The sequence below is a fragment of the Streptomyces sp. NPDC006798 genome (genome assembly GCF_040635975.1).
GTDB lineage: Bacteria > Actinomycetota > Actinomycetes > Streptomycetales > Streptomycetaceae > Streptomyces.
Genome location: NZ_JBEYIS010000056.1, coordinates 1 through 46,981, shown reverse-complemented (window position 1 = coordinate 46,981; position 46,981 = coordinate 1). Strand labels below are relative to the sequence as shown.

At 75.1% G+C, this 46,981-nt stretch carries 35 protein-coding genes and 2 riboswitches; of the genes, 16 read left to right on the top strand and 19 right to left on the bottom strand.

Going from position 1 to position 46,981, the window contains the following annotated elements; translation table 11 throughout:
• Window positions 1-246: 246 nt before the first annotated feature.
• Window positions 247-1,188, bottom strand: coding sequence for an N-acetyltransferase (locus ABZ714_RS29050; protein WP_358828325.1), 942 nt, complete (start codon window positions 1,186-1,188; stop codon window positions 247-249).
• Window positions 1,189-1,315: 127 nt separating this feature from the next.
• Here ABZ714_RS29050 and ABZ714_RS29045 point away from each other — a divergent pair, with 127 nt between their 5' ends.
• Window positions 1,316-1,660, top strand: a complete 345-nt coding sequence (locus tag ABZ714_RS29045) for a hypothetical protein (protein WP_358828324.1) — start codon at window positions 1,316-1,318, stop codon at window positions 1,658-1,660.
• A 5-nt stretch (window positions 1,661-1,665) separates the two neighbouring features.
• A complete protein-coding gene (locus ABZ714_RS29040; protein WP_358828323.1) occupies window positions 1,666-4,110 on the top strand; it encodes a DUF4132 domain-containing protein in 2,445 nt (814 codons plus the stop codon).
• A 247-nt stretch (window positions 4,111-4,357) separates the two neighbouring features.
• On the opposite strand, the gene ABZ714_RS29035 is transcribed toward ABZ714_RS29040, so the two are convergent.
• Entirely contained in the window at window positions 4,358-5,629 is a 1,272-nt protein-coding gene (locus ABZ714_RS29035; protein WP_358828322.1) for a hypothetical protein, read from the bottom strand.
• Between the two features lie 394 nt (window positions 5,630-6,023).
• Between ABZ714_RS29035 and ABZ714_RS29030 the strand changes: the two genes are divergently transcribed.
• From ABZ714_RS29030 to ABZ714_RS29015, 4 genes are all read left to right on the top strand, one after another.
• Complete coding sequence (locus tag ABZ714_RS29030) at window positions 6,024-6,716, top strand: DeoR/GlpR family DNA-binding transcription regulator (RefSeq protein ID WP_358828321.1); 693 nt, start codon at window positions 6,024-6,026, stop codon at window positions 6,714-6,716.
• Window positions 6,717-7,024: 308 nt separating this feature from the next.
• Window positions 7,025-8,476: an FGGY family carbohydrate kinase gene (locus tag ABZ714_RS29025; RefSeq protein WP_358828320.1), complete on the top strand. Its 1,452-nt coding sequence runs from the start codon at window positions 7,025-7,027 to the stop codon at window positions 8,474-8,476.
• The gene (locus ABZ714_RS29020) at window positions 8,473-10,089 is read left to right on the top strand and encodes an NAD(P)/FAD-dependent oxidoreductase (protein ID WP_358828319.1); all 1,617 of its coding nucleotides are present in this window, start codon (window positions 8,473-8,475) and stop codon (window positions 10,087-10,089) included. The genes ABZ714_RS29025 and ABZ714_RS29020 overlap by 4 nt, the downstream gene beginning before the upstream one ends.
• Window positions 10,086-11,420: an FAD-dependent oxidoreductase gene (locus ABZ714_RS29015; RefSeq protein WP_358828318.1), complete on the top strand. Its 1,335-nt coding sequence runs from the start codon at window positions 10,086-10,088 to the stop codon at window positions 11,418-11,420. The genes ABZ714_RS29020 and ABZ714_RS29015 overlap by 4 nt, the downstream gene beginning before the upstream one ends.
• Window positions 11,421-11,458: 38 nt before the next feature.
• Here ABZ714_RS29015 and ABZ714_RS29010 read toward each other — a convergent pair whose 3' ends face one another.
• Window positions 11,459-12,121 (bottom strand): pentapeptide repeat-containing protein, encoded by a 663-nt coding sequence (locus ABZ714_RS29010; protein WP_358828317.1) that lies wholly within the window; start codon window positions 12,119-12,121, stop codon window positions 11,459-11,461.
• 594 nt (window positions 12,122-12,715) lie between these two features.
• Between ABZ714_RS29010 and ABZ714_RS29005 the strand changes: the two genes are divergently transcribed.
• From ABZ714_RS29005 to ABZ714_RS28995, 3 genes are all read left to right on the top strand, one after another.
• On the top strand, window positions 12,716-13,630 hold the full coding sequence (locus ABZ714_RS29005) for a universal stress protein (protein WP_358828316.1): 915 nt from the start codon (window positions 12,716-12,718) through the stop codon (window positions 13,628-13,630).
• A 178-nt stretch (window positions 13,631-13,808) separates the two neighbouring features.
• Window positions 13,809-14,438: a class E sortase gene (locus tag ABZ714_RS29000; protein WP_358828315.1), complete on the top strand. Its 630-nt coding sequence runs from the start codon at window positions 13,809-13,811 to the stop codon at window positions 14,436-14,438.
• 274 nt (window positions 14,439-14,712) lie between these two features.
• Complete coding sequence (locus ABZ714_RS28995; RefSeq protein WP_358828314.1) at window positions 14,713-16,428, top strand: helix-turn-helix domain-containing protein; 1,716 nt, start codon at window positions 14,713-14,715, stop codon at window positions 16,426-16,428.
• 585 nt (window positions 16,429-17,013) lie between these two features.
• On the opposite strand, the gene ABZ714_RS28990 is transcribed toward ABZ714_RS28995, so the two are convergent.
• Together ABZ714_RS28990 and ABZ714_RS28985 are read right to left on the bottom strand one after the other, a co-directional pair.
• Window positions 17,014-17,535 carry a cupin domain-containing protein gene (locus ABZ714_RS28990; RefSeq protein WP_358828313.1) on the bottom strand — a complete coding sequence of 174 codons (522 nt, stop codon included), beginning with the start codon at window positions 17,533-17,535 and terminating at the stop codon, window positions 17,014-17,016.
• Window positions 17,536-17,663: 128 nt separating this feature from the next.
• Window positions 17,664-18,713 (bottom strand): PHP domain-containing protein, encoded by a 1,050-nt coding sequence (locus ABZ714_RS28985; protein WP_358828312.1) that lies wholly within the window; start codon window positions 18,711-18,713, stop codon window positions 17,664-17,666.
• Window positions 18,714-18,974: 261 nt separating this feature from the next.
• Between ABZ714_RS28985 and ABZ714_RS28980 the strand changes: the two genes are divergently transcribed.
• The gene (locus ABZ714_RS28980) at window positions 18,975-20,204 is read left to right on the top strand and encodes an aromatic acid exporter family protein (RefSeq protein WP_358828328.1); all 1,230 of its coding nucleotides are present in this window, start codon (window positions 18,975-18,977) and stop codon (window positions 20,202-20,204) included.
• A gap of 83 nt (window positions 20,205-20,287) precedes the next feature.
• Here the strand turns inward: ABZ714_RS28980 and ABZ714_RS28975 are convergent, their stop codons facing one another.
• A complete protein-coding gene (locus ABZ714_RS28975) occupies window positions 20,288-21,043 on the bottom strand; it encodes a VOC family protein (RefSeq protein WP_358828327.1) in 756 nt (251 codons plus the stop codon).
• A 653-nt stretch (window positions 21,044-21,696) separates the two neighbouring features.
• On the opposite strand from ABZ714_RS28975, the gene ABZ714_RS28970 reads away from it, so the two are divergent.
• Window positions 21,697-21,948: a DUF6158 family protein gene (locus tag ABZ714_RS28970; protein WP_358828311.1), complete on the top strand. Its 252-nt coding sequence runs from the start codon at window positions 21,697-21,699 to the stop codon at window positions 21,946-21,948.
• A gap of 92 nt (window positions 21,949-22,040) precedes the next feature.
• On the opposite strand, the gene ABZ714_RS28965 is transcribed toward ABZ714_RS28970, so the two are convergent.
• Complete coding sequence (locus tag ABZ714_RS28965) at window positions 22,041-23,084, bottom strand: alpha/beta hydrolase-fold protein (protein WP_358828310.1); 1,044 nt, start codon at window positions 23,082-23,084, stop codon at window positions 22,041-22,043.
• A 316-nt stretch (window positions 23,085-23,400) separates the two neighbouring features.
• Between ABZ714_RS28965 and ABZ714_RS28960 the strand changes: the two genes are divergently transcribed.
• The 4 genes from ABZ714_RS28960 to ABZ714_RS28945 all read left to right on the top strand — a co-directional run bounded on the left by ABZ714_RS28960 (window position 23,401) and on the right by ABZ714_RS28945 (window position 31,067).
• Window positions 23,401-27,048, top strand: a complete 3,648-nt coding sequence (locus ABZ714_RS28960) for a phosphodiester glycosidase family protein (RefSeq protein WP_358828309.1) — start codon at window positions 23,401-23,403, stop codon at window positions 27,046-27,048.
• 267 nt (window positions 27,049-27,315) lie between these two features.
• Window positions 27,316-29,418: a SpoIIE family protein phosphatase gene (locus ABZ714_RS28955; RefSeq protein ID WP_358828326.1), complete on the top strand. Its 2,103-nt coding sequence runs from the start codon at window positions 27,316-27,318 to the stop codon at window positions 29,416-29,418.
• Window positions 29,419-29,498: 80 nt separating this feature from the next.
• Window positions 29,499-30,410, top strand: a complete 912-nt coding sequence (gene htpX, locus ABZ714_RS28950) for a zinc metalloprotease HtpX (protein WP_358828308.1) — start codon at window positions 29,499-29,501, stop codon at window positions 30,408-30,410.
• Window positions 30,411-30,467: 57 nt separating this feature from the next.
• Complete coding sequence (locus tag ABZ714_RS28945; RefSeq protein WP_358828307.1) at window positions 30,468-31,067, top strand: hypothetical protein; 600 nt, start codon at window positions 30,468-30,470, stop codon at window positions 31,065-31,067.
• Between the two features lie 34 nt (window positions 31,068-31,101).
• Here the strand turns inward: ABZ714_RS28945 and ABZ714_RS28940 are convergent, their stop codons facing one another.
• The 12 genes from ABZ714_RS28940 to ABZ714_RS28885 form a co-directional block, all read right to left on the bottom strand.
• Window positions 31,102-32,151 (bottom strand): enoyl-CoA hydratase/isomerase family protein, encoded by a 1,050-nt coding sequence (locus ABZ714_RS28940; RefSeq protein WP_358828306.1) that lies wholly within the window; start codon window positions 32,149-32,151, stop codon window positions 31,102-31,104.
• 119 nt (window positions 32,152-32,270) lie between these two features.
• Window positions 32,271-33,143: a cupin domain-containing protein gene (locus tag ABZ714_RS28935; RefSeq protein WP_358828305.1), complete on the bottom strand. Its 873-nt coding sequence runs from the start codon at window positions 33,141-33,143 to the stop codon at window positions 32,271-32,273.
• Window positions 33,140-33,577 carry a lasso peptide biosynthesis B2 protein gene (locus tag ABZ714_RS28930; RefSeq protein ID WP_358828304.1) on the bottom strand — a complete coding sequence of 146 codons (438 nt, stop codon included), beginning with the start codon at window positions 33,575-33,577 and terminating at the stop codon, window positions 33,140-33,142. Before ABZ714_RS28930 ends, ABZ714_RS28935 begins: the two co-directional genes overlap by 4 nt.
• A complete protein-coding gene (locus tag ABZ714_RS28925) occupies window positions 33,574-33,834 on the bottom strand; it encodes a lasso peptide biosynthesis PqqD family chaperone (RefSeq protein WP_358828303.1) in 261 nt (86 codons plus the stop codon). The genes ABZ714_RS28930 and ABZ714_RS28925 overlap by 4 nt, the downstream gene beginning before the upstream one ends.
• Before the next feature lie 55 nt (window positions 33,835-33,889).
• Window positions 33,890-35,710: an asparagine synthase-related protein gene (locus tag ABZ714_RS28920; RefSeq protein WP_358828302.1), complete on the bottom strand. Its 1,821-nt coding sequence runs from the start codon at window positions 35,708-35,710 to the stop codon at window positions 33,890-33,892.
• A 93-nt stretch (window positions 35,711-35,803) separates the two neighbouring features.
• Window positions 35,804-35,917, bottom strand: coding sequence for a keywimysin-related RiPP (locus ABZ714_RS28915; RefSeq protein WP_358828301.1), 114 nt, complete (start codon window positions 35,915-35,917; stop codon window positions 35,804-35,806).
• 101 nt (window positions 35,918-36,018) lie between these two features.
• Window positions 36,019-36,987, bottom strand: a complete 969-nt coding sequence (locus tag ABZ714_RS28910) for a helix-turn-helix domain-containing protein (protein WP_358828300.1) — start codon at window positions 36,985-36,987, stop codon at window positions 36,019-36,021.
• Window positions 36,988-37,338: 351 nt separating this feature from the next.
• A complete protein-coding gene (locus ABZ714_RS28905) occupies window positions 37,339-38,121 on the bottom strand; it encodes an ECF transporter S component (protein ID WP_358828299.1) in 783 nt (260 codons plus the stop codon).
• A 170-nt stretch (window positions 38,122-38,291) separates the two neighbouring features.
• Window positions 38,292-39,950 (bottom strand): ATP-binding cassette domain-containing protein, encoded by a 1,659-nt coding sequence (locus ABZ714_RS28900; RefSeq protein ID WP_358828298.1) that lies wholly within the window; start codon window positions 39,948-39,950, stop codon window positions 38,292-38,294.
• The gene (locus ABZ714_RS28895) at window positions 39,947-41,164 is read right to left on the bottom strand and encodes a CbiQ family ECF transporter T component (RefSeq protein WP_358828297.1); all 1,218 of its coding nucleotides are present in this window, start codon (window positions 41,162-41,164) and stop codon (window positions 39,947-39,949) included. Before ABZ714_RS28895 ends, ABZ714_RS28900 begins: the two co-directional genes overlap by 4 nt.
• A 4-nt stretch (window positions 41,165-41,168) precedes the next feature.
• Window positions 41,169-42,128, bottom strand: coding sequence for a hypothetical protein (locus ABZ714_RS28890; protein ID WP_358828296.1), 960 nt, complete (start codon window positions 42,126-42,128; stop codon window positions 41,169-41,171).
• The gene (locus tag ABZ714_RS28885; protein WP_358828295.1) at window positions 42,125-44,923 is read right to left on the bottom strand and encodes a prenyltransferase/squalene oxidase repeat-containing protein; all 2,799 of its coding nucleotides are present in this window, start codon (window positions 44,921-44,923) and stop codon (window positions 42,125-42,127) included. The genes ABZ714_RS28890 and ABZ714_RS28885 overlap by 4 nt, the downstream gene beginning before the upstream one ends.
• A gap of 131 nt (window positions 44,924-45,054) precedes the next feature.
• Window positions 45,055-45,128, bottom strand: a riboswitch (cobalamin riboswitch).
• 139 nt (window positions 45,129-45,267) lie between these two features.
• Window positions 45,268-45,342: riboswitch (cobalamin riboswitch) on the top strand.
• A 126-nt stretch (window positions 45,343-45,468) separates the two neighbouring features.
• On the opposite strand from ABZ714_RS28885, the gene ABZ714_RS28880 reads away from it, so the two are divergent.
• Window positions 45,469-46,914 (top strand): hypothetical protein, encoded by a 1,446-nt coding sequence (locus ABZ714_RS28880; protein WP_358828294.1) that lies wholly within the window; start codon window positions 45,469-45,471, stop codon window positions 46,912-46,914.
• The last annotated feature ends 67 nt before the right edge of the window (window positions 46,915-46,981 follow it).

Here is a 46,981-nt window from a genome sequence, read left to right as displayed (position 1 = left end):
CGATCGGGGGCCTGCAGATCGTTGGGGCCATTGGGTGCCTGCAAATAACACAACCCGTTTCAACTCTACACATCCCCCGCCGGGGCGCGCCCCCCCCCCCCCGGGGTGCGCGGCGCCGGATGCGGTGCGGGTGTCCCGGGCCGTGGCAGGCCCGGCACACCCGGAGGGCGGGAGCGGCGCCCGGAGCCGTAGGCCGGGACCGGACGCCGGGGCGCCGGTGCCGTACGCCCGTCCCGGGCGATCGGGTCAGGCCGCCCGGTGTGTCCAGCCCCGGGCCGTCCGGCCCAGCTCCGTGAAGCCGAGCCCGGTCAGCAGGGCGGTCTCCTCGGTGTCGTCGGCGTCGTCCGGGTCGGCGTAGCTCAGCAGCCGGTCCACCCCGGACAGTTCGAGCCAGCTGCGGGCCTCGCCCAGCAGCCACCCCGCCAGCCCCGGAACGGGCTCGTCCGGCAGGACGAGATCGGCGATGTCCGCCGTGCCGCCCGGCCGGGCGTGCCGCTCGGGCCGGTCCAGATGGGTGTCCAGTTCGATGTACGCCACCGGCGCCCCGTCCACCACGGCGGTGATCCGGGTACCCAGCGGGCCCAGGGACCGGCGCGCGGACAGCCCCGGCAGCGGAGCCGGTCCGGGCTCGGGCAGCCCGCCGGACCGGGCCAGCAACAGGACCTCGACCCCGCCCGTGTGGACGAAGCCGGCCGCCTCGAACACCGCCCGCACATGCGGCCAGGCGTCCGGGACGCCGTACACCCCCGGGACCGGGAGATGCCCGTCGGCATGGCGGGCCCGGACCCGCCAGCGGTCCAGCTGGGCCAGGGCGGCGGGCATCAGCAGCGCCGCCGCCCCGTCGCCCGCCGACGGCACATGGACGAACCACTCGACATGACCGGTGTCGCGGTAGTCGTCGCCGACGTCCGGTTCGTCGCGGTAGCGGAGCAGATGGGCCGCGGCGACGATCCGCCGCCGTTCCTCGGCCACCAGGGTGACCCGCTCGGCCACCCACGGATCGGTGACGTACTCCTCGGGGCAGCGCTCCAGAGCGCTGAGGACGGTGTTCACCGAGACGCCGGCACCGGGGACGACGGCGGCGGCATGCGCGTTGACCAGGGCGGTCAGCTGATCGCGGTCCTCGCGGTGGAAGAAACGCACCCGGGGCGCGGGAGAGGGGTGTTCATGGGTGTCGGAAGAAGACACGACAGGGCCTCCGAAGATCGGTCATCGAGTGGGAGGCCGCCATGAGATGCGGTACCCGATCACGATAGCACCCCACCTGACCTGTGACTTCCCGTGATTGTCAGTGGCGGCGCCTACTGTCCCCGCTATGGCACTGGTGACTTTCGTCGACGAGACGACCTCCGGGGACCGGAGCGACGGCTGGGGTGTGGAGATCGCCGAGGAACGGCTCGCGCTGCGCGAGCTGATCCGGCGGCGGGTCTTCCAGGAGGTCGCTGAGGCGCGCGCGGGCAGCGCCGTCCGGCCGGGGCCGGGGAGCGGCCCCGCCCCCGATCCCGAGGCGGAGACCGCCGCCGCCCTGCGCGCCTTCGAACGGAACGGGTTCCTGGTCCTGGTGGCGGAGCGTCAGCTGACCGGTCTCGACGACGAGGTCGAACTCCGCCCGGGTACCGAGGTCGTCTTCCTCCGGCTCGTCCCCCTGGTCGGGGGGTGACCCGGATGCGCAAGCTGGCTCGTATGATCGCCGACGGCGACCTGGTGGGCGCCCTGGACGCCCTCGACCGTCCCGCGGAGTTCGACGGTATCGACGTCAAGGCGGCCCGCGACCATCTCCACGGACTGCCGGCCGAGGACCGGGCCGTCCTCACCCGCCATCTCGCCGCGCGGTATGCGGCGGAGACCGACGGCGACCCGCACGACCGCTTCCTGTTGCTGCTCCGGGCGCTGAGACTGGGCCACGGCCTCGCCGAACCCCCGCTCGCCGCCGAACGGGCCGCGGTCGTCGCCCGGCTCGGCGGCCAGACGGACCTCTGGTGGGGCGGGCTCTACCACCCCGATCTCATCTCGGCCGAGATCGCCGAGGGCCGTACCGTGCCCCCGGCCGTCTGGGCGACGATCCGCCGCAGCTTCCTGCTGACCTACGCCGACCCGGAGGTCGCCGAGCTGAACCATCTGGCCGGGCTGACCCCCGGCGTCCCCCCGCTGAACGTCGGCGAGCAGTGGGCCGAACAGGCGCTGGCTGAGGACGCCCTGCGGCCCGTCGTGGTCCACGCCCTGACCGCGACCGCCGCCAAGCCGACCGCGAAATGGGACCGGGCCGCCCGTGCCGCCGTCGAAGCGGCGGGCGGCGCCGACCCGGTCCGTACCGCCGTGGCCCGCTGGCTGGCCCTGGCCGGACGGCCGCGCACCTTCCCCCTGGAAGGCGCCGACATGCCGAACCATCTCGTCTTCGACCCCTACAACGCCGACGCCCTGCGCGGCCTGGCCTGGCTGCTCTCCCTGCTCCCCGCCCACCCCGATATCCCGCGCGCCCTCGGCTCCCTCGCCGAAGCGGCGCTCAGGAAGGTCCCCGGCGCCGGACCCGGCAGTGCCAAGGTGGCCAGTGCCGCAGTGGTCGCCCTGGCCCGGGCCGAGGGCCCCGAAGCCCTCGGCGAACTCGCCCGGCTCGCCGCCCGGACGACCCACAAGCCCACCGCGAAGATGATCGGCACCGCCCTGGACCGCCGGGCCGAGGCCCTCGGCATCGGCCGGGACGAGGTCGAGGAACTGGCCGTCCCCGACTACGGGCTGACCGCCGTCGGCACGGGGGAGTACCCGGTCGGCGACCACACCGCCCGGCTGGAGATCCACGGCACCCGGACCGTACTCGCCTTCCACGACTCCACCGGGAAGCGGCTGCGCGGTGTCCCCGCGGCGGCCCGCCGCGACCACGCGGAGACGGTGAAGGAGCTGAAGGCCCGCGCCAAGGACGCCGACCGGATGCTCACCGCCCAGGCGGAACGGCTCGACCGGCAGTTCCTGGCCCGCCGGGTGTGGACCCGGGGCCCCTGGCGGGAACGGCTGCTCGACCATCCGCTCGTCGGCTCCCTCGCCCGCCGGCTGATCTGGACCGTGGGGGAGGAGTCCGCCCTCTGGGACGGCGCCGGACTGAGCACCGCCGACGGACGCCCCGTCGAACCCGCCCCGGACGCCGGGATCGGGCTCTGGCACCCGGTCGGACGGCCGCCCGCCGAGACCGCGGCCTGGCGGGCGAGGATCGAGGAGCTGCGGATCACCCAGCCCTTCAAACAGGCCCACCGCGAGATCTATCCGCTCACCGCCGCCGAGGAGACCACCCGCACCTACTCCAACCGGTACGCCGCGCACATCCTGCGCCAGCACCAGTTCCACGCCCTGGCCGCGATCCGCGGCTGGCGGAACAAGCTCCGGCTCGCCGTGGACGACATCTGCCCGCCCGCCGTGCGGGAGCTGCCCCGCTGGGGGCTGCGCGCCGAACTCTGGATCGGGCCCGACGCGGGCCGGATTCCGGGGCCCGGCGACTTCATCGACAGCGGGACCTACACCCGCCTCCGGACCGACCAGCTCCGCTTCTATCCCCTCGACGCCCCGGAGAACACCGCGCACTGCTCCGGCGGGCCGTACACGATGCGGCTCCGCGACGGACGCGCCCCCGTGGACCCGCTGCCGCTGACGGAGATACCGGAGCTGGTACTGAGCGAGATCCTCCGGGACCTCGACCTCTTCGTCGGCGTCAGCAGCGTCGGAAACGACCCGGAGTGGGCCGACGGCGGACCGGAGGGCCGCTTCCAGGAGTACTGGACGAGGTACGGCTTCGGCGAGCTGACCGGGACCGCCGCCACCCGCAAGGCGCTGCTGGAGCGGATCGTGCCCCGGCTGGCCTTCGCCGACCGGTGCTCCTTCGAGGACCGCTTCCTCCGGGTCCGGGGCGATCTGCGGATGTACCGCATCCATCTCGGTTCGGGCAATGTGCTGATGAGCCCCGGCGACCGGTATCTCTGCGTCGTGCCCGGCGTTTCCGGGCCCGACCCCGGCTATCTGCCGTTCGAGGGCGACCGGACGCTGTCGGTGATTCTCTCCAAGGCGCTGCTGCTCGCCGACGACACCGCGATCACCGATCCCGCCATCGTCAGCCAGTTCCCCTGACCGGCCCGCCGGCGGACCGGCCCCGGCCCTCGGGCCCCGCCGACGGGATGGCTGCCCGCCGACGGGGCCCGGGGAGCTGCCGACGGGGCCGCCGGGAGAACGGGGCCGGCAGAGGCTCGGCCGGTACGGCCGTACGGGCGGGGAAGGCGTCCGGCCCCGGGGCGTGCCCGTCGACCCCGGGGCCGGACAGCGGGCAGACGGCGGACCCGGGTGTCGCGCCGCTGCCGGTTTCGAAGGGCCCGCCGGGTCAGCGCTCCCGGACGAGCCAGGCGTACGAACCGCAGGCGCCGATCGGGATCCGGGCCCGGTGTTCGATCGCGCACCGGTATCCGGTCAGATCGCCGACCGAGTCGGTCAGCGCCTCGTGCCGGGCCGGGTCCAGCGGTTCGCCGTCGAAGGTGGTGTAGAGCAGCCGGGCTTCCCGGGGGCCCGTGGTCCGCAGCTGGCTGAGGAAGATCCGGGACGAGACGGCCGTCAGCCGGTCGTCCAGATCGCCCTGCGACACCGGGCCGTCGGCCGTGGGCAGCAGTTCGGACTCCCGGCCGCAGAGCCGGACCACCCGGGTGGGGTCGGCGCCGCCGCCGAGCGTCCTTACGCACAGCCCCGGCCGGTAGCGGATCAGCGGCATATACGGATTGCGGACACTGGTCACGACGAGACCGTGCAGCCCGCTGCCCGTCCCCGGCGCCAGCGGGACCAGCTCCACGCTCAGCCGGTCCAGGAACGGGTGGTACCGTCCGCCGCTGTCGCTGTAGTAGAGACAGCCCAGATCGGCGCTGCCGACCAGTTCGACCACCGGACAGCCCAACTGCCGCTCCAGATAGCGGCGGACGTTGACCGGGGTGTACTCGTACGCCGTCACGACGGTCGCCGGCCGGGGGAAGCGGTCCCACAGGCCCCAGGCCAGGGCCTTGCGCACCAGCTGCGCCAGCCGGGTGCCCGAGCATTCGAGGTGGTACCAGCCGCGGTGATGGGCGCGCTGCTCCGAGCGGATCGCCGTCAGCATGTGCTCCACATCGCCCCGGCCCCAGCGCTCCGGATCGAGCCGGAGGCCGAACCGGACCGTACGCCGGTCCGGCCGGCCCGTCCCCGGCCCCCGGGGCGATTCGCCCCGCCGCCGGGTGGCGCCCCGGGGGCCGGTCCGTCCGCCGACCGCGCCGGAGGCCCGTACCCCGGGCTCGGTCGACGGAACGGACGTCAGAAAGACCCGGCGGCAGCCCTGGTGCCAGGTCGGCGCGAGATCCGGGTGGGCGCTCCACAGCCGGTACGACGACCGCAGCGGGAACGAGGCGGGCCGGACGATCCTGGTCCGGCCGTGATCGGCGCCGCCGCCGTACGCGAACTCCGCCTCGCCCGACTCCAGTGCCGCCCTCAGCCGCGGTGTCATCCAGCCGTCCGGAAAACCCCGGGAAATATCCGACTTTCCCAGGACGGGAAACCAGCCGCGACTGAGAGCGTCACGATAGAAAGGAATGTCCCGGATCTGCTCGACGATGTCGGCGGGCGGTTGACTCTCCATTTCTACCTCTCCCTTGTACTGGTCATCCCTGGTCCGGGAACCGCCACTACCTCTTCGGGCGGCGGTCGGGCCGGATTCCCCCGGGCCGGGGGGAGTTCCGTGCGTTGCTTTTCAGGGACGGTAAGGAGTGCCCCCGCCGACTGTCAATGAATTACCCGACTATGAATTCATGAGAAAGCACTCATGGAATGCGGTGCGGTTGCCGGGAATGCGGGTGGCGGCGGCCGGACCGGTGACCCGGCGGCGCCGGAAGGCCGGGGCGGGGTGGGCCGGGTCCCGGCCCGGGCAGGCCGAGCGGTGCGACGCCCGGCCGCGCCCTTGACGGGCTTCGGGCAGCGATCCACACTTCCCGTCGTGCCCGGTCGGATACGGGCGGAGAGAGTCAGGAGCCGTGATGCTTCCCGCCGAGCGCCATCGCCGGATCTCCGCCGTGGTGGACCGGGCCGGCACCATCAGCACCGAGGACCTGGCCGGACAGCCGAAGGTCTCGGCCGAGACCGTCCGCCGCGATCCGGGCCGGATGGAGCGGCGCGGAGTGCTGCGGCGGGTCCGGGGCGGCGCGGCGTCGCTCGCGGTGGTCCGTCAGGTCGGCGGCGAGGAGGCGTCGTTCGCCGACCGTACCGCCTCGTACACCGCGGCCGTCCAGGTCGCCGACGCCCTGCCCCGGGACGTCCGGGGCACGGTCGTCACCCCGTCCCTGCCGGTGGCGCGGGTGGTCTCCGGACGACCGTACGCCGGGGTGCTGCTCCCCGGCGCACGGCTGCGCGGCGGCGATCTGGTCCGCCGGGGGCCCGACACCGTACGGTTCGTCGCCGGGATCCACCCCGATCTCGCCTTCCTCGGCTCCGGCGGGATCGACGCGACGGCCGGGGTGACCGACTTCCACTACGAGGAGATCGCCAGCGAACGGCGCGTCCGCGCCAACAGCGCCCGCAGCTATGTCGTCGCGGACGGCAGCAAACGGGGGCGGGTGGCCGGATACCGGGTCCGCGCGGCCGGTGAGTGCACCGGAGTGATCACCGACGACTCGGCGGCGGCCCGGCTCGCCGCCGTCGCCGAGACGGGCTGCGAGGTGCTGGTGGTCTGACACCCCGGCCGCCGGCGACCGGCCCGCCCGCCTGCCGAGGAGCCCGCCGTCCCGTACTCCGTGCCCCCGGGGCCCGTACGCCTTCCCGGCCCGTGAACCGCCCCGACCTCGCCGCCCGGCCCGCGGCGCCGCTCGAAAGGAACCGCACCCGTGAACCCCCGGACGTTACGACCCGCCGCGCCCCCGCCGAATCGCCGACGGACCACCGCGGGCCCGCCGCCCGGCGGGACCGACACCACCCCGGCCGGGGCGCCGAACGGCCCGCGGATCCCCGGCCCCCGCCCCGGGGCGGGGGGAGGGGCACGCCGATGACCGTCGTCCTCGCCGTCGACCAGGGCACCTCCGCCACCAAGGCGGTCGTCGTGGACGACACCGGCCACCCGCTCGCCCTCGCCGAGGCCGAACTCCGCCCGCGCTACGCCGACGGCGGCGTGGTCGAACAGGATCCGGCCGCCCTGCTCGCCTCCGTCCTCGACACCGGCCGCCGCGCCGTGGCCGAAGCCGGGCGGCCCGTCGACGCCGTCGCCCTCGCCAACCAGGGCGAGACCGTACTCGCCTGGGACCGCGCCACCGGCGAACCGCTGACCCCGGCCATCGTCTGGCAGGACCGGCGCGCCGCCACCGAGTGCGCCCGCCTCGCCGGCCACGCCGAACGGATCGCCGCCCGGACCGGCCTCGTCCTCGACCCGTACTTCTCCGCCCCCAAAATGGCCTGGCTGCGCCGGAACCTGACCGCCGACGGCGTCGTCACCACCGTCGACAGCTGGCTGCTGCACCGGCTCACCGGCGCCTTCGTCACCGACGCCGCCACCGCCAGCCGGTCGCTGCTGTTCGACGTCGACCGCGCCGACTGGGACCCCGAACTCATCGACCTCTTCGGCCTGGGCGCCGAACCGCTGCCCCGGATAGCCGCCTGCGACGAGATCGTCGGCACCACCCGCGCCTTCGGACCCGAGCTGCCCGTCGCCGGGATCGTCGTGGACCAGCAGGCGGCGCTGCTCGCCGAGGGCTGTCTGGACGCCGGGGAGGCCAAGTGCACGTACGGCACCGGCGCCTTCCTCCTCGCCAACACCGGCACCACCGCGGTCCGCTCCGCCTCCGGGCTCACCACCTCCGTCGCCTGGCGGGCCCGGGGCCGTACCCCGTACTGCGTCGACGGACAGGTCTACACGGCCGCCTCCGCCGTCCGCTGGCTCACCGACCTCGGCTTCGTCCGCTCCGCCGGTGATCTCGACGCGGTCGCCGCCGCCGAGTCCGACGGCACCCTCTGCGTCCCCGCCCTCGCCGGGCTCGCCGCCCCCTGGTGGCGCCCCGACGCCACCGCCACCCTCACCGGGATGACCCTCTCCACCCGCCCCGGCCACTTGGTACGCGCCGTGATCGAGGGCGTCGCCGCCCAGGTCGCCACCCTCTGCGATCTGGTCGCGGCCGATCTCGGCGCCCCGCTGACCCGGCTGCGGGCCGACGGCGGACTCACCCGCAGCCGCAGTCTGATGCAGGCCCAGGCCGATCTCGCCCGGATCCCCGTGGAGGTCTATCCGTCCGCGCACGCCACCGCGCTCGGCGCCGCCGCCCTGGCCCGGCTCGCCCTGGACCCCGGCCTCGGTCTGCGGGAGGCCGTCGGCGAGTGGAAGCCGTCCGCCGTCCACGAACCCGAATGGTCCGACGACCGGGCGGCCCACTTCCGGGGCGTATGGACGGCGGTCGCCGAAGCCGGCCTCCGCACCGGGGACCTCCACCCGGCCGGGGGCGCCGGATGAGCGCCCCGCCGCCCGGCCCCGGCGCCGACCACGCGGGTACCGGCTATGACGTGGTGGTGATCGGCGGCGGTGTCGTCGGCGCCGCGATCGCCCGCGAACTCGCCGGTCACCACCTCTCCGTCGCCCTCGTCGAGGCCCGTTCCGATGTCGGCGACGGCACCAGCAAGGCCAACTCGGCCGTCCTGCACACCGGGTTCGACGCCACCCCCGGCACGCTGGAGGCCCGGCTCGTCGCCCGGGGCCACGAACTGCTCTCCGACTACGCCCGGACGACCCGGATCCCCGTCGAGTTTCCGGGCGCCGTCCTCGTCGCCCGGACCGGCGAGGAGCACGCCGCACTGCCCGCCCTGCGGGAGAAGGCCGAGGCCAACGGCCGCCACGACACCCGGCTCGTCGGACCCGGCGAGGTCTACGCGGCCCTGCCCGCCCTCGCCCCCGGCGTACGGGGCGGACTCGTCGTCCCGGGCGAGGGAATCGTCTGCCCCTGGACCACCGTGCTGGCGCTCGCCACCGACGCCCTCGCCCGGGGCACCGCGATCCTCCTCGAACGGCCCGTCACCGCCGTCACCACCGACGGCGGGACCACCGTGCTGCACACCCCGGCGGGCCCGGTCCGCACCCGCTGGACCGTGAACGCCGCCGGGCTCGGCGCCGACCGCGTCGACGCCCTCTTCGGCCACGAACGGTTCACCGTCACCCCCCGCCGGGGCGAACTCCTCGTCCTCGACAAGGCCGCCCGGCCGCTGGTGAACCACATCGTGCTGCCGGTCCCCACCGCCCTCGGCAAGGGCGTACTGCTCGCACCCACCGTCTACGGCAACGTCCTGCTCGGCCCCACCGCCGAAGACCTCGACGACCGCACCGCGACCGGCACCACCGAGGACGGTCTCGCCTTCCTCCGCGCCAGGGGCGCGGCCCTGATGCCCGCGACCGCCGACGAGGAGATCACCGCCGCCTACGCCGGGCTGCGCGCCGCCGTCACCGGCCACCCGGACTATCTGATCGAGGCCGACCCGGACCGGCGGTACGTCCTCGTCGGCGGTATCCGCTCCACCGGGCTCTCGGCGGGCATGGCGATCGCCGAACACGTCCGCGACCTGCTCGCCGCGCACGGCCTCGCCGCGGCGGCCCGTACGGAGCTGCCCGCCCCGCCCGTCATGCCGTACCTCGGCGAGACCGGCGTCCGGCCCTATCAGGACGGCGACCTGATCGCCGCCGACCCGGCCTACGGCGAGATCGTCTGCTACTGCGAGCGGGTCACGGCCGGGGAGATCAGGGACGCCTGCCACGCCCCGCTGCCCGCCCGCACCATCGGCGGACTCGGCCGCCGCACCCGGGCGCTCAACGGCCGCTGCCAGGGCTCCTCCTGCGGCCCGGCCGTACGGGCCCTCTTCGCGGGCCACACCACGGGGCGCGGCTGTACGTCCGGGTGCGCCCGCGCGCTCCCCGGCCCGGCTGCCGCACCCGGTTCACCCGGCCCACACGCCTCGTCCGCCTCGCCCGGCTCCCTCGGGCGGACGGCCCCCGCGCCCGAAGACCCCTCCGCCGCGCCGCCCGGCGATGCCGCCTCCGGCGACGGAGGTTCCCCTACCGAGGTGACGATCCGCCCATGAACCGATCCCGGCCCCCGGCGGACCCCGCCGCCCCCGGCCTCCCCGTACTCACCCCCGACGTCCTGATCGTCGGCGGCGGACCCGCCGGGCTGAGCGCCGCCGCCGCCCTCGCCCCCCTGCTCCCCGGCCGGGTCCTCGTCCTCGAACGGGAACCGGAGGCCGGCGGAGCGCCCCGCCACAGCGACCACATCGGCTTCGGCCGCCGGGATCTGCGGCGCCTGCTCACGGGGCCCGCCTACGCCCGACGGCTCACCGCGTCGGCCCGCGCGGCCGGGGCCGTGATCAGAACCCGGACGACGGTCACCGACTGGGCCGGCGGCTCGGACGGCGGCGGCCCCGGGGCCCCGTACGCCGTCCACGCCACCGGGCCGGACGGGCGGTTCCGGGTCGAGCCCCGGGCGATCGTCCTCGCCACCGGCGCCCGGGAACGCTCCCGCGCCGCCCGGCTCGTCCCCGGCGACCGGCCCGAGGGGATCCTCACCGGCGGGGAACTCCGGCGCGCCGTCCGCCTCCGGGACCGGCCCGTCGGCCGCCGCGCGGTCGTCGTCGGCGCCGAACCCGCCGGCTGGTCCGCCGCCCTGACCCTGCGCCGCGCGGGCTGCCGGGTCGGCCTGATGGTCAGCGGCCGCACCCGGGCCGAAGGGACGCCCGCCGCACTCACCGCCGGTGCCACCGCGCTCCTCGGGACCCCCGTCGCCCACCGCGCCCGGATCGTCCGGATCATCGGCCGCCGCCGGGTGGAAGCCGTCGAGATCGAGCACCTCGACAGCGGCGCCCGCCGTACCGTCACCTGCGACACCGTCGTCCTCACCGGCGACTGGATCCCCGACCACGAACTCGCCCGCGCCGCCGGGCTCGACCTCGACCCCGGCACCCTCGGCCCGCTCGTCGACTCGGCCCTGCGCACCAGCCGCCCCGGCGTCTTCGCCGCCGGGAACCTGGTCCATCCCGCCGATACCGCCGGCACCGCGGCTCTCGACGGACGCCATATCGCCGACCGGGTCGCCGCCCGGCTCGCCGACCCGGGCCCCGAACCCGCCACCGGGGGAGCCAGGCTGCTCGCCGAACGGCCGTTCCGCTGGGTCGTACCCGGACTGCTGCGCCCCGGCGACCCGGCGCCGCCGGGCGGCAGGCTGCTGCTGTGGAGCGACGAACTCCGTACGGCCCCGCGGCTCGTCGTCCGCCACGACGGACGGATCGTCGCCGAGCACCGGCTGCCCGGCACGGTCCGTCCGGGCCGGGTGCTGCGCGTGCCGTGGACCGTCGTCCCCGCCTCGGCGATCCGGACGGCGGATCCCGCCCGGGGCCCGGTCACCGTCGGACTCTGCTGACCGGTACGGCGCGCCGCCGGGATCGTCCGGGACCCGGCTCAGTCGTCCCGGACGGTGACACCGAGGGCGTGGGCGAACAGGGGCGCCAGATCGAAGAGTTGCAAGGTGGAAATGGTCGCGCCGCGCAGCGATTCGACGCCGTCGCCGATCTCCAGCCGGGCCGCCGTCCGCAGATCCACGTCCTTGAGCCGGGCGCCGGAGAACCGGGCGTTCCCCAGGGTCGAGCCGGGGAAGGACACCCCGGTCAGCTCCGCGCCCGCGAAGTCGACGTCCCGCAGCAGGCAGTCCGCGAAGACCACATCGCGCAGGGTCGTGGCGCGCAGGTTCACCGAGTCCAGCTTGCACTGGTGGAAGACGACCCGGTGCAGTTGGGCCCCGTGGAGTTCGAGTCCGGCGAGGGAACCGGCGACGATCTCGGTGTCCAGCCAGCTCGTCTCCACCAGATCGGTGGCGACGAAGCGGACCGTATGCATCCAGACCTCGTTGAAGCGGGCCCGCCGCAGCCGTCCGCCGGTAAAGGAGACCGAGGTCAGGGCCGACTCCGTGATCCGCAGCGCGGGGGCGTCGAGATCGTCGTACCGGCCGCCGTCCAGCCGGACGCAGTCGAGGTCTTCCTCGTCGCCCGGCACCCCGTCGAAGGGCGTCAGATGCCGGGCGTACGGCAGATCGGCGAGAGCGCGGGGCGAGGGGGTCGCGGGCATGGCGGTGTCCTTGTCGGCGGGTCGGGCCGGGTGCGGCGTACGGAAACGGAGGGGCGGGGCGGTGCGCGGACGGGGGCGTACCAGTGGCGGTGTAGGAGCGAGGCGTACGGGCCGGGGCGCACGAGAAGCGGTGCGCGAAAAGCGGTGTACGGGACCGGCGGACGAGGGTCCGGCCGCCGGACGCGCGCGGGCGCCGCGGATCGGCACCGCTCCGCGACCGGCGCGGCACACCTCACGTTACCGCAGGTCAGGACCGTGAAGAAGTCGATCGGCGGCTTCTCCGGCAGGGCCTTGAAACGGCCCGTGAAGGGGTCTGTGGCGGCCTTTTCGCGATCGGTCGGCAGGCTGGTGCCCCCGGCGTCGGTATCGGCGCCCCGAGGGGCGTACACGGCCTTCGGGGCGCGGGGGTGTCTCACCCGATCGGCGGTGGACCGCCCGGCCGCCGGGACAGCGGGAGCGGGGCCGGTCGGCCCGTACGAAAGGACCTCCGGGCCGTCCCGCGGGGACCTGCGGCCCTCGCACGCCCGCATGCCGCCGACCATGCTGGGCAGGGGGATCACCGTCGATCCCGTCCGTACCAGGAGGTGTGCATCCATGACCAGCACCAGCACAGGCGCCGTCACCGTCGGTCTCGACGGATCCCCGGAGAGCCTGGCCGCCGCCGAGTGGGCGGCGCGCGAGGCGGCGCTGCGCGAACTGCCGCTGAAACTGGTCAGCGTCTGGGAACCCGTCCCCCTGGCCGCCCGGGCCGCGTTCCTCGGCGAGGAGAGCCGTCAGCACTGGTCGGGCCGGGTCCCCGTGGAAGCGGCGGCCGGTATCCGGGAGCACCACCCCGAACTCGACGTCACCGCCGACCAGCTCACCGGCGAACCCGGTGAGGTGCTGGCCCGGCTCGCCGAGGAGTCGGCGCTGCTCGTCCTCGGCTCCCGGGGGCTGAGCGGATTCGGCGGCTTCCTCGTCGGCTCCGTCGGCCAGGCCGTCCTCGCCGGCGCCAAGAGCCCGGTCGTCTTCGTCCGCGCCCCGGAGGACGCCGAAGGCGAGGCCGCGGGTGAGAAGGCCGCGGGGACCGGCGACGGCGGCCCGGCCGGGCCCGTCGTGCTCGGTATCGACGCCCATGAACCCGACGACGCCCTGATCCGGTACGGCTTCGAGGCCGCCGCCCGCCGGGGCGCCGCCCTGCGGGTCGTCCATGTCTGGTCCCTGCCGCCCTACTTCGCGTACGGGCTGCCGCCGGACCCCGAACTCGACGTCGAACTGGGCAAGCAGGAGGCGGCGGCGCTCACCGAGGCGCTGGCGGACCGGCGGGCCGAGTTCCCGTCCGTCACGGTCGAGGAGGCCCCCACGGTCGGCAAGACCGCCGACGTCCTGGTCGAGGCCGCCCGGGGCGCCCAGCTGCTGGTAGTGGGCCGCAGGCTGCGGCGGGCCCCGTTCGGCGGCCGGATCGGCTCCGTCGCCCATGCCGTACTGCACCACGCGGCGGTGCCGGTCGCGGTCGTTCCGCACGCCTGAGCCCCCGCCGTACGCGCCTTTCCCCGTCCGGCCATCCGGGTGAGGAAAGGCGCGTACCGCCGTATTCTTGGACGGACGGAACAACGGACGGACCAGCGGACCGGCGCCGAACCCCGGCGCGGACCGACCCCGGGCCCGCCGGGAGCCCGAGCGCCCCGGCCGACGATCGGGAACCGCCATGCACCTCGGACCAGGCGCGGCCCGCAAGGCTTCCCGCGCCGCCGTCACCGCTGCGGTGGTCTGTCTGCTCACCGCCGGACCCGTGACCGGCGCCCGGGCCGCCACCGCCCCCGACCCGGCGCGTACCGAGGCCGCCGTACTGACCGTCCCGGCGATCGGAGTGGCCGGTCTGCCGGTCGTCCCGTACGAGGGCACCACCGACGACGCGGCGGGTACCCGGATCCAGGACCGGGGCGACGCCGCCAGCCCCTACGGCGACCACGGCGGAGCCGGTCCCGGGGAGGTCGGCAACTATCTGGTGACCGCCCACCGGCTCTCGGCGGGCGGCCCCCTCCACGACCTTCCGGCGCTGAAGAAGGGCGACGAGGTCCGGGTGGCCCACGCGGGCCGGGAGTACCGCTACGAGATCACCGCCACCCGGTCGACGTCCTTCCGTTCCGCCGACTCGCTGGCCGCCCAGCGGGCCGCCGTACCCGGGCGGCCCGGTGACCGGCCCACCCGGGCGATGATCACCCTCTCCACCTGTGCCACCCCGGAGGACGACGCCGCGGGGAACCACTGGCGCGACGCGCTCGGCAATCCGGAGCACCGGATCGACAAGGTCGGCGTCCTGGTCTCCACCCGCTGAGCCACCGTCAGGCGGCGGGGGAGAGACGGGCGTCCGCCCCGGGCCCGGTGCCCGGCCCGGGTAACCGGTGGAATCCATTCCGGTTGTATGCGATGGTGGCGCTCGCCGATCGAACGTGATTCGCTGCTCTGCTCGGAAGTTTCCTCATCCGGTTCCTCGGGCCCCGTGCACGGACACGGGTCTCCCGGCGCCCGGGCCGGACCGGACACCGCCACGGGCCGGACCGCGGCGGCGGGAACACGGTCCGCACACAGACAGGGGAGGGGGCATCCGCATGGCTGCGCGGGACGCCGGGGAAACCGGCGGAACGGGACGGCTCGACGAACTCCTGCGCCGCGTCCGGCACCACGGACCCGGCGAACCGGACCCCGGACCGGACGAACTGGTGGAGTGGCTGGGCGCCCGACTCGGCGCCCATGTGGCGCTGGTGGACCGGACCGGTACGGCCGAGACCGCGACGGCCGCGTTCCCCCGGCGGCTGCTCCCCCCGCTCAAGCCCCTGCTCGGACGGCTCTCCGACGGCGCCCTGGACACCGCGGCCACCGAAACGGCCGACGGCACGGGCACCGTACGGCTCCGGCTGGAGGCCCTCGGCGACCGGGCCCCGCGCCCCGTCCTGGTGGTGGCCGCACCGGACGCGCTGGACCGGGAGTCCGCCCTCCTCGTCTCCCACACCGGCGGCCTGCTCGTACTGCTCCGCCGGGCCGGGCGGGCCGACGCCGTCACCCACGCGTACGACCGCAAGGCGGGACAGGTACGGCTGGCGGTCTTCATGGCCCTGATGGCCGGGGACCCGCCCCTGGCCCGCCGGATGACCGCGGGAGCCGTCCCCGGACTGCTGGCCGCCGACCGGCTGCGGGTCCAGCTCCTGCGCTGCTCCCCGGAGGACCGGGACCGGATCGCCCGCGACCTCCAGGACGCCTCGGGCTACCACGGCCCGGCCCTCATGGTGCGCTGCCCGGTCTACGAGAACCATCTGATCTGCGTCATCGCCGAGGGCACCCACGAACACCCCGAAGGCCCCGGGGCCGCCCTGCGGCGCCTGGTCGGGGAGAACGGCCACTACGCGCTGGGCGTGAGCGACCCCCGGCCCCTCGACGAGACCGCCGACGCCTACGAACAGGCCCGGCACACCCTCGCGCTCGCCCGGAGCGTCCCCGGCCGGATCGCGGTCGCCGACGGCGGACTGCCGCTGGGGCGCGTACTGCCCGCGGCTCCGGCCGCCGCCTGGGCCCGGAACGCCCTGCGCCCCCTGGACACCGTTCCGAAACTGACCCGGGAGATCACCCGGCTCGCACTGGCCTTCCCCCGGTCCGGTGTCGCCCGGCTGCTGGGCATCAGCCGCAACAGCGTCGCCGCGCATCTCGAACGCGCCGGACAGGCGCTCGGCGCCGACCTGGGTGACGTCCGCACCCGGGCGGCGCTCGCCCTCGCCCTTTCCGTCCCCGGACCGGGCACGGGAGTCTTCGGCCCGGACCCCACGCCAGGGGGCGGGGCGCGCACCCCCGTGCCGCGCCCCGCCCCTGTCCTGGACGATCTGTTGCGTACCCCGCCCGCCGTCACCTGGGCCCGGAGCTTCCTCGCCCCGCTCCCGGACGGACCCCGGGACCTCCGGGGCACCCTCGGCGCCTGGATCGACGCCAACACGGACGCCCGGCGGGCCGCCCGCCGCCTGGGCGTCGGCCGCAACACGGTCGGCGACCGGCTGCGGACCGCCGGGCGGCTGCTCCACCGCGATCTGCCGGGCACCCACTCCGGCGTCTACGACCTCGTCCACGCCCTCGCGGCCGAAGCGCTCACGGCCGGGGAACGCGCCGCCGGCGACCCGACGGCCGCCGACCGTACGCCGGATCCCGGGAGCGGCGCCGGACCCCGGGCGGACGGCCCGCCCGCCGAACCGCGATACCCCTCCGCCGGGTCCCGGCGGAGCGGCCGGGACGATGAGCGGGACGGTCAGAGCGACGACGAACCGCGGAGCCCCCGGGTGTAGTCACCGGCACCGTCGGCACCGGGGTCGCACACCGCCCTGCCGTCGGCGCCGGCGCTACAGCCCCCGGCGCCCCGTCTGGAGCCTGATGTACACATCCGTGTTGCAGCCGGTGGCGGCGTACTCCTTCTGGTGGAGGCGCGAGCGGCCCTGCCGTTCCGCCGCCACCGCCGGTCCGCCGGTGGCCGTCAGCCCTCCGGCGGCCGGTGCGGCGACGACTGTTCCCCCGGGAGAGGGTGGTCACGGTGGTCTTCACGGCGATTCCCGGTCCGTTCATGATTCCGCCGCCGAACTGCGGCGGATCGAGCTGATGGTGCGGCCGGGATTCGGCTGACGGCCCGGCTGTTCAGCGATGCTAGGAGGGTTGCCCCTGCCGGACCACCAGGCACGGTGCTCAACTCCCGGGGCGGGGTCGTGCACGGTGCTCAACCGCCGCCGCCACCGGCCCGAGGGCGTCCGTCCGGTTCGCGCGGGCGGAGGCACACCCCGGGACGGTGGACGTCACGGCGACGGCCGGCGTGGCCGTTCTGCCCACCAGCCCCGCCGGCGAGTTCGCCCACGAGGTGACACGACCCGACGGACCGGCCGTCAGCCCCCCGCCCCGGGGTCGAAGTCCTCGACGAAGTAGCTGTCGTGCCGGATCCGGAACTGCCGCAGTTCCTCACCACCGCGCCGCGACACCTCGGCGACCTGCTCGAAGTACTCCTCGCGCGGCGCGCCCGGGGCGAAGAGCATCAGCATCGACATGGGCTCGTCGGTGACGTTCCGGAACGCGTGCAGACCTCCGACCGGTACATACAGGAAGTCGCCCGTACGGCCCGTGACCCAGGTGTCGCCGTCGTACAACTCCAGTTGCCCGGAGAGGATGTAGAACGACTCGGAGATCGTCGCGTGGAAGTGGGGCGCCGCACCGGCCGATCGGGGACCCAGCACCGCCTTGTACAGACCGTACTCGCCGCCGGTCGACTCGGCGGTGGCGAGATAGTGGGTGGAGCCACCCGGCGACGACACCTCCGGCGGGGTGTCGGCGGGCCGGAACACCGCGTTCACCTCGCCCCGGTCGCCGTGATAGCGCGGCTCCGGGTACTCCAGGCGGTGCGGATACGACATCACGCGCTCCTTTCGGCAGGTCCTCCCCGGAATGGTGCCCCCCGCCACCGGCCGCCGATAACGGGCTTGCGGACCAGTTGTGACGCCACCGGGACCAGGGCCGCGGACGTAGCCGTACCGGACACGCCCTAGGACCGGGCCCACTCCAGCAACCGGTCCGCGTCCCAGGTGTTGACCACCCGGTCGGCCGGGACGGCCGCCCGTTCCGCGCGGGCGCAGCCGATGAGCTGCCAGTCGAGCTGGCCCGGGGCATGGGCGTCCGTGTCGATCGCGAAGTACGTGCCGGCCGCCACCGCCTCGGCCAGCAGCCGCATCGGGGGGTCGAGCCGTTCGGGGCGGCTGTTGATCTCCACGGCCGTACCGGACGCGGCGCACGCCGCGAAGACCTCGGCCGGGTCGAACACCGACTCGGGCCGGGTACCGCTGGTGGCCCGGCGGCCCCCGCGCATGTGCTCACGGCCGATCAGCAGCCGGCCCGTGCAGTGGCCCAACACATCGACCAGCGGGTTCTCCACCGCCCGCACCATCCGCCGGGTCATCGGGGCCCGGTCCATCCGCAGCTCCGAGTGGACCGACGCGACCACCAGGTCCAGTTCGGCCAGCAGTCCGGGCTCCTGGTCGAGCGAGCCGTCGGGGAGGATGTCGCACTCGATCCCCGTCAGCAGCCGGAACGGCGCCCACCGCTCGTTCAGCGCGGCCACCACCGCCAACTGCTCCCGCAGCCGCCCGGCCGTCAGCCCCCGGGCCACCGTCAGCCGGGGGGAGTGGTCGGTCAGTACGGCCCACTCATGGCCGAGCGCGATCGCCGTACGGCCCATCTCCTCGATCGGGCTGCCGCCGTCGGACCAGTCCGAATGCAGATGGCAGTCGCCGCGCAGCGCCGCCCGCAGGGCCTCACCGCTCTCCGCGAGCGGCTCGGCCGCCGCCTCCCGCTCCAGCCGCGCCAGATAGCCGGGCACCTCACCGGCCAGCGCCTCCAGTACCACCGCCGCGCTCTTGGGGCCGATGCCCTTGACCCCCTCCAGCGCCCGCCGGGAACGGGTCCGTACGGCCAGATCGTCCGGGGACATCCCGGCGACCACGGCCGCGGCGGTACGGAACGCCCGGACCCGGTAGGTCTCCGCGCGGGCGCGCTCCAGCAGGAACGCCACCCGCTCCAGCGCCTCTACGGGGTCCATCCGCCGCTCCTCCTCGCCGTACCGCCAGCCGGGGACGGCCGGTCCGCCGGTCGGCCGGTCCGGCCCGTCCCACTCTGCCCCCGCGGGCCCGGAGCGGCATGCCGGAGCTTTCGTAGCTTCCTATGAAATATGGGGGAAAGTTCTGAAAAGTAGGGAAGGGCCGTGCGATCGGGCGAGCGGGCGGGAAATCCAGATGCATGCGTCGCCTCCGCCCCGCCCGCCCCGGCAGTGACTGAGCCGCGCCGACCGGCCCGGCGGCCGGTGGCGGCCCTCACGGCCGCGGTCCGCGCGTTCTCCCGTGATCCCGTCGTCGTCCAGGCGGTACGCTCCACCGCCGCCGCGACCATCGCGTATGCCGTCGCGCTCTGGCTCACCGGTCAATCCGCGCCCCTCACCGCGCCCCTGACCGCCCTGCTCGTCGTCCAGGTCACCCTCTTCTCCACCCTCACCACCGGAATCCGGCGGGTGAACGCCGTCATCGCCGGGGTGCTGATCGCCAGCGGCTTCAGTCTCCTCGTCGGACTGAGCTGGTGGAGCCTGGCACTGATCATCCTGGCGTCCCTGATCGTCGGACACCTGGTCCGGGTGAGCGAATTCGTCCCCGAGGTGGCCATCAGCGCCATGCTGGTCCTCGGCGTCACCCGGGTGGCCGACACCGCCTGGGACCGCGTCCTGGAGACCCTGATCGGCGCGACCGTGGGACTCCTCTTCAACGTCGTCTTCGTCCCGCCGGTCTGGGTGAGCACGGCGGGGGAGTCCATCGCCGACCTGGCGCGCCGGATGCGGCGGCTGCTGCTCGCCATCGGCGCCGAACTGACCACCCCCACCCCCGTGGCGACCGCGGTGGCCCGGCTCGACGAGGCCCGTCGGCTCGACAACGACATCGCCGAGGTCGACACGGCGCTCCGGCAGGCCGAGGACAGCCTCAAGTTCAATCCGCGGGTCCGGGAGGGGCTGCTCAACCGGGTCGTGCTCCGGACCGGTCTCGACACCCTGGAGATCTGCGCGGTCGTGCTGCGCGTGCTGGCCAGGACCATGACCGATCTGGCGAAGGAACGCGGCGACGAGCCGCTCTTCCCACCCCGGACCGGCCGGGCCCTGGAGGAGTTGCTCACCGAGGTCGCCGACGCCCTCGTCGGCTTCGCCGATCTGGTGACCGCGCAGGTGAGCGCCAACGCGGAGGCGGCCGAGGCCCGGCTCGCCACCGGACTCGAAACCGCCGCCGAGGCCCGGGCACGGGCCGCGGCCCTGATGTTCGACGGGGTGGTGAACCGCCCCCGGCACTGGCAGCTCCACGGGGCGCTGCTCACGGAGATCGACCGCATCCTGGCCGAACTCGACCCCGATCACCGGGCCGGGCGGCTGATGGAGGAGCTGGACCGCACCGCCCGCGAGGAGTACGGGAAGCTGCCCGCGCCCGAGGCCGCCCGCCGCTGGCTGGCGGCCCGCCGCCGGGCCCGGCACCGGGCGCGGCACCGGACCGGCCACTGATCCTCGGCGGCGGGGGAAGGAGATCGGCCCCGGCCCGGCCGCCCCGGCCGAGCCCCGCCCGGTCGTATCCGTACCGCGACAGATCAGGACCGGCCCGTCACCGTGAACAGCGCGCCGTCCGGATCGCGGATCACCGCCTCCTCCGTGCCCTCGGGCGTCGTGCCCCGCTCCACGACCGTGCCGCCGTGCCGTCGTACCGCCCGGGCCGTCCCCGGGACGTCCTCCACCTGGAAGTGGACCTCCCAGCGCGGCCTGCGCAGCGGATCGGGCGCCGCGCCCGTAGCCCCGGACCGCAGCCGCGCCAGGACATGCCCCTGGTTGATCAGGACGACCTCGTCGTTCTCGTAGCCCACATCGCAGCATCCGGGCCGGTCGGACGCCCAGTCCAGCACCTCGCCGTAGAAGATCGCCGAATCGAAGGCGTTGCGGGTCCGCAGCAGCAGCCACGCGGGCGCGTCCTTCCGCCCGGACTGCCAGTCCGGCAGCAGCGCGCCCTCCCAGATCCCGAACACCGCCCCGTCCCGGTCGGCGGCGAGGGCGCCCCGCCCCAGCGAGAAGGAGAGCGGCCCCACCGCGACCGTGCCGCTGCGCTCCCGGATCCGGGCCGCCGCCACATCCACATCGGGGGTCGCGAAGTACGGCGTCCACGCCACGGCCACCTTCAGCCGGGGCGCCAGCGCCCCGATCCCGGCGACCGGCCCGCCGTCGTGCACGGCGACGCTGAACTCGTCCCCCAGTTGCCCGACGCGGAACTCCCAGCCCAGCACGGCGCCGTAGAACGCGTGGGAGGCGTCCAGGTCCCGGGCCATCAGACTCACCCAGCACGGCGCGCCGATCATCCGGTCACCGGAGGTCGTTCCCGGCGCGTCCGCCGGTGGTGCGGTGTTCTCGGTGTTGCCCATGAGACTCGTGTCCTGACATCGCCGGGCCGGTGCCCTGCGCGGGCGCGGCCCCGCCGCGCGTCCGGCGGCCGGTCGGCGTCCGCCGGAACGGGTCCGCGGGCTCCCGCGGGGTCGTCGGCGGTTCACGGGGGCGACGCCGGCGCGGCAGCGGTACGGCGCGGCGCGCCGACCGACGGGCGGGACCGCGGGCAGGGCGGTACGGGTGACCGAGTTCCCCGGCCACCCCCTCATCCTCCCCTCCCGCCGGGCGGACCGCGACTCGCGTGCGCCGGGAGTGGCCGGGCCCGTACCCGGTGTCACGCCGGGTTGCGCGGACGCCCGGCAGCGGGCGCGATGGTGGCGGGGACGGATACGACGGGTCCGCGTACCCCCGTGGCCGGGACCCGGAGAGGACAGTTCGTACGAGGGGTGCCGCAGCGGCCCACGGGCGTACGGGACGGCCCGGTCCCGGCCGGGGTATCGCCCCGGCCGGGACCGGGTACCCGCCGGGCCGGACGCCCCGAAGGGTCACGCGCCGGATCGACACGCACCGGCCCGGCGCACGGAATCCGGCGCACGGGAACCCGGCGCACGGAAAGGAGTACGGCCGTATGACGCACGCCGAAGAGGAGCACCGGGGCATCGACGCGGCCCGGCTCGGGGAGCACGAGCTGATCCGCGAACTGGAGACCATCCACCGCAGCCGCCACGACACCCTGCTCCACGGCTCGGCGGCGGCGCTCGCCGCGCACACCACCCGGATGGCCGAGCTGGAGGCGGAGTATCTGCGCCGCCACCCGGACCGGCCGGTCGCCTCGGGCCGTACCCGCGCGGGCGCCCGGGCCCGCGAGCACCGCGACTGAGGAGGGCGTCCCCGGGCGGGGCCGCGTACCCCGGAACCGTGCCCCGCGCGGGCCGCCGTCCACCGCGGCCTCCGCCGTCCCCGGTCGCGGACTCAGCCGTGCAGGGCCGTCAGCAGGAGGGGCAACGACGCCCGGAGTTCCCGGTTCCAGTACGCCGGGTCATGGGTCCCGGCATGGAAGTGGGTCGTCAGCCGGGCGCCCGCCGACCGCAGCAGCGGGGCGAGGGCCCGGTTCTCGTCCAGCAGCACGGCCTCGGTGGGGGAGAGGACGCCGGGCGGGAAAGGGTGGTCGGGATCCTCCAGGCCCGGGATGTGCTCGTCGGGCCCGGTGCCCGGGGGATCGAGCGGCCCGAGCCGCCCGTCGCCGCAGGACAGCCGGACGGGTACGCCCGCCAGACGGCGGGTCAGATATGCCGGGTCGTACGACTCCCAGATCCCCCGCTGGCGCTCCGGGTGGCCCCAGAGCGCCAGCCAGTCCAGGCCGAGATGGGTCATCGCGGCCCGGACCGCGCGCGGATGCCGGTGCGGATGGACGAAGCCGCTGAGACTCGCCACCGCCCGGAACGTCCCCGGGTGGCGCGCGGTGTACGACAGCGCGCCGAAGCCGCCCTGCGACTCCCCGGCGACCGCGCGGCGCGGCCCGGCGCCGTACTCCCGCTCCAGCAGCGGCAGTACCTCCCGCAGATGGAAGGTCTCGACCGCCGGGGGGCCGCCCGCGCCGTGGTTCCACCAGTCGCTGTAGAAGCCGAACAGCGGCATCGAGACCATCACCACCAGGGTGTGCCGCAGTACGGACAGCCGCTGGATGCCGTAGTCCCGGGTCCACGACAGATGGTCGCCGTCGCCGCCGGGCAGCAGATACAGCGTCGGCCAGCGGTGGGCCGGACGCCGGGCGTGCCAGCCCTCCGGGGTCAGCAGCCGGACCGGGGCCGGGCCGCCGAGCGCCGGTGACGCGACCGTCAGATCGACGATGCGCCGACCGGTGTACGTCTCGTCCGTCACCCGGACCCCGGGCGGGGCCCCGGACGCCCCGGGCCGGGCCCGGGCGGTACCGGCCGCGCCGGTCACGGCGGCCAGGGCGAGCGCCGCGGGCAGCAGGATCCGGCGCCTGGCCGGTCCGGGCGGTGGGGGAGCCATAGGTGACACCTCGTCTCGGACGTACCCGGCCGTCCGCGGCTCCCCGCGCGACGGCCCCGTCACCGCCCGAGTCTTCCGCCCTCCCGGCCCCCACGGCATCCGTCACACCCCTGACCGGCCCCCGAGACCACCCCTGAGGACCCCCGGGGCCCCGTCCCCCGGTGGCGGCCCGCCGACCTGCCGTACCGGCGCTCGCCGTCGCCGTCCGCGCCTCTGCCGACGGGCCGGTCCCGGCCGGTACAGTCGCGCTGCGCCGCCGTCACGGGGCGTGCCCGTGCCCCCGCAGCGCGCCATCCGCCGTCATCCGGGAGACGTCGTGGACCGAGGCAGAGCCCGCCGGACGCTCGTACTGATCGCCGCCCTGTCGGCCCTGGCGGCGGGGACCCCCGCCCCGGCCGCCGCCGAGGCCGAAAGCCGCCGGGGCCCGGCGGTCCGGGTCACCGGCCCCGCGCCCGGCCCCGCGCCCGGCCCCGGTGCCCTCACCGGTCCCGGCCGCCTCGCCGCCCCCGATACCGAGGCCGACGCCCTGCGGCCCGTCGCCCCGCCGCCGGCGAGCGCCCCGGCGGCCGGTCCCCCGGGTGCCTTACGCGTCGGCGCCGACGGGATCGAGACCGCGCGCGCCACCCGGCCCGTCGCCCCCGGGACCACCCTCACCTCCTACGACCGGCTGGAAGCCGACAAGTGGCTCCGGGTCGACGCCCTCTCCGTCGACCTCGGCGGCGGGGACGTCGAAGCCGGATACCTCTCCACCGGGACCGTCACCGGCCGCGACACCCTCAGCCGGCTCGCCGCCGCTCACGACCCCGGGCCCGGGCGGCGTACCGTCGCCGCCGTCAACGGCGACTTCTTCGACCTCAACGGGACCGGCGCCCCCCTCGGACCGGGCATCCGCGACGGCGCCCCCACCCACTCGCCCGCGCCCGGTGCCGACCTGGCCGTGGGTATCGGCCCCGGCGGCACCGGCCGGATCCTCCGGCTCTCCTACCACGGCACCCTCGCCCTGCCGTCCGGCGAGACGCCCCTGACCGCGTACAACGCGGCGAACGTACCGCCCGGCGGCATCGGCGCCTACACCCCGGCCTGGGGGAGCGCCGACCGGGCCCTGACCGTCGACTCCGCGACCCCGGTCGCCGAAGCGCTCGTCCGCGACGGCCGGATCGCCGCCGTCGCCGACCGGACCGGAACCGGCCCCGTCCCCGACGGCGCCACCGTCCTCGTCGGCCGGGAGGACGGCGCCCGGCGGCTGCTCGGCCTCCGCCCCGGCGACCCCGTCACCCTCACCCACCGGGCCGGGACCGGGGACGGGCCCGTCCCCACCACCGCCGTCGGCGGCCGGGAACCCCTCGTGGTCGACGGGACCGCCGTCGACCACGAGGGGAAGCCGAACAACGCCCCCGCGCCCCGTACCGCCGTCGGCTTCGCCGAGGACGGCCGCACCATGCTGATCGTCACCGTCGACGGACGGCAGGCCGACAGCGGCGGAGTCACCCTCACCGAACTCGGCCGGATGCTGCGCGACGCCGGAGCCCACGACGCCCTCAACCTCGACGGCGGCGGCTCCTCCACCCTCGCCGTCCGCGAACCCGGCGGCACCGCGCCCCGGATCGAGAACAGCCCCTCCGACGGCTCCGAACGGCCCGTACCCAACGGCCTGGTCATCACCGCGCCCGAGGGCAGCGGTGTCCCGCGCGGCTTCCGGGTCGCCACCCGCACCGACCCGGCCGACGCGCCCACCACCGCACCGGTCCGCGGCGGACGCCCCGACCGGGTCTTCCCCGGACTGACCCGGAAGCTCACCGCCACCGGCTACGACGAGACCTACGGACCCGCCGGAGGAGACCCCCGCTGGCGCTCCACCGCGCCCGCCGTCGGCCGGGCCGACGCCCGGGGCGTCTTCCACGCGGCCCGCCCCGGCACCACGACCGTACGCGCCGAACAGGGCCGGGCCCGGGGCGGCATCGCGCTCACCGTGCTCGGCCCGCTCGCCTCCGTCGAACCCACCACCCGCCGGGTCTCCCTCCCCGACACCGCCGCCACCGGCTCCTTCGGCCTCGTCGGCCGGGCCGCCGACGGCAGCACCGCCCCCGTGGAACCCGCCGACGTCTCGCTCGACTACGACCGTGAACGGTTCACCGTCACCGACGACGGCCGGGGCTCCTTCACCGTCGCCGCCCGCCCCGGCCCCGAAGGCGGCGCGGCCCGGATCACCGCCACCGTCGCCGGAGCGTCCGCCGTACTCGCCGTGAGCGTCGGACTCGCCGAACGGGAGACCGCGTCCTTCGACGACGCGGACGCCTGGACCTTCAGCCACGCCCGCGCCGCGGGAGCCGTCGCCCCCACCCCCGCCGGACACACCGGTACCGGACTCGAACTCCGCTACGACTTCACCCGCTCCACCGCCACCCGCGCCGCCTACGCCGACCCGCCGCGCCCCGTCCCCCTCCCCGGCCGCCCGCACACCCTCGGCCTCTGGATCGAGGGCGACGGGCGGGGCGCCTGGCCCACCCTCCACCTCAGGGACGCGGCGGGCTCCGACCTGCTGCTGCGCGGCCCGTACCTCACCTGGACCGGATGGCGCCGGATCACCTTCGCCGTACCGCCCGACGCTGCCGCCCCCCTCTCCGTACACCGCTTCTATCTCGCCGAGACCGCCGCGAACCGCCAGTACACCGGGCGGATCGCGATCGACTCGCTGACCGCCCTCGTACCGCCCGCCGTCGAACTGCCGCCACCACCGCGCCGCGCCGACCCGCTGATCGGCACCGCCGCGGCCGTCGCCGACCGCGACTGGCGGTTCGCGGTGATGTCCGACGCCCAGTTCGTGGCCCGCGACCCCGACAGCGCCATCGTCCGGCAGGCCCGGCGGACCCTGCGGGAGATCCGCGCCGAGCGCCCCGACTTCCTGGTGGTCAACGGCGACCTCGTCGACGAGGGGACACCCGCCGATCTCGCCTTCGCCCGCCGGATCCTCGACGAGGAACTGGGGACCTCGGTGCCCTGGTACTACGTACCGGGGAACCACGAGGTCATGGGCGGCCGGATCGACCACTTCCGCACCGAATTCGGCCCCGCGAGCCGGGTCCTCGACCACCGGGGCACCCGGGTGATCACCCTCGACACCTCGTCCCTCTCGCTGCGCGGCGGCGGCCTCGCCCAGATCGCCCGGACCCGGGCCGCCCTCGACACCGCCGCCGGGGACCCCGCCGTCGGCTCGGTCCTGCTGATCGCCCACGTACCGCCGCGCGATCCGACCCCGCAACGGGGCAGCCGGCTGGAGGACCGCAAGGAGGCGGCGCTGCTGGAGAGCTGGCTCGCCGACTTCCGCCGGACCACCGGCAAGGGCGCGGCCCTGATCGGCGCCCATGTCGGCGTCTTCCACGCCGACCGGGTCGACGGCGTGCCGTATCTGATCAACGGCAACTCCGGCAAGGCCCCCGCGGGCCCGGCGGCGGACGGCGGCTTCACGGGCTGGTCGCTCATCGGCGTCGACACCGACCCGCCCGGCGGCCGGGGCACCGCCCGGGCGGACGGCCGCGGGACCGCCCTCCCGGACGGCGCCGACACCGGCCCGGACCCGTCGGAGGACTGGCTGACGGTCCAGGTCAGAGCCCATACGGATCTGCTCGGCCTGACCGCCCCGGCCGCACTCCCGGCCGGAACGGCGGCGACGGTCACCGCGACCCTCACCCAGGGCACCCGCCCGGTCCCCGCCGCCCATCCGGTCAGCACGGACTGGACGGTCTCCCCGGGCGTCGCCGTCGGCACTCCCGGTGACCGGCTCCGGTACCGGGGCCACGGCCGCCCGGTCGCCGCCCTCGACCCCGCGACCGGCCGCCTCACAGCCCTGAGACCCGGCCGGATCACCCTCGCCGTCACGGTCTCCGGCCGGACGGCCCGTACGACGATCGACATCACGGACCCCGCCCCCCGGCCCGCCCGGCCCCGACCCGCCACAGCCCGGTAGCGGCCGCCCGCCCACGGCGATCACGGCCCGTCGTGCTCGCCATGCGCGGCGGCGCGACTGCGGGCAGGGTGGTCATGAGCGGCGAGCGCCGTGGAGCGGTCGGCGGGCGCACGGCAGAGGAGGTGGTGGGGCGTGGGCGGTCCGCGCACACCGGGAGCCACCGCCGACGGAGCCGGGGACGAGCCGGGAGCCGGGAACGGGCCGGGGAGCGGGGCCGGGAACGAGCAGGCCGTCGAGACCCTCCTCTCCCGCGCCCTCGCCGATCTGATGGAGACCGTCCACGCCCACTCCGGAGCCGTCCATCTGCTCTCCGCCGACGGCACGGTCCTGGAGATGGCGATCAAGGCCGGACTGCCCCGGTCGTTCTCCGCGCCCTGGGAACGCGTCCCGCTGACCGCGCAGATGCCGCTCGCCGAAGCCGTCCGCGAATCCACCGTCGTCTGGGTCTCCGGCGAGGAGGAGATGGCCCGCCGCTACCCCCGGATCGCCGTCGTCCTGCCGTACTCGTACTGTCTGGCCGCCTTCCCCGTCGCCGACGGCGACACCACCTACGGGGCCGTCTACGTCACCTGGCCCGGCTCCCACCCCGCCACCCTCTCCGCCCGGGAACGCACCGCACTCGCCACCGCCGGGGAACGGCTCGCCCGCAGACTGCGCCGCGCCGTGGCCGCCGGGGCCGTGATCGCCGCCGGGACCGAACCCGTGCTCGCCGCCCCCGTGGCCCCGGCCGACCGGAGCACCGCCGCCGAGGCCGTACGGATGGCCGCCCGGATCCCGGACGGGCTCTGCGCCCTCGACGTCGACGGCCGGGTGGTCTACGCCAACCCCGCCACCGCCCGGCTCCTCGGCATCGCCCCCGACCGGCTCACCGGACGACGGCTCTGGAACGCCCTGCCCTGGCTCGACGACCCCGTTTACGAGGACCGCTACCGGGCCGCCATGCTCAGCCAGCAGCCCACCGCCTTCACGGTGCTCAAGCCCCCCAAGGAGTGGCTGATGTTCCGGCTCTACCCGGACCGCGGCGGCATCAGCGTCCAACTGCGCCCCGTCAGCCCCACGGGTACCGCCGGTACCGCCGGTTCGATCGGTTCCGCCACCGCCACCGCCACCGGTACCTCACCCGCCCCGCCCGGCAATCTGGTCTCCATCTCCCATATCCTCAGCCTCGCCGGGGCCCTCACCAAGGCCGTCGGCGTCGACGACGTCGTCGAGACCGTCGCCGACGAGATCATGCCCACCCTCGGCAGCGACGCGCTGGTCATGCTCGCGGCCGAGAACAACAGGCTGCGCGTCCTCGGGCACCGCGGCTACCCCGACCCCGGGGTCATCGACCGCTGGGACGGCACCCCGCTGACCGCGCAGATCCCCAGCGCCCGCATCCTCGGCACCGGCGTACCGTCGTTCTTCGAATCCCGGGCCGAGCTGGAACGCGTCTACCCGGCCCGCTTCGTCACCCCCGACGGCATGGCCGCCTGGGCGTATCTGCCGCTGATCGCCTCCGGCCGCCCGGTCGGCACCTGCGTCCTCGGCTACGCCCGCGAGCACCGGTTCTCCCAGGACGAACGGGCCGTCCTCACCAGCCTCGGCGGACTCGTCGCCCAGGCGCTGGAACGCGCCCGGCTCTACGACGTCAAACACCGCCTCGCCCAGGGACTCCAGTCGGCGCTGATGCCGCACTCCCTGCCGGTCCTCGACGGGCTCGCGACCGCCGCCCGCTATCTGCCCGGCACCCACGGCATGGACATCGGCGGAGACTTCTACGACCTCATTCCCCTCGGCGGACCCTCCCTCGGCGGATCCGAGCACCGGCACGGCGCCGCCGCCGTGATCGGCGACGTCCAGGGCCACAACGCCACAGCGGCCGGGCTGATGGGCCAGGTCAGAACCGCCGTCCGGGCCTTCACCGGCGTCGGCCAGCCACCCGGCCGGGTCCTCGCGGGCACCAACCGGCTCCTGATCGACCTCGACGCCGAGCTCCTGGCCAGCTGCGCCTATCTCCATCTCGACCCGGCCGGCCGCCGGGCCCTGCTCGCCCGGGCCGGACACCCGCCGCCGCTGCTGCGGGAGCCCGACGGCCGGGTCCGGGCCCTGGAGGTGCCCGGCGGCCCGCTGCTCGGCGTCGACCCCCGCGCGGAGTACCCCGTCACCGAGGTGCCGCTCGCCCCGGGATCCCTCCTCGTCCTCTACACCGACGGACTCGTGGAACGCCCCGGCGCCGATCTCGACGAAGGGATCACCGAGCTGGCCGGACGGCTCGCCCGGGCCGGGAACGCCCCGCTCGAGGAGATCGCCGACGAGGTGATGGGCATGGTCGGCGGCCACCAGCGGGGCGACGACACCGCCCTCCTCCTGCTCGGCCTCCGGAGCTGACGGCCATCCGCCGCCGGACCGGCGGAAGGAGGACAATCAAGGGAGACGGCCCCGCAGCATCGCGCCGCCCGGAGGCGATCATGGCCAGAACACCACGGTCCCGTTACGCGCCGGACCGGGGACTCACCACCCGCATGGTGACCACGATGTTCCTGATCGGACTGTTGTACGTGGTCTTCGTGGGCGTCCTGCTGGCCCTGCTGCGCGGCGCCTGGCCGGTGATCCTGGTGGTCTCCGGCGCCCTCTTCGTCGCCCAGTTCTGGTTCAGCGACCGGATCACGGCGTACGGCATGGGCGCCCGCGAGGTCACCCCCGAGGAACAGCCCGTACTGCACGGCGCCGTCGACCGGGTCTGCGCCCTCGCCGATATGCCGAAACCCCGGGTCGCCATCGCCCGCAGCGACGTCCCCAACGCCTTCGCCACCGGCCGCAACGAGAAGACGGCCCTGGTCTGTGTCACCACCGGCCTGATGCGCAGACTGGAGCCCGAGGAACTGGAGGGCGTACTCGCCCATGAGCTGTCGCACGTCGCCCACCGCGACGTGGCCGTGATGACGGTCGCCTCCTTCCTGGGCGTACTCGCCGGACTGATGACCAGGATCGGGCTCTACAGCGGGCTCGGCCGATCGCAGGGCAACAGCAACGCCGCCGTGGTGATGGCGCTGATCCCGCTGGTCAGCGCGGCCGTCTACGTGATCAGCTTTCTGCTCACCCGGCTGCTCTCCCGCTACCGCGAACTCTCCGCCGACCGGGCCGCCGCCCTCCTCACCGGCCGCCCCTCGGCACTCGCCTCGGCCCTGACCAAGGTCACCGGCGAGATGGCCGGGATCCCCACCCAGGACCTCCGCAAGGCGGAGCCGTACAACGCCTTCTGGCTCGTCCCCGCCTTCTCCTCCCGGGAGAGCCTGGGCCGGCTGCTCTCCTCGCATCCGACACTGGAGCAGCGGCTGGAGCAGCTGGCCGCGATCAGCGCCCGTTCGGCCCGGCCGTGAAGCCCGTGCGGCCCGGGGAGAACCCGTGCGGCCCGACCGTCCGGCGGAGGTGACCCGGTGGGACTCCTCGACGCGATCCTCGGCCGCCGCAGGGCCGTACCTCCCGATCTCGACCGGCTCTTCGGCCTCCCGGGCGCCGCGATCACCCTGAACGCCGCCACCGGAATGGTCCCGACCGGCAGCGGCTCCGTCTGCTTCGCCGGGGTCGAGGGCGGCGCGTTCCGCCGGGTCCAGGAGGATGTCCGGGACCTCCTCGACACCGGTACCGACCCCGCCACCCCCGGCTACCACAAGGACACCTACGGCTATACGTGGCTGGTGCTGCGCCGCCCGGCCGACGACACGGTCTCCCTGGTCAACGATCTGCACGCGGTCAATACCCTGCTGGAGGAGGCCGGATTCGGACCGCAGCTCCTCTGCTCCCTCACCGCCTTCCACGACCCGGAGCCCGCGCCCGGCGGGGACCGGGCCCTCGCCCTCGTCTATCTCTACAAACGGGGGACGTTCTACCCCTTCGCCCCGCTGCCGGGCGCGGTGGAGCGCCGCGACAACGCCCTGGAGATCGAGGTACGGGCGCTGCTCGCCGACGATCTGCGGATCGAACCCGAGCTGAACCGCTGGTTCCCCGTCTGGGGCGCCCCCGGCCTCACCGACTGACCCGCCGCTCCCGGGGACCGCCGACCCGGAAGAGTCAGACCAGGCCGAGCCCGCCGTCCGGCGCCTCGGCGAAGCACCGCTCGACCTCGGCCGCCGTGACCTCCGCGAGCGACCCCGGCGACCAGCGCGGCGCCCGGTCCTTCTCCACCACCTGGGCCCGTACCCCCTCCACCAGGTCGGGCCGGGTGAAGACGGCGCACGACACCCGGTACTCCTGCTCCAGCACCGGCTCCAGGGCGCCCAGGACCCGGGCCCGCCGCAGCGCCGCCAGGGTCACCTTCAACGAGGTCGGCGACCGGGTGAGCACGGTCTCCGCGGCCTCCTTCGCGGCCGGGTCGCCATGGGCCAGCAGCCGGCCGACGATCTCCTCGACCGTATCCGCGGCGTAGCAGGAATCGATCCACTCCCGGTGCCCGGCCAGCTCACCCGCCGGAGCGGTGGCCGCGTACCGCCCCAGGACCTCCGCGACCTCGCCCCCGGCCAGCCCGGCGACGAGCCCCGGCAGGGCACCGGAGTCCACGAAATGATCGGCGAGCCCGCACAGCAGGGCGTCGGCCGCGCCCACCGCGAGCCCGGTGAGCGCCAGATGCGTCCCGGTCTCCCCGGGCGCCCGGGCCAGCAGATGCGTACCGCCGACGTCCGGTACGAAGCCGATGCCCGTCTCCGGCATCGCCACCCTCGACCGCTCGGTGACGATCCGTACGGACCCGTGGGCCGAGACCCCGACTCCGCCGCCCATCACGATGCCGTCCATCACCGCCGCGTACGGCTTGCCGAACCGGGCGATCCGGGCGTTCAGCCGGTACTCGTCCCGCCAGAACGCGAACGACTCCCGGCCGCCCGCCAGCGCGTCCGCGCGGATGGCCCGGATGTCGCCGCCCGCGCAGAGCCCCCGCTCACCGGCGCCCGTGAGGACCACCACCGCCACCCCCGGATCGGCCTCGAACCGGTCCAGCGCGTCGGCCACCGCCCGGACCATCGGCCGGGTCAGCGCGTTGAGCGCGGCGGGCCGGTTCAGGGTGATGTACCCGGCGCGGCCCGTCACCCGGGTCAGTACGGCGGATTCGGTGTCCTCGACGGCCATCCGGCGGCTTCCTTCCCTGGAACGGATCTCGTCCGCCATCCTGGCCCCCGGACCCGTCGCCGCGTCAATCCCGCCCCGGCCCCGCCGATCCGGCGCGGGGGAGCGCCGCCCCGCCTACGTCAGCCGCCGGACTCCATCGCGTCCGCCTCCACCAGGCCCAGCAGTTCGTTCACATCGAGTGCCGCGACGGCCGAGGCCAGTTCGCGCGCCACCGCCGCGGCCCGCTCCTTTCGGCCGGCGACCGGGCCCCGGTCGAGCCGGGTCCCGACACTCCGGGACGCCCGCTCGAACAGGGCGAGGGCCAGTTCCCTGGTGGCGGGCTCCTGGACGACGAAGGAGACATGGGTACTGGACTCGTCCGTCGCCCGGGCCGTATGGGCCACCCCCGGCGGCATGTAGAGCGCCTCGCCCGGCCGGAGGGTGATCCGGTCCACCTCGGTGTCCGGGCCGTCGGAGCGCAGGGCGCCCGTCGTCCACCAGTACTCCGGAGCCCGGCGCTCCACCCGCCACTCCTTCGATCCCCCGATCTGGACGGCGACCACATGCTGACCGTCACGGTGCCAGCCCAGGCCCGGATTGCCGGCCGGGGTGTGGAAGACCGTCGTATCGCAGGAGGCGCGGAGCGAGGCCGCGATATGCCCCGTGATCCGGCCCAGCGACGGCACGACCCGCTGGGCCCCGTAGACCATCACCGTCGCTCCCGCGGCCACCAGCGCCGCGGCCTTCTCCCGGTCCAGCGGAGCGCCGCCCGGCGGGCCCGGCGGTCCGGAGCCCGCGGTCACCTCGCGGTCCGGGATCTGGCGTCCGTCCCGGGCGAAGGAGATCCGCGGCGGGCGCAGCGACGGTTCGGCCAGCAGCCGCCCGACCGTGACCGTGTCCAGTTCCGCCAGGAACGCGGCGGCGACCGGGACCGGGCCCGCCCGGTCGCCCCAGGCCGCCTCGATCCCGGCGCCGTCGGTCGTGAGCGGGGCGAACCCGCGGGCGACGGTCATTCCGGCACCCCCGCGCGCCGGGGCGGGACGACCACCAGCCGCCGGAAGGCGGTCAGCCGCTCGGTGTCCTCGTCCACGGGCACCCCGTCGACCTCGACCCAGGCATGGGCCGTGAAGGGCTCCGTCCGCACCCCGACCACCCACTCCGGCCACACTCCGGTCACCCGGCACAACAGGGCCGTCGCGATCGACCGTTGCAGACACCACGGTCCCGTACACATCACACTGACGTGGAGGACGGCGTTACGGGCCCGATGCGCCTCGGCCACCCGGCTGGGGCGGGCTCCCCGGCGGACCGCCCGCAGCAGGGCGAACTGCCGCTCGGGGGTGAGCCTCGCGATGCCCCGGGCCAGCAGGACCGCGATCCGCGCCGGGAGGCGCAACCAGAGCGGCGGTACCGAGTCGGCCCGCTCGTTGACCATCGAGATACTCATCGGGCCAGCAGCTTCGCGTCCCGGAGCCGGTGGATCAGGGCGTCGACGTCCGCCGCCGCCTGCTCGGCCGCCTCCGGGTACTTCTCCCGGATCAGTGCCGCCGTGGACTCCGCGGTCTCACCGCCCAGCAGCAGTTGGACGATCTCCGATCCGGTCCCGTTGAGCTGCCAGTACCGGCCGGTCTTCTCATGGAGGAACACCATGCCGTCCTCGGACTCGACCATGGTGACGAAGGGGGAGAGGGCTATGTCCGACATCGGGTCTCCTGAAGCGCAGGGATGCTGGAGTGACGGCGTGGGTGGGCGGCCGGGGTCAGCGGGCGCGCGGGCCGATCCGTTCGGGCACCGAACGGAGCCACGCCTCCAGGGCGATCGTCTTCTCGAACGGTCCGGCGAGCATGGGGTCCGGCATCACGCCCGTGAGCACCCGGCGGACGGCCTTCGCGTCCACCAGCCCACGGGCCACCAGCCGGGAGTCCTCGAACATCGCCCGGATCGACTCCAGGTTGCGGCGCCGCCCCTCGTACACGTCCATGGTGAAGTGGCTCTTGGTGGTGCGGTCGAGGACGTAGTCGGGCACCGTCCCCCGGAGCGCCGCCGCCAGGACGGGCTTGTGCCGCCCGGGGACGTACCGGTCCCGGAACCGTACGGACAGCGCCGCTCCGACCACCCGGTCGTCGAGGAACGGCGCCTCGAAGCTCACCCCGAACCGGTCCGCGAGGGTGTTGGCGAACCGGACGATATGGCCGTTGACCCGGATACAGCGGAGGATCTCGTGCTGGACCGGTTCGGGGGCCAGCGGGGCGGGTCCCGTCGCGGCGGCCCGGCGGATCGTCCCGGCCGCCGGTTCCCGGACGCCCGGAGGGACCCAGAACGGCAGCCGCGGCGCGGGCTCCCAGCCCACCTCGGACTCGGGGTCGGCCGCCGTCCCGAGCCCTCCGGCGGAGCGGCCGAGCCAGCTTCCGTACGGGGGGAAGGGACGGACCACCCGCAGCGTCGTGGCCAGGGACCAGCGCCGCTTGGCCCGCATCAGCCGCAGTGCCGTCAGCGACCGCAGCGGCCGCCGCCGCAGCACCGTGTTCATGTACGCGGTCGTGCCGGCCGCCGCCAGTTCGTCGCTGCCGTGGCCCTGGAGATGCCGGGTGACACCGTACGAGGCCATCACCCGGGCCACCTCCTCCATGTGCCGGGTCATGGCGACGAACGGCGGTGGCTCGTCGATCGCCAGATCGGTACGGTCCGACGCGTCGTAGTACAGCGGTGCCGTGTCCCGGCCGAGCACGATGTGCTCGGCGTCCGGCAGATCCCCGGCGGCCCGGGCCGCGACGGCGTCGTCGCAGTTCTTCGGATCCATCAACTGGCGCCGGACGGTGACCAGTCGGCCCGGCTGCCGGCCGGCGAGGAAGCAGAGGCTCGTCGAGTCCATCCCACCGGACAGATCGCAGCCCAGGGCCGGGGCCGGTCCCGAGCGGGCCGCGACCGCGGAGAGCAGGGCCCCATGGAACGCGGGCGCGGCGATCGAGGCCGGAACCTCCGCCTCCGGCGCGGTCCACCAACGCCGCTGTTCCCCCGAGCCGTCGGGCCGCAGGTTCAGACAGTGCGCGAACGGCACCGGGTCGGCCTCCCGCCAGACACTCCGCTCGGTCAGCGGCCACGGCGGTCCGAAGTCGAGGAGATGCTGGACGAGCTGCTCGTCGCAGAGGGTCAGCTCCCGCAGTCCGGCCAGTACGGTGACCCGGTTGGCGGCCACGGTGACCCCGGAGACGCGGGTGGTGAGCAGTTGTCGCGCGCCGGACAGGGTGCCCTGGGCGCGGACGGTGCCGTCGAAGGACGCGATCAGATGGAAGCAGCCCGCCGTGTCCGCCACGACGGCGTCGAGCTGCCGGAGGTCCGTCATCCGCCCCAGCCGCTCCCGCAGCCGGGGCTCGGTGGTGTGCGCGGGCCCGAGCAGGACGACGGCCGTACGCCCGGCCCGGGCGTACAGCGCCTCGTCCGCCGCCCAGTCTCCCACCACCCAGGGACGGCCCGAGTGGTGGTACAGGGTGTTCTTCCGCAACGCGTCGGGAAGCAGTCCGGCCACCTCGTCGGCGGCGGGATGGTCCGGCAGGACGACGAACTCCACAGGGTTCCCCACTCTCTCGGTGGTCCACGGACGGCCGAAGGGTGGCCGAGGCCGGTCGCCGGAGGCCGGACGGGGCCTCCGGCGACCGGCCGCGGCGGTGAGGCGTCAGCCGCCGAAGGTACAGGTGAAGTCCGGGAGCCAGCCGACACACACCCAGCGGGTCTTCTCGGAGAAGCCGCCGATCTCGAACAGGGTCGGCGTCTCGTAGCGTGTGGTCATGGTGATCACATCCCTTTCAGCTCGGGGGAGTGGTTCCTTCCGCCGTCAACACTCCCTGTCGGCCGCCGATCCGTCGTTGTCGATTCGCGCAGCGGCCTTGGCTATCCGCGCACCGTCAGATCGCGGGAGGCCCGGTACTCGCTCGGCGACATCCCGTAGGTCGACTTGAACAACCGGCTGAAGTGGGCGTGGTCCGGGAACCCCCAGCGCGCCGCGACCGCGTGCACGGGCCGGTCGTGCTGCCGGGGATCCGCCAGCGCCCGGCGGCACCGCTCCAGCCGCCGGGTCCGGATCAGCGCCGCCGGGGTCGTGCCCTCGGCGGCGAGCAACTGCTGGAGTCTGCGCAGGGACACATGATGGGCGGCGGCGAGGTTCTGCGGCGTCAGGTCCGGGTCGCCGAGATGCTCCCGGACGAAGGCGTCGGCCCGGGCGAGCAGCGCCCGGTCCCGGCTCTCGGGGGGCAGCCGGGGCAGGACGTCCAACTCCTGCGCGATCAGTACGGCCAGCAGATCGACGGCGACATCGAGCAGCCGGTGCAGCTCCGGCGGGCGGCGGGAGCCGCCGTCCCGGGAGACCTCGCGCAGACAGCGGGTGAGGACCGCGCCGCTGCCCGTATCGCCTGGAAGCCTTCGGGCCAGCAGCGAGTGGACCTGCTCCGGGGCCACCGGGACCAGGGACTTGTCCACCAGGAACACATGGTGGACGCCGTCGTATTGGGCCCGGAAAGGATAAGAGGAGTCGAGGATCATCAGTTCTCCCGGCCTGATCACGGTCGCGCGCCCCGACTGGGCCACGCCGGAGGTGCCGGAGAGCACGGAGACGAACAGATACTGCTCGGGGTCCGCGTGCCGGATGAGCCGGGGGGTACGCCGGGTCAGCAGCTTCGATCGCAGTGACGCCCGTGCCACGACCTGACCCGTACTGCCCCGGACCAGGGCCGACGCGCGGAAGTCGGCGTCGTCCGAGCTCTTCAGGGTCTGCGGGATCCGGGTCCGGTCGGTAAATGTGCTCCACTCGTCGAAGCGGTCGCGCGCCGGCAGGTCCGTGGTGTTGAACTTCAGATCGAACAACAGGTCCCCCACATCGCTGGGAGGCGGGGCCGCGGCGCCCGGGCAACAGCGGGCGGACCCCGCCGCTCCGCACCCCTCCCACACGCGGCATCGGTCCGCCGCGCCGGGGTGCCGAGCACAGGTTCTCGGCTCGGTCGAAACCGCGCTCTCACCGGCGGTACGAGTCCGGGCGCCGTCACCGGGACCCGCCGTCGGCCTGCGTCCCAGCCTGCCCACCGCCCCTGCCCCCGGGCAACAATGTTCAGCTGTCCGGGACAGCGGCCCGCCGTGTCCGTGCCGGTCAGGGCCCGGTTGCGGGTGGCGCCGCATTGTTCGGCGGGTGCGATCAGGGGGTCCTCGAACGGGCCCCTGTCATGACGCGGGGTCCGTTCCGGGCCGTCCCGGCGGCCGTTCGAACCGGACCGGTGCCTGGAACCGGGCCCGGCGCGCCGCCCTCCGCAGGACCGTCAGCACGGCCGGGCCCGCCAGCAGGATCGCCACGAAGTTGGTGACCGCGCGGCCCGTGTCCCAGCCCAGGGACGTCGCCAGATCGAAGGCGACGTACCGCTGCCACTGCTCCGTGAACGGCAGCCCCGGCAGATAGGCGATCGAACTCCCCGGGTCGACCGAGAACGGCCAGAAGGAGAGATTGAGCAGAAAGCCGAAGAGATAGCCGGAGAAGGAGCCGTAGACCGCGAGCAGCAGAACCTCCCGGCGGCCCGACGCCCTGGGCAGGAACCCGGCGAGCATCCCGACGAAGGCACAGCCGAACATCTGGTACGGCATCCACGGGCCCACCCCGCCCGTGATCAGCGCCGACGCGAAGAGGGACGTACAGCCCAGGGTGAAGCCGAAGCCCGGTCCGTACACCCGGCCCGCGAGTACCAGCACGAAGAAGACCGTCTCCACGCCCGCCGTGCCCGCGCCCAGCGGGCGCAGCGCGGCGTTCACGGCCGACAGCACGCCCAGCATCGCCAGCGCCTTGGAGCTGATACCGCCCTCGGCGATCTCGGAGATCACCACACAGAGCACCAGGACCAGCAGGACGCCGAAGATCAACGGGGGCGCGTAGTGCGAGGCGAACTTCCCCGGCGCCACCACGAACGGCCAGAAGAAGGCGACCAGACCGAGGAATCCGGCCAGGGCGATCACCACCCCGGCGCGCGGCCCGATCCTGATGGCGGGAGCCGGGGGACTCCACCCGGGAGCCGGAGCCCGCCGCCCCGGGGCCCGGTGTTCCGGTCCCCGCTGTCCGATGGCCCGCCGCCGCTGCCCCGGAGTCGGGTCCGCCTCCGGGCCCCCCTCCTGGTCCGGCGCGTCCCCGCTCACCCCGCCTCACCCGCCCCCGCCAGGGCCGCCGCCACCTGTCCCACCGTCAGATACGCCAGCGGCGCCACCACCTTCGCGACCTGCGGCGCGAACACCGGCGACGCCGTGATCACCTCCGGGGTCGGCCCGTCCGCGACCACATCGCCCTCCGCCATCACCACCACCCGGTCCGCCGCCCGGGCCACGAACTCCACGTCATGGGTGGCGATCACCACCGAGCGGCCCTCCCGCGCCAGCCCGTCCACGATCCCCGCCAGCTGCTCCTTCGCCCGGTAGTCCAGCCCCCGGGTCGGCTCGTCCAGCAGGACCACCCGCGGGGCCGCCGTCAGCTGGATCGCCAGGACCAGCGCCAGCTTCTGGCCCTCCGACAGATCCCTGGGGTGCGTGGCGTCGGCCACCCCCGGCACCAGCCGGTCGAGGATCCGCCGCGCCGGGACCGGCGGCCGGCCCGTCGCGACGACCGCCGACTCCCGGTCGGCCTGGGCCAGTTCCTGCGCCACGCTCTCCAGATAGAGCAGATCCGTCGCGGTCTGCGGTACGAGCCCCACCAGCCGCCGGGCCTCGGCGGCCGGTACCTTCCCCGGATCGCCGCTCCCGCCGGGACCGGCCGGGCCGACCCGGACACTGCCCGCCTGCCGGGGGCCCGACCCCTGGAGGGCCCAGAGCAGCGACGACTTCCCCGAGCCGTTCCGGCCCATCAGCGCCGTCACCTCGCCCGCCCGCAGTTCGACCGCCACCTCGCGGACGGCGGGCACACCCCGGTAGGAGACCGTCACACCCCGCGCGGCCAGTACCGTCGCCGCGTCCGCCGGGGGAGCGGGCCGCGCCGGGGGCGGCGGTTGTGCCGCGAGCCGGGTCCGCAGCGTCACGGCGGCCCGCCGGGCGTCGCGGACCGACAGCGGCAGCGGTGTCCAGCCCGCCGCCCGGCCCAGCTCCACCACCGGCGGCGCGATGTCCGAGCCCCGGAACACCTCGGCGGGCGGACCCGACACGACCCGCCCGTCACCCGGCAGATGCAGCACCCGGTCCGCGTACTGCACCACCCGCTCCAGCCGGTGCTCCGCCACCAGCACCGTCACGCCCAGATCGTGGACGAGCCGGGTGACGGCCGCCAGGACCTCCTCCGCCGCCGTGGGATCCAGTGCCGACGTCGGCTCGTCCAGGACCAGGACCCGGGGATGGGCCGTCAGTACGGAGCCGATCGCCACCCGCTGCTGCTGGCCGCCGGAGAGTTCGTACAGCGCACGGTGCCGCAGATCGGCCAGGCCCAGCAGATCGAGGGTCTCCTCCACCCGTTTGCGCATCGTCGACGGCTCCACCGCCAGCTGTTCCATGGCGTACGCCAGCTCCTCCTCGACGGTGTCCGTGACGAAGCCGTCCAGCGGATCCTGGCCCACCACGCCCACCACGTCGGCGAGTTCACGCGGCGGATGACCGGCCGTGTCCCGGCCGTCGACCACCACCCGGCCGAAGAGGGTGCCGCCGGTGAAGTGCGGCACCAGCCCGTTGACCGCCCCCAGCAGGGTCGACTTGCCCACCCCGGTATGCCCGGTGACCAGGCACAGCTCGCCCTCCTCCACGGTCAGATCGACATCGCGCAGTACGGGTTCGGCGGTGTCGTCGTAGACGACGGAGACCTGGTCGAAGGTGATCACAGGGCGTCCTCGGTACGGCGCGCGGCGGCGCGCGGAGCGGAACCGGCCCGGCGGGCCGGAGGGGCGGAGGCTTCAGCCGGGGCAGGGCCCGGGGGAGCGGGCGGCGGCGCGAGGAACCCGGCCGCTCCGGCCAGCAGGACCGCCGCCGCCGGGACCAGCGGCAGCGACGGCCAGCCCAGCGGATAGAGCGACGGATTCAGCTCCGCCGGATCGAACCCGGCACCGCTGAACAGCAGTACGGCCGAGAGCACCCCGCACCCGGCGACCGCCCACTCCGGCAGCCGCCACGGGTCGGGCCGGTAGACGGTACGCGTCACCCGGCGCCCGCCCAGCCGCAGCCCCGCCAGACACAGCACCGCGCCCACGGCCATCGCGGGCAGCCCCAGCAGCCGGGGCGCCGTCGCGTCGAGCAGCCCGTACGCCCCCGCGCACAGTCCGCACATCCCGAGCAGCATCAGCGCGCCCGTCACCCGGCGCGACGCCCGGGTCGCCGACCCCGCCCGGCCGTAGCCCCGCGAGTCCATCGCGGCGGCCAGCCGCAACGACCGCTCCAGCGCGTCCTCCAGCACCGGCACCACGATCCCGCGCAGCGCCCGCGGCCCCTTGGAGCGGCCCGCGCGCAGCCGCCGGGCCCGGTGCACCCGCCGGACGCTCTGCACCAGCTGGGGCGCGACGCTGATGGAGACGGTGACGGCGACCCCGAGTTCGTAGAGCGCCCCCGGCAGGACCCGCAGCGCCCGCTTCGGATTGGCGAGGGTGTTGGCCGCGCCGATACAGCAGAGCATGCACGCCAGCCGCAGCCCCTCCGTCGCCGCCGACAGCAGCGCCTCCAGCGATACCGGGCCGCCGATCCGGATCCCCGCGTACCAGTCCGGGGTGGGCACCGTCGGCAGGGAGAAGAGGAAATGGTCGTCGGGGGTGATGCCGGTCCCGAACACGGCCCGGAACAACACCCGGATCGCGATCACGACCAGCGCCAGATACAGGTAGTAGTGGAAGCCCCGGGCCCAGGGCGCCTCGGTCCGCCGTACGGTGACGACATAGCCGAGGACCGCGAGCACCAGAAGCAGCAGCAGCGGATTGTTGGTCCGGCTCACCGCCGTGGCCAGCGCCAGGGCCCAGATCCACCAGGCGACCGGATGCAGCAGCCGGGGCAGCCGGCGGCCGCCCCGGTCCGCGGCGGCGGGTCCGCCGCCGGTGTCCGTTCTCGCCACCCGGCTACTCCGTACGGCGGCGGCGCCGCACGGTGATCGCGGCGGCGGCACCCAGCACCACCACCAGACCGGCCGTGGCGACCACGGGGACGATCGAACCCGGGTCGTGGCCGGTCTCCGCCGCCGGGGCGGCGTCGACCACCCGGGGACCGTTCCCGGGCGCGGCCACGGCCGCCGGGGACGACGAACCGGCCGAAGGCGACGGGGACGGCGACCCCGGCCCCGACGGCGTGCCGGAGGCCGGCGGCGGTGCCGTCACCGATGGTTTCGGGGCGGTCGGTGCCGAGGGGGCGGCGGAGCGGACCGGGGCCGGTCCGGTGTCCGTACCGGGAGCCGGCGGGGGTGCCTGCTCCGTCGACCGGGGCCGTTCGGCGGTGCCGCCGCCCACCGGCCGGGTGTTGTGGGCCCGGAGCTGGTCGGGGGTGACCTTCGGCCGGCCCTTCGTTCCGCCGATATCCGTCCCCCCGAAGATCCACAGATCGACGCTGCCCGGCTTGGGCTCGTAGAGCATCGCCCCGAGCTGGCTGTACTCCCAGGTGTTCTCCCCCGGGTCGGCGTGCCAGTACGACCAGTAGGCCGACGCGGGCGGCGTCAGTGCGCAGTCCTCCTGCTCCGGCGGCGGGAACATCTTCCCGTCCCGGTGCCCGCTGTAACCGATCCGGCAGATGAACGCCGGACCGTCGTGTCCCGTCCCGGCGGTCCGCCAGCCGCCTTGGTTGAGCAGCTCGTAGCCGGTCGTCGGGGTCGTTCCGCAGGACCGGTACACCGGCCCGCCCCAGCGGCTGAAGTCGACCGCGAGCACCGCGCCCGACGAGGTGGTGCACCGCCCCATGGGCTGGGGGTCGGCGGCGGCCGGGGAGACCGGGGCGCCGAGCGCCGCGATCAGCCCCAGGGCGGCGGCCGACCGTACGAGGCCCCGGGCGAAACGGCCCCCCGACCGTCCGTCCGGGCGTCCCCGCGTCACCGGCGCCGCCCCGCGCCACGACGGCGGACCACGACGACCGCGCCCGCGCCCGCCACCAGCAGGGCCACCGCGATCCCGGCGACGGTCAGCGCGTCCGTCCCGGTCGACGCCAGCCGTCCGCCGCCGCCCGTGACGCCCGTGCCGCCGGAGACCCCCGAGCCGCCCGCCGAACCGCCGGAGGAATCCCCCGGGGTGACGATGACCGGCGGCTTCCCGTCCGGGCCGGGGCCCGGGTCCGGCTGCGGTGAGGTACCGCTCAGACCGCGCTTCAGCACCGCGAAGGAGATCCCCGTCGAACCGCCGACCGCCTGGGTCGAGGCCCGGACGTCCGAGCCGGGCTGGCCGCCCTTGTTGATGGTGAAGCCGCCGTCGGGGTTCTGCCGTTCGGCCAGGAACTCCCGGGCCTTCGCGATCTTCGCCCGGTGGGCCGGTGCGTCCAGGCTCAGCCCCTGCACCGCCAGGGCGGCCGAGTTCACCGAGTTCCCGGCGGCGCCCGGGAAGCCGCCGTCGGCGAACTGTCGTCCGGCCAGCCAGGTCAGGGCCCGCTCCACCGCCGCGTCCGCCTCCGGTCCGCCGACCAGGTCGAGGGCCATCGCGGCCATCGCCGTGGAGTCCACGTCCTGGTCGTTCGGGTCGGTCGCCGGGAGCACGCTCGGCCAGGCACCCGAATCCTTCTGGAGGGAGAGCAGATAGCCGGCCGGCTTCGCGGCGGCCTCCCGCTCGCCCGCCCGCACCTGGGCGACGACCCCCAGCGACTGGCCGAAGACCGACTTCGCGTTGCGGTAGTTGCCCGCCGCGACACAGCCGTCGGCCTCGGCGGCGGCCGGGCAGACCGCCTGGCCGAGCTCGGCGATCAGATCCCGTCCGCCGAACTTCCGGGGGTCCCGGCCCACCACCTGGGCGAGCAGGGCGGCCTTGCCGATCGAACCGCCGGACGGCCGGTCGGTGCCCGCCCGGGTCCAGTCGTGCAGGGTACGGCCCTCGCCGTCCCGGCCGCCCTGGTCGAGGAAGTCCACGACGCCCCGGAGCTTGTTGTCGTCGTGGCCGGTGGCGGCCAGGGCGAAGGCGCCGTCGATGGTCAGCCCGAAGTCGGCCCGCCGGGTGCCGGGCACCGCGTAGTAACGGCCTCTCAGCAGCCGGTCGGAGTGGGTGAGATAGGCCACGCCCTTCTTCAGGTCGGGGCGCTTCCCGTCGTCCTCGCCCGGCTCGCCGGGGCCACCGGGCCCGCCCGGACCCGGCTCCTCCGGGTCCGCCGGGATCACCTTCGCGACCAGCGACCCCAGATCGGTGTCCGTACCGGCCAGCGCGGCGGCGGAGGTCGGGAAGAGATGGGGCTCCAGCGCGTTCTCGTCGCTGCTGAACCCGCCCAGCGGGAACTGCTGCCGGGCCAGCCAGGCGACCGCCTTGTCCGCCCGGGCCCCGTCGCCGGTTGCCCGCAGGGCCTGGGCGGCCAGCGCCGTGGTGCCGACATCGGCGGCGCCGGTGCCGCCGGTGTAGCCGGGCAGCGACCCGTCGGGGCGCTGCTGGTCGCGGAGATGGCCGACGGTCTCCGCCAGGGCGCCGTCGAAGCCGCCCGCCGCCTCCAGGGCGAGGGCGATCAGAGCCGTGGCGCGCGGTTCGCCGTCGCACCGCTTGCCCGGCGGATGGAGCAGCGAGCCATGGCCGCCGTCGGCGCATTCGAGCCGGGTCAGCCGGGCCACCGCCGCCTCCGGCGGGGTGGCCCCGGCCCGGACCAGGGCGAGCACCGCCAGCGCCTGCGCCTCGGTACTCGCGGCGTGGCGGAAGTCGCCCTCGGTCCGGCAGCCGGGCCGGGGCGAGCCCGGTACGGGCGCGGGGCAGACCGCCGCCCGCAGATCACCGGTCAGATCGTGGCCGCCGAAGTCCGCCGGATCCTTCCCGGTGATCTTCGCCAGGAGGGCCAGCCGGGCGGCTGCCTCCGGGTCGGGGGCCTCGTCCCCACCGCGCGGATAGGCGTACGCGGTGGTCCCGGCGCGCAGATAGGCCGTCACCCGGTCCAGGGCGGAGCCCGTGCCCACCGTCGCCGCGATCGTATAGGCGGCCTCGGTGGTGTGCAGAGGGCTCGGGGTGCCGGGGGAGATCTCGACCCGCTCCCCGTTCACCAGCAGGCCCCGCGCCCAGGCCCCGGCCGCCCGGGTCCGGATCTCGTCGGGACCGATCCCCGCCCGTACCTGGTCGGGGGTGAAGGAGGGCTTGCCGCCCGCGCCGCCGATCTCGGTGGCACCGAAGACCCAGGCGTCCACATCCCCGGGCCTCGGCTTCCGCCCCATCGCGCCGAGATCGCTGTACCGCCAGTCCTTGGCCCCGCGCGCGGCCACCCAGTACGACCAGTACGCGTCGGCGGACGGGGTGTCGACGCACTTCTCCCGGTCCGGCGTCGGATACGCCTTGCCGTCGGGCGCCGATGTGTGGCCGATCCGGCAGATGAACGCGTCCCCGTCGTGCCCGGTCCCGGTGGTACGGAACCCGCCCGCCTTCAGCAGCTCGTACCCCGTGGTCGGGGTGGTGTCGCAGCCCCGGACGACGGATCCGCCGAAGGCTCCGAAGTCCACCGCGACCACCGCGCCCTTGACGGAGGTACACGCCTCGGGCGTCCCGGCGGCAGCCGGGGGAGCGGCGGCGTAGGCGGTCCCCGAACCCAGCAGCAGTAACGCGGCGAAGCCCGAGACCCCGCGCAGCACGGCCGCCCGGACCGCCCCCGGCACGGCGCCACGCGTCCGCCGCCCGGTCCGCCACCACCGGTCGGCGCGCTGCTCTGTCCTTCGGTACGTCCCCACCACGGCCCCTCGGGTCGTCCGGCGGGCCCGGCACGTGGCGGGCGGCCCCACGGCACGGCGCGTACGCCGGTGGGGCGGTCGACCACGCCGTAGTCCGCGACGGCGCTTCTCGCATCAAGTGCACCCGCCCCAGGCAGTCCGGCTCGCCCGCCGTACGGCGGGCCCACGGTTGCGGGTCAGCGCCGGATTCCCACCGGCTTCCCCTGGAGCTGAGCGTGTATCAGCCGGATTGGAACACGCGGCCGAAGAGACCGTCAAGACACCCCCCCGCCCCTGTGGACAACCCCTATCGGGCACGGTGGCGCGGCAGTTGGGGCTCGGGTACCGTCCAGGGCTGTCACATGGGGGAATCCGGTGGGAATCCGGGACTGACGCGCAACGGTGTGGAACGGCGGCAGCCGTACCGAGTCCGAATGCCCATGCGGCGACGTACCACCAGGAAGCCGTTACCTCGCGTTCGGACGGCGGCCCCGCGCCCCGCCCCGCGCCACCACGGCCCCGGCGGAGCGGACCGGCCGGCGTCCCCCCGACAAGGAGCAGGCCATATGTCCCGTACCCCCCGCGTCCCGACCACCGGCCCCCGGGCCCGGCGCCGCGCGCCGCGCGCCCTCGCCGTCACGGCCGTCGTCGCCGCCCTCGCGCTCGGCGCGCCCACCGCGTCCGCCACCTCAACCCCGGGCCAGATCGCCACCTCGAAGACGAACGGCGTCGCCTACCTCAAGACCCTCCAGGCCGCCGACGGCTCGTACGCCGGATCCGGACTCTCCAACGAGTGGGCGTTCAGCGCCTTCGCCGCCGCCGGAACCGCCCCCGTCGACGTCGCCCCCGGCGGCGACACCACCAAGAACGCCCGTACGGTCTACCGCGATCTGCTCGCCACCCCCGGCTGGCCCTCCGCCACCCCCAAGGCCACCGACTACGAACGCGGCATCCTCAACGCCCACGCCGCCGGAATCGACCCGGCCCGGGTCTCCGCCTCCCGCAATCTGATCGCCGACCTCTACGGCTACTGGCAGACCGCCGAAACCGGCTACTTCGGCCCCTCCGCCAACTTCAACGGCACCGTCTTCGCCGGGCTCGCCCTGGCCGGCGCCAAGACCCAGACCGGGGTACGGCGCGTTCCCCAGGCCCTCCTCGACACCGTCGTCACCCGGATCCGGGCCAACCAGCACGACGACGGCGGCTGGGGCTACCAGAAGGCCGAGGGCGACCCCGTCCGGCTGGCCGAACCCGGCGACATCGACATGACGGGCGCCGCGATGGCCGCCCTCTGCACCTCCGGCGTTTCCAACACCGACCCCGACGTCGTCGCCGCCCGCACCTTCCTCAAGAACTCGCTGATCGCCTCGTCCGGCGCGTTCGACGCGATGTACGGCATCAACTCCAGCTCCAACGGCTGGGCCGTCTCCGGACTCAACGCCTGCGGAATCGACCCGCAGACCGGGGACTTCCTCGTCCCCTCCACCGGGAAGACCCCGATCGACTTCCTGCTGAGCCTCCAGTTCAGCCCCGCCGGAGGCTTCCGCTACAAGCCCGCCGACACCTCCCCGTCCGCCTACTCGTCCACCGACGCCCTGCGGGCCGTGGCGGGCGGGGGCTTCACCAGCGCCCCGCCGACCCCGGTGACCCCCGGCGCGCCCCGCTGGGTCGGGCAGAGCGCCTTCACGCCCGGCACCGCGACCAAGCTGGCCCTCACCGTCGACAGCGGCGCAGGCGCGCCCAAGGTCTGCTCCGTCGTCCTGACACCCACCGCGACCACGTCCACCCTCGGCGCCGTCCTCGACGCGGCGACCGGCGCCGCCACCCCGGCGGGCTGCGTCACCTCCGTCACCCCGGCCACCGGCACCGGGACCGTCACCGCCGTCAACGGCACCGCCAACAGCGGCACCAACACCTGGAAGGCGAGCGTCGACGGTTCCGCCTTCACCGCCGCCGCCCGGAACCGGGTGATCGGCGTCGGCGACACCATCGCCCTGCGCTACGGCTCCTGACCCGACGGCGGCGGTACGGGCCCGGTCGGACCCGGTGCTTCAGCAGGTCCGCGACATCATCAGCCGC

Coding starts and splice junctions, on each gene's coding strand:
- ABZ714_RS28985 (WP_358828312.1), bottom strand. CDS start 18,713: ATGGACCCCGTAGAGGCGCTGGAGCGGGTGGCGTTCCTGCTGGAGCGC.
- ABZ714_RS28925 (WP_358828303.1), bottom strand. CDS start 33,834: ATGTCGGACATAGCCCTCTCCCCCTTCGTCACCATGGTCGAGTCCGAG.
- ABZ714_RS29035 (WP_358828322.1), bottom strand. CDS start 5,629: ATGGAGAGTCAACCGCCCGCCGACATCGTCGAGCAGATCCGGGACATT.
- ABZ714_RS28940 (WP_358828306.1), bottom strand. CDS start 32,151: ATGGCCGTCGAGGACACCGAATCCGCCGTACTGACCCGGGTGACGGGC.
- ABZ714_RS28975 (WP_358828327.1), bottom strand. CDS start 21,043: ATGATCGGCGCGCCGTGCTGGGTGAGTCTGATGGCCCGGGACCTGGAC.
- ABZ714_RS29000 (WP_358828315.1), top strand. CDS start 13,809: ATGCACCTCGGACCAGGCGCGGCCCGCAAGGCTTCCCGCGCCGCCGTC.
- ABZ714_RS28915 (WP_358828301.1), bottom strand. CDS start 35,917: ATGACCACACGCTACGAGACGCCGACCCTGTTCGAGATCGGCGGCTTC.
- ABZ714_RS29030 (WP_358828321.1), top strand. CDS start 6,024: ATGCTTCCCGCCGAGCGCCATCGCCGGATCTCCGCCGTGGTGGACCGG.
- ABZ714_RS28990 (WP_358828313.1), bottom strand. CDS start 17,535: ATGTCGTATCCGCACCGCCTGGAGTACCCGGAGCCGCGCTATCACGGC.
- ABZ714_RS29005 (WP_358828316.1), top strand. CDS start 12,716: ATGACCAGCACCAGCACAGGCGCCGTCACCGTCGGTCTCGACGGATCC.
- ABZ714_RS29045 (WP_358828324.1), top strand. CDS start 1,316: ATGGCACTGGTGACTTTCGTCGACGAGACGACCTCCGGGGACCGGAGC.
- ABZ714_RS29025 (WP_358828320.1), top strand. CDS start 7,025: ATGACCGTCGTCCTCGCCGTCGACCAGGGCACCTCCGCCACCAAGGCG.
- ABZ714_RS29010 (WP_358828317.1), bottom strand. CDS start 12,121: ATGCCCGCGACCCCCTCGCCCCGCGCTCTCGCCGATCTGCCGTACGCC.
- ABZ714_RS28880 (WP_358828294.1), top strand. CDS start 45,469: ATGTCCCGTACCCCCCGCGTCCCGACCACCGGCCCCCGGGCCCGGCGC.
- ABZ714_RS28995 (WP_358828314.1), top strand. CDS start 14,713: ATGGCTGCGCGGGACGCCGGGGAAACCGGCGGAACGGGACGGCTCGAC.
- ABZ714_RS28970 (WP_358828311.1), top strand. CDS start 21,697: ATGACGCACGCCGAAGAGGAGCACCGGGGCATCGACGCGGCCCGGCTC.
- ABZ714_RS29015 (WP_358828318.1), top strand. CDS start 10,086: ATGAACCGATCCCGGCCCCCGGCGGACCCCGCCGCCCCCGGCCTCCCC.
- ABZ714_RS28965 (WP_358828310.1), bottom strand. CDS start 23,084: ATGGCTCCCCCACCGCCCGGACCGGCCAGGCGCCGGATCCTGCTGCCC.
- ABZ714_RS29040 (WP_358828323.1), top strand. CDS start 1,666: ATGCGCAAGCTGGCTCGTATGATCGCCGACGGCGACCTGGTGGGCGCC.
- ABZ714_RS28935 (WP_358828305.1), bottom strand. CDS start 33,143: ATGACCGTCGCCCGCGGGTTCGCCCCGCTCACGACCGACGGCGCCGGG.
- ABZ714_RS29020 (WP_358828319.1), top strand. CDS start 8,473: ATGAGCGCCCCGCCGCCCGGCCCCGGCGCCGACCACGCGGGTACCGGC.
- ABZ714_RS28955 (WP_358828326.1), top strand. CDS start 27,316: ATGGAGACCGTCCACGCCCACTCCGGAGCCGTCCATCTGCTCTCCGCC.
- ABZ714_RS28930 (WP_358828304.1), bottom strand. CDS start 33,577: ATGAGTATCTCGATGGTCAACGAGCGGGCCGACTCGGTACCGCCGCTC.
- htpX (WP_358828308.1), top strand. CDS start 29,499: ATGGCCAGAACACCACGGTCCCGTTACGCGCCGGACCGGGGACTCACC.